Annotated in this window: 52 protein-coding genes (2 of these 52 only partly in view); 34 read left to right on the top strand and 18 right to left on the bottom strand. The window is 70.3% G+C overall.

Translation table 11 applies throughout. The features are described 5' to 3' along the window. The 6 genes from KS03_RS03090 to KS03_RS30885 all read right to left on the bottom strand — a co-directional run. Window positions 1–689, bottom strand: the 5' portion of a protein-coding gene (locus tag KS03_RS03090; RefSeq protein WP_015878231.1) for an ABC transporter substrate-binding protein. The gene continues 193 nt to the left of window position 1, outside the view; only the first 689 of its 882 coding nucleotides appear in the window; the start codon lies at window positions 687–689; its stop codon lies off the left edge, out of view. A 178-nt stretch (window positions 690–867) separates the two neighbouring features. Beyond that, on the bottom strand, window positions 868–1,206 hold the full coding sequence (locus KS03_RS03095) for an STAS domain-containing protein (RefSeq protein WP_015878230.1): 339 nt from the start codon (window positions 1,204–1,206) through the stop codon (window positions 868–870). Between the two features lie 79 nt (window positions 1,207–1,285). After that, complete coding sequence (locus KS03_RS03100) at window positions 1,286–1,666, bottom strand: hypothetical protein (protein WP_015878229.1); 381 nt, start codon at window positions 1,664–1,666, stop codon at window positions 1,286–1,288. Beyond that, window positions 1,638–2,048 (bottom strand): response regulator, encoded by a 411-nt coding sequence (locus tag KS03_RS03105; RefSeq protein ID WP_015878228.1) that lies wholly within the window; start codon window positions 2,046–2,048, stop codon window positions 1,638–1,640. The genes KS03_RS03100 and KS03_RS03105 overlap by 29 nt, the downstream gene beginning before the upstream one ends. Next, complete coding sequence (locus KS03_RS03110) at window positions 2,045–3,874, bottom strand: ATP-binding protein (RefSeq protein WP_015878227.1); 1,830 nt, start codon at window positions 3,872–3,874, stop codon at window positions 2,045–2,047. The genes KS03_RS03105 and KS03_RS03110 overlap by 4 nt, the downstream gene beginning before the upstream one ends. A 232-nt stretch (window positions 3,875–4,106) precedes the next feature. Further along, window positions 4,107–4,517: a hypothetical protein gene (locus KS03_RS30885; protein WP_127913874.1), complete on the bottom strand. Its 411-nt coding sequence runs from the start codon at window positions 4,515–4,517 to the stop codon at window positions 4,107–4,109. Window positions 4,518–4,818: 301 nt separating this feature from the next. On the opposite strand from KS03_RS30885, the gene KS03_RS03115 reads away from it, so the two are divergent. The 18 genes from KS03_RS03115 (at window position 4,819) to KS03_RS31970 (ending at window position 28,391) form a co-directional block, all read left to right on the top strand. Beyond that, entirely contained in the window at window positions 4,819–5,514 is a 696-nt protein-coding gene (locus KS03_RS03115; RefSeq protein WP_015878226.1) for an energy transducer TonB, read from the top strand. A gap of 95 nt (window positions 5,515–5,609) precedes the next feature. Further along, the gene (locus KS03_RS03120) at window positions 5,610–6,521 is read left to right on the top strand and encodes a MotA/TolQ/ExbB proton channel family protein (RefSeq protein WP_015878225.1); all 912 of its coding nucleotides are present in this window, start codon (window positions 5,610–5,612) and stop codon (window positions 6,519–6,521) included. A 13-nt stretch (window positions 6,522–6,534) separates the two neighbouring features. After that, entirely contained in the window at window positions 6,535–6,957 is a 423-nt protein-coding gene (locus KS03_RS03125; protein WP_015878224.1) for an ExbD/TolR family protein, read from the top strand. Between the two features lie 16 nt (window positions 6,958–6,973). Next, the gene (locus tag KS03_RS03130) at window positions 6,974–7,402 is read left to right on the top strand and encodes an ExbD/TolR family protein (RefSeq protein WP_015878223.1); all 429 of its coding nucleotides are present in this window, start codon (window positions 6,974–6,976) and stop codon (window positions 7,400–7,402) included. Window positions 7,403–7,418: 16 nt separating this feature from the next. Next, entirely contained in the window at window positions 7,419–8,612 is a 1,194-nt protein-coding gene (locus KS03_RS03135; protein WP_015878222.1) for a tetratricopeptide repeat protein, read from the top strand. Window positions 8,613–8,637: 25 nt separating this feature from the next. Next, window positions 8,638–9,213, top strand: a complete 576-nt coding sequence (locus KS03_RS03140) for a helix-turn-helix domain-containing protein (RefSeq protein ID WP_015878221.1) — start codon at window positions 8,638–8,640, stop codon at window positions 9,211–9,213. A 300-nt stretch (window positions 9,214–9,513) separates the two neighbouring features. Continuing rightward, entirely contained in the window at window positions 9,514–12,270 is a 2,757-nt protein-coding gene (locus KS03_RS03145) for a TonB-dependent receptor (protein ID WP_015878220.1), read from the top strand. 141 nt (window positions 12,271–12,411) lie between these two features. Further along, window positions 12,412–14,322 carry an extracellular solute-binding protein gene (locus tag KS03_RS03150; protein ID WP_373419925.1) on the top strand — a complete coding sequence of 637 codons (1,911 nt, stop codon included), beginning with the start codon at window positions 12,412–12,414 and terminating at the stop codon, window positions 14,320–14,322. A 4-nt stretch (window positions 14,323–14,326) separates the two neighbouring features. Then, window positions 14,327–15,379, top strand: a complete 1,053-nt coding sequence (locus KS03_RS03155) for a microcin C ABC transporter permease YejB (RefSeq protein ID WP_015878218.1) — start codon at window positions 14,327–14,329, stop codon at window positions 15,377–15,379. Further along, complete coding sequence (locus KS03_RS03160) at window positions 15,333–16,442, top strand: ABC transporter permease (protein ID WP_015878217.1); 1,110 nt, start codon at window positions 15,333–15,335, stop codon at window positions 16,440–16,442. Before KS03_RS03155 ends, KS03_RS03160 begins: the two co-directional genes overlap by 47 nt. After that, a complete protein-coding gene (locus KS03_RS03165; RefSeq protein ID WP_015878216.1) occupies window positions 16,442–18,070 on the top strand; it encodes an ABC transporter ATP-binding protein in 1,629 nt (542 codons plus the stop codon). The genes KS03_RS03160 and KS03_RS03165 overlap by 1 nt, the downstream gene beginning before the upstream one ends. Beyond that, window positions 18,067–19,500 carry a TldD/PmbA family protein gene (locus KS03_RS03170; protein WP_015878215.1) on the top strand — a complete coding sequence of 478 codons (1,434 nt, stop codon included), beginning with the start codon at window positions 18,067–18,069 and terminating at the stop codon, window positions 19,498–19,500. The genes KS03_RS03165 and KS03_RS03170 overlap by 4 nt, the downstream gene beginning before the upstream one ends. After that, window positions 19,500–20,876, top strand: a complete 1,377-nt coding sequence (locus KS03_RS03175; protein ID WP_015878214.1) for a metallopeptidase TldD-related protein — start codon at window positions 19,500–19,502, stop codon at window positions 20,874–20,876. The genes KS03_RS03170 and KS03_RS03175 overlap by 1 nt, the downstream gene beginning before the upstream one ends. Then, window positions 20,873–21,529, top strand: a complete 657-nt coding sequence (locus KS03_RS03180; protein ID WP_015878213.1) for a GNAT family N-acetyltransferase — start codon at window positions 20,873–20,875, stop codon at window positions 21,527–21,529. Before KS03_RS03175 ends, KS03_RS03180 begins: the two co-directional genes overlap by 4 nt. After that, window positions 21,526–22,107 (top strand): GNAT family N-acetyltransferase, encoded by a 582-nt coding sequence (locus tag KS03_RS03185; RefSeq protein WP_015878212.1) that lies wholly within the window; start codon window positions 21,526–21,528, stop codon window positions 22,105–22,107. The genes KS03_RS03180 and KS03_RS03185 overlap by 4 nt, the downstream gene beginning before the upstream one ends. Window positions 22,108–22,116: 9 nt before the next feature. Further along, window positions 22,117–25,233 (top strand): multidrug efflux RND transporter permease subunit, encoded by a 3,117-nt coding sequence (locus KS03_RS03190; protein WP_045678723.1) that lies wholly within the window; start codon window positions 22,117–22,119, stop codon window positions 25,231–25,233. Between the two features lie 114 nt (window positions 25,234–25,347). Then, entirely contained in the window at window positions 25,348–27,990 is a 2,643-nt protein-coding gene (locus KS03_RS03195) for a penicillin-binding protein 1A (RefSeq protein ID WP_015878210.1), read from the top strand. A gap of 251 nt (window positions 27,991–28,241) precedes the next feature. After that, complete coding sequence (locus KS03_RS31970; protein WP_017433441.1) at window positions 28,242–28,391, top strand: hypothetical protein; 150 nt, start codon at window positions 28,242–28,244, stop codon at window positions 28,389–28,391. A 399-nt stretch (window positions 28,392–28,790) separates the two neighbouring features. Here KS03_RS31970 and KS03_RS03200 read toward each other — a convergent pair whose 3' ends face one another. Beyond that, entirely contained in the window at window positions 28,791–29,066 is a 276-nt protein-coding gene (locus KS03_RS03200) for a DUF2164 domain-containing protein (protein ID WP_015878209.1), read from the bottom strand. A gap of 287 nt (window positions 29,067–29,353) precedes the next feature. Here KS03_RS03200 and pqqA point away from each other — a divergent pair, with 287 nt between their 5' ends. The 6 genes from pqqA to KS03_RS03225 all read left to right on the top strand — a co-directional run bounded on the left by pqqA (window position 29,354) and on the right by KS03_RS03225 (window position 34,581). Then, window positions 29,354–29,431 (top strand): pyrroloquinoline quinone precursor peptide PqqA, encoded by a 78-nt coding sequence (gene pqqA / locus KS03_RS29415; protein ID WP_013691668.1) that lies wholly within the window; start codon window positions 29,354–29,356, stop codon window positions 29,429–29,431. Between the two features lie 124 nt (window positions 29,432–29,555). Further along, entirely contained in the window at window positions 29,556–30,467 is a 912-nt protein-coding gene (pqqB, locus tag KS03_RS03205) for a pyrroloquinoline quinone biosynthesis protein PqqB (RefSeq protein ID WP_015878208.1), read from the top strand. 57 nt (window positions 30,468–30,524) lie between these two features. Beyond that, entirely contained in the window at window positions 30,525–31,283 is a 759-nt protein-coding gene (pqqC, locus tag KS03_RS03210; RefSeq protein ID WP_015878207.1) for a pyrroloquinoline-quinone synthase PqqC, read from the top strand. Next, entirely contained in the window at window positions 31,283–31,558 is a 276-nt protein-coding gene (gene pqqD, locus KS03_RS03215) for a pyrroloquinoline quinone biosynthesis peptide chaperone PqqD (RefSeq protein WP_015878206.1), read from the top strand. The genes pqqC and pqqD overlap by 1 nt, the downstream gene beginning before the upstream one ends. A gap of 4 nt (window positions 31,559–31,562) precedes the next feature. Beyond that, window positions 31,563–32,744, top strand: a complete 1,182-nt coding sequence (gene pqqE / locus KS03_RS03220) for a pyrroloquinoline quinone biosynthesis protein PqqE (protein WP_015878205.1) — start codon at window positions 31,563–31,565, stop codon at window positions 32,742–32,744. Continuing rightward, entirely contained in the window at window positions 32,713–34,581 is a 1,869-nt protein-coding gene (locus KS03_RS03225; RefSeq protein ID WP_015878204.1) for an alpha/beta hydrolase family protein, read from the top strand. Before pqqE ends, KS03_RS03225 begins: the two co-directional genes overlap by 32 nt. A gap of 120 nt (window positions 34,582–34,701) precedes the next feature. Here the strand turns inward: KS03_RS03225 and KS03_RS03230 are convergent, their stop codons facing one another. After that, the gene (locus KS03_RS03230) at window positions 34,702–35,871 is read right to left on the bottom strand and encodes a porin (protein WP_015878203.1); all 1,170 of its coding nucleotides are present in this window, start codon (window positions 35,869–35,871) and stop codon (window positions 34,702–34,704) included. 765 nt (window positions 35,872–36,636) lie between these two features. On the opposite strand from KS03_RS03230, the gene KS03_RS03235 reads away from it, so the two are divergent. Then, a complete protein-coding gene (locus tag KS03_RS03235) occupies window positions 36,637–37,275 on the top strand; it encodes a LysE family translocator (RefSeq protein ID WP_015878202.1) in 639 nt (212 codons plus the stop codon). A gap of 76 nt (window positions 37,276–37,351) precedes the next feature. Here KS03_RS03235 and KS03_RS03240 read toward each other — a convergent pair whose 3' ends face one another. Beyond that, window positions 37,352–38,512 (bottom strand): porin, encoded by a 1,161-nt coding sequence (locus KS03_RS03240; protein WP_015878201.1) that lies wholly within the window; start codon window positions 38,510–38,512, stop codon window positions 37,352–37,354. A 742-nt stretch (window positions 38,513–39,254) separates the two neighbouring features. Between KS03_RS03240 and KS03_RS03245 the strand changes: the two genes are divergently transcribed. The 3 genes from KS03_RS03245 to KS03_RS03255 are packed head-to-tail and all read left to right on the top strand — an operon-like array spanning window position 39,255 to window position 41,873. Beyond that, a complete protein-coding gene (locus tag KS03_RS03245; RefSeq protein WP_015878200.1) occupies window positions 39,255–41,333 on the top strand; it encodes a carbon starvation CstA family protein in 2,079 nt (692 codons plus the stop codon). A 14-nt stretch (window positions 41,334–41,347) separates the two neighbouring features. Then, entirely contained in the window at window positions 41,348–41,554 is a 207-nt protein-coding gene (locus KS03_RS03250; protein WP_015878199.1) for a YbdD/YjiX family protein, read from the top strand. Window positions 41,555–41,597: 43 nt separating this feature from the next. Continuing rightward, complete coding sequence (locus tag KS03_RS03255) at window positions 41,598–41,873, top strand: hypothetical protein (RefSeq protein ID WP_127913875.1); 276 nt, start codon at window positions 41,598–41,600, stop codon at window positions 41,871–41,873. 62 nt (window positions 41,874–41,935) lie between these two features. Here KS03_RS03255 and KS03_RS03260 read toward each other — a convergent pair whose 3' ends face one another. From KS03_RS03260 to ispH, 5 genes are all read right to left on the bottom strand, one after another. Next, window positions 41,936–42,217, bottom strand: a complete 282-nt coding sequence (locus KS03_RS03260) for a hypothetical protein (RefSeq protein ID WP_015878198.1) — start codon at window positions 42,215–42,217, stop codon at window positions 41,936–41,938. A gap of 193 nt (window positions 42,218–42,410) precedes the next feature. After that, window positions 42,411–42,947 (bottom strand): chromate transporter, encoded by a 537-nt coding sequence (locus KS03_RS03265; RefSeq protein ID WP_015878197.1) that lies wholly within the window; start codon window positions 42,945–42,947, stop codon window positions 42,411–42,413. A gap of 11 nt (window positions 42,948–42,958) precedes the next feature. Continuing rightward, on the bottom strand, window positions 42,959–43,546 hold the full coding sequence (locus tag KS03_RS03270; RefSeq protein ID WP_015878196.1) for a chromate transporter: 588 nt from the start codon (window positions 43,544–43,546) through the stop codon (window positions 42,959–42,961). Window positions 43,547–43,927: 381 nt separating this feature from the next. Further along, window positions 43,928–45,088: an adenosyl-hopene transferase HpnH gene (hpnH, locus tag KS03_RS03275; protein WP_015878195.1), complete on the bottom strand. Its 1,161-nt coding sequence runs from the start codon at window positions 45,086–45,088 to the stop codon at window positions 43,928–43,930. A 12-nt stretch (window positions 45,089–45,100) separates the two neighbouring features. Continuing rightward, entirely contained in the window at window positions 45,101–46,042 is a 942-nt protein-coding gene (gene ispH, locus KS03_RS03280; RefSeq protein WP_015878194.1) for a 4-hydroxy-3-methylbut-2-enyl diphosphate reductase, read from the bottom strand. Between the two features lie 355 nt (window positions 46,043–46,397). Here ispH and KS03_RS03285 point away from each other — a divergent pair, with 355 nt between their 5' ends. Beyond that, window positions 46,398–47,585, top strand: a complete 1,188-nt coding sequence (locus KS03_RS03285; RefSeq protein WP_015878193.1) for a glycosyltransferase — start codon at window positions 46,398–46,400, stop codon at window positions 47,583–47,585. Between the two features lie 112 nt (window positions 47,586–47,697). On the opposite strand, the gene KS03_RS03290 is transcribed toward KS03_RS03285, so the two are convergent. After that, entirely contained in the window at window positions 47,698–49,041 is a 1,344-nt protein-coding gene (locus tag KS03_RS03290; protein ID WP_015878192.1) for a hypothetical protein, read from the bottom strand. Window positions 49,042–49,323: 282 nt separating this feature from the next. Beyond that, entirely contained in the window at window positions 49,324–50,334 is a 1,011-nt protein-coding gene (gene hpnA, locus KS03_RS03295) for a hopanoid-associated sugar epimerase (protein WP_015878191.1), read from the bottom strand. A 162-nt stretch (window positions 50,335–50,496) separates the two neighbouring features. Here hpnA and KS03_RS03300 point away from each other — a divergent pair, with 162 nt between their 5' ends. The 3 genes from KS03_RS03300 (at window position 50,497) to KS03_RS03310 (ending at window position 53,265) form a co-directional block, all read left to right on the top strand. Beyond that, window positions 50,497–50,793 (top strand): acylphosphatase, encoded by a 297-nt coding sequence (locus KS03_RS03300; protein ID WP_015878190.1) that lies wholly within the window; start codon window positions 50,497–50,499, stop codon window positions 50,791–50,793. 13 nt (window positions 50,794–50,806) lie between these two features. Then, window positions 50,807–51,703 (top strand): EamA family transporter RarD, encoded by an 897-nt coding sequence (gene rarD, locus KS03_RS03305; protein ID WP_015878189.1) that lies wholly within the window; start codon window positions 50,807–50,809, stop codon window positions 51,701–51,703. Between the two features lie 443 nt (window positions 51,704–52,146). Continuing rightward, window positions 52,147–53,265, top strand: coding sequence for an OpgC domain-containing protein (locus KS03_RS03310; RefSeq protein WP_015878188.1), 1,119 nt, complete (start codon window positions 52,147–52,149; stop codon window positions 53,263–53,265). 124 nt (window positions 53,266–53,389) lie between these two features. Here the strand turns inward: KS03_RS03310 and KS03_RS03315 are convergent, their stop codons facing one another. Together KS03_RS03315 and KS03_RS03320 are read right to left on the bottom strand one after the other, a co-directional pair. Then, window positions 53,390–53,596 carry a hypothetical protein gene (locus KS03_RS03315; RefSeq protein WP_015878187.1) on the bottom strand — a complete coding sequence of 69 codons (207 nt, stop codon included), beginning with the start codon at window positions 53,594–53,596 and terminating at the stop codon, window positions 53,390–53,392. Between the two features lie 102 nt (window positions 53,597–53,698). Beyond that, entirely contained in the window at window positions 53,699–55,222 is a 1,524-nt protein-coding gene (locus KS03_RS03320; RefSeq protein ID WP_015878186.1) for a peptide MFS transporter, read from the bottom strand. A gap of 665 nt (window positions 55,223–55,887) precedes the next feature. On the opposite strand from KS03_RS03320, the gene KS03_RS03325 reads away from it, so the two are divergent. Continuing rightward, window positions 55,888–56,469 carry a cupin domain-containing protein gene (locus KS03_RS03325; protein ID WP_015878185.1) on the top strand — a complete coding sequence of 194 codons (582 nt, stop codon included), beginning with the start codon at window positions 55,888–55,890 and terminating at the stop codon, window positions 56,467–56,469. Window positions 56,470–56,753: 284 nt separating this feature from the next. Then, window positions 56,754–56,926, top strand: the 5' end (the start) of a protein-coding gene (locus tag KS03_RS03330) for an OprD family outer membrane porin (protein ID WP_015878184.1). Its footprint extends 1,282 nt past the window's final position; only the first 173 of its 1,455 coding nucleotides appear in the window; it begins with the start codon at window positions 56,754–56,756; its stop codon lies off the right edge, out of view.

Below are 56,926 nucleotides of genomic sequence, written 5' to 3' on the forward strand. Positions count from 1 at the left end.
TCCAGCAGGCGATACGCATACGGAAGGCCCGCGAGCAGCACGTCCAGGCGCCCCGCCAGCAGTTCGTCCTCGCGATTCTGCCGCCCGTCGAGCACCACCACGCTGGCGTGCTTGAGCGTCTGGCGCAGCAGCGGCTCGATCTGCGAGCCGCGCTGCACGCCGACCCGCACGCCGGGCTGGTCGATGTCGTTCCAGTTCGACACCACCTCGCTGCCGCGCGAGGCGATGCCGACGACGCCGCTCGTCAGGTACGGGCGGCTGAAGCGCAGCAACGCGCGCCGCGCCGGGGTGGCGGCCACCGCCAGCATGGCGATGTCGCAGCGGTTGGCGAGCAGGTCGGCGGTGAAGGTGGCGATCGAGGTGTCGATGGTGACGAGCTGCGCGTCGAGATCGGCGGCGAACGCCGCCGACAGGTCCACGTCGATGCCGCGCGCCTCACCCGTGCGCGGGTCGCGATAGGTGATGCCGCCGTCATTGAGGGAAAGGCACACGCGCAGCGTGCGGGTGGCGTGGACGCGCTCCAGCACGCTGCCCGCGCGGGCGGTTGCGCAGACGGCGAGCAGCAGGCAGAGCAGCACGGCCGCGCGCAGCACGGCCAGCGTGCACGGCGCGCCCGGCGGGACGGCGGGCGCCGGGCCCCGGCGGGCCAGCCGGAGCATGATACGGCGCGGATCGGGCCAGCAAACCATCGTGTCGTTCCTTGCGTGATGGGTACGGCGGCGGGCGTCGGTGCGGGCCCGCGAGGGCGCCTGGCGCGGCGCCGCATCGGCTGGATTGCAGCACCGGCCGCGGCGAAAAGTGTGACGCGATCGTGGCGCGCGCCCGCGTCGCGCGGGGCAGCCGGCTGCGCCACGGCTGGCGGCGCGCTCAGGCGAAGGCGGCCAGGGCCTCCTCCTGGCTGCGGTGGACGCTGAACACGCGGTGCATGCGCATCAGCTCGAACAGCGCGTTGACAGGCCGCGTCATCGAGCAGAGCTTGAAGTCGCCGCCGCGCCGGTGCGTCTCGCGCAGGCAGGCGAGCAGCGCGCCGAGCCCCGAGCTGTCGACGAACGTGAGCGACGACATGTCGAACACGATGCGCGCCTGCTGGGCGAGCAGCGGTGCGATCGCGTCCTTGAACGCCTGCACGTTGCCGGCATCGAGATGGGCGTCCGTCGGGCGGACGAGCAGCGGGCCGGCGGGCGCGGGGGTGGTCAGCAGTTCCATGGGGTGTCCTCAAAGGACGCGCGCGGCGAGGGGCGTGCCCCGACGGCCGGCGGCGCGCCCGGTCTGCGGGGCGAGGCGATCACTGGGGCGCGGGCGGCGGCCCGGGCCGGGCGCCCGAGGCCGCGGCGAGCGCCTCGTTGATGCCGCCGACGATCGTGGCGAACGGCACGGCCAGCTCGCCCGGCTGCGCGCCGTTCGCGGTCACGCGGGCCTCGAGCGCGCGCGATTCCTGGCCTAGCGTATCGTAGCCGTAGGACAGCGCGGCGCCCGCCAGCCGGTGCAGCGCGATGGCCAGCATCGCGCGCGGCCGCTCAGCATCGGGCGTGCCCGCCAGCGCGTTCCATTCGGCCCACGCGGCGTCGAGTTCGTCGCGCCGCGCGGCGAGCCCGGCGGTGAAGCGGGCCCGCAGCACCGCGAGCTGGCGTTCGAAATCAGGAAGAGAGTCCGGCGCGTTTATCACGGGCGTAGTCCCAGTAAATCTTCAGATGTTCGGGCAGCGTCATCGGGTCGAACGGCTTGACGATCACGCCGGTGGCGCCGTGCTCGAGCAGCGCCTCGATCTCGTCGGGCAGCGCGCGCGCCGACATCAGCACGATCGGCGTGTCGCGCAGCGCCGGCTTCTCGCGCAGCGCGCGCATCGTGTCGGGCCCGCTCAGCGTCGGCATCATCACGTCGAGCAGGATCAGGTCGGGCGCGAACGCGTCCGCCTCGGCCAGCGCGTCGGTGCCGTCGGGGCAGAGCCGCACGTCGTAGCCGCCGACGACGCCGAGACTGAATTCGAGGATCGCCCGAATGTCCGGGTCGTCCTCGGCGCACAACACCCGGTGCAGCGTGGTGCTCATCGATGGGGTCCTCCGTCGGGATGGGCGATGCGCCGCGCGGCACGCAGCAACGCATCGTCGTCGGTACCGCGCTTGGGCAGCCGGTCGGCCGCGATCGCCGTGGCGGCGGCCGAAACGTCGTCAGTGTAGAGCAGGATCGGCGCGGGGCCGGCGATTTCTCGCAGCCGGCGGGCCACGGCCTCGGGGGCGTCGCGCCCGCGCGACGGATCGGCCACCACCAGCGCCGGCGCGGTGATCGCGGCGGCCTCGAGGGCCTCGGGATCGGCCGCGGTGAGCGGCGTGAATCGGGGCGCGAGCGCGGCGGCGATCCGCGCGCGCGCCGCCGCGTCGGGATCGATCACGAACGCGGTCGGCCGGGTGGGCGGCAGCACCGCCGCGGCGTCGCCGGTCGGCAGGTCGACGTGGAACTCGGCGCCGTGGCCCGGCGTGGATACCACCCCGACCGCGCCGTGCATGCGCTCGACCAGCACCTGCGTGATGTGCAGGCCGAGCCCGGTGCCGGTGCCGACGCGGCGGTCGCGCTCGTCGGCCTGCGAGAACTTTTCGAAGATGCGCGCGCGGAACGCCTCCGGGATGCCGCCGCCGTGGTCGCGCACGGCGATGCGCGCGCGCGCGCCGTCGCGCGTGCCGCGGACCTCCACCGCGCTGCCGGCCGGCGAGTTCTTGATGGCGTTCGACAGCAGGTTCGCCATCACCTGCAGGAAGCGGTCGGGGTCGACCCACACCTCGCAATCGAAGCGCGCGCCGACGCGCGTGAGGTGCACGCCCACCCGCCGCGCATAGTCGAGGTTGGCCGCGAGCGCCTCGTCGACCAGCCCGTCCAGCCCGCAGGCGCGGCGCTGCAGCGTCATGCGGTCGGCCTCGAGCTTGGCGACGTCGAGCACGTCGTCGATCAGCCGGCCGAGCCGCTCGCCGTTGCGCCGCGCGATATCGACCAGCTTCTGCGCCGGCGCGGGCAGCGCGCCGGCCGCGCCGCCCGCGAGCAGGTCCACGGCGCCCTTCACCGAGGTGAGCGGGGTGCGCAGCTCGTGGCTGACGGTGCTGAGGAAATCGTCCTTGAGGCGGTCCAGCCGGCGCTGCTCGGTGAGATCGCGGATCACCAGCGACACGCGCGGCAGTGCGCTGTTGCGCCAGCGGCTGATGCGGATGTCGGCCGGAAAGGTGTCGCCCGACGGGCCGCGCACCAGCGCCTGGCAGGCGGCGGGCGGCGTGTCGGCGCGCAGCCGCTCGGACAGCTCGGCGGGCAGCAGCGCGTCGAGCGGCGCACCGCCGGCGGGCAGCGCGTCGAGGCCGAGCAGCGCATAGCCGGCCGCGTTGGCGTCGCAGATGCGCGTGCCGTCCTCGATCGTCAGCACCGCGTCGCCGACGTGGTCGAACAGTTCGCGATTGTGCGCCGCGAGACTGGCCACGCGCGACTGCAGGTCGAGCACGTGGCCGATGTTGCGGATCTTCGCGGCCAGCAGCGCGCCGTCCACGGGCTTGACGAGATAGTCGTCGGCACCTTCCTCCACGGCGCGCACGAAATGCTCGGCGCCGTGCAGCGAGGACATCACCACGATCGGCAGCCAGGCGCGCTCGTGGCTCGCGCGCAGGCGGCGCGTGGCCTCGAAGCCGTCCATGTCGGGCATCAGCAGGTCGAGCAGCACGAGGTCGACGGCGGTGGTCTCCACCACGGCGAGCGCGGCGCGGCCGCTGTCGGCCTCGATCACGTGGTGGCCGGCCGCGCGGACCTGCGAGGCGGTTTCCGCGCGGCTCGCGCCGATATCGTCGACGACGAGCACATGCAGCGGATTGTCGGGTGCGGTGAGCGTGATCGGATCGGTCATCGTGGCGGCGCATGCCGGCACAGCTGGGTACGCGGCACGCAGCGAGGAGTCATGGCCAGCCGATTATGCCACCGGGCGGCGAGGCGTGGATGACCCGGCACGCGGCAAGATCCGGCCGCCTGCCTGGTGACGAGGCCGGCAATTCCGGATCGGCGATTGTCGATTGGGAGTGCTGCGTATTCGACAAAAGCAGAGGAAAACGAAGCTTCGGAAAATTGATCAGGATGCCAAATCAAAAATGATGAGCGTGGCGCGCCGCGCGAGACGGTGGTCCGCGCATGGCATGGCTTCGTGCCGGGGGGCCGTGTCGAGGCGTCATATCGAATATCCGGCAGCGGGAATAAGCAAATTCCAGTGCGGGTAACAACGGCAGACCAATCGCTTTATTGACCGCAACCTCATGCACTGCTGCAATGCGGTTCAAGTTGGTGCATTGCACGATTATCGTGCATAAGCTTTTCACTAAAAATGATTTGTAATGTACTTTACAAAACTCTCGCCGAACTCCGTAAACCCCTTGTAAATACTGGCGCAGCGGGGAGTTGGGGAGAAATTGGAATAATCCCTCGAAATTTAGTGTGAGCGCATCAAATAAAGTTTGACGGGTGTTTTTTGTCCTTGATATCTTCTGCACCCAAGTCATGCCGCAAACCGGCGGCGAGGTTCCGGCAGGTCGATCACCACCGCAACCCGTGCCGCCACGACACGCCGTTACGACACGCCGTTACGACGTCGAAACCGGTGCGCGGCAGACGACACAACACGGCGGTCTGGCAATTTGGTGATTCGGACGGCGGGCAGCGGCGCCATCGATTCGGAATCCGAAAGGAAGCCGGTTCGAACTCGCGCGGCGCCGGTTCGTTCCGGTTATGAGACGTCGGCCCCCTCCGATCCGGAGGCGGCCGGTTACCGGGCGCATCCCGTCCGGGGGGATGGATTTGACAATGAAAATGGAAGATGGCCTCGCCACTTCGAACAGCGGGCTCGCGCAACTCGGCCGTCCCCGCCAGTACGAGGCAACGCGCAAGCAGTCGGCGCGCCGCTATGTCGGCATCGCCGTCGTGCTGCTGCTGCACGTGGTGCTGATCTACGCACTGCTCAACGGCCTCGCGACCAAGGTCGTGCAGGTGATCCAGCACCCGATCGAAACTCGCATCATCGAGCCGGTCAAGCCGCCGCCGCCGCCGCCGATGCCCACCGTCAAGCTGCCGCCGCCGAAGTTCGCGCCGCCGCCGCCGCCGTTCGTGCCGCCGCCCGAGGTGCCGGTGCAGGCACCGCCGCAGACGCCGATCGTGCATCAGGCCGCTCCGGTGGTGTCCGCGCCCGTCACGGCACCGCCCGTGGCCGCGCCGCCCGCCCCCAAGCCGGTGAGCCATGAGGTCGGCGTGGTGTGCCCGAATTCGGATCAGATCCGCGGTTCGATCCCCTATCCGAAGGAGGCGCAGGAAAACAACATCACGGGCGACGTGCTGATCGAATTCACCGTGGACGCGGACGGCAGGATCACCAACGAGCGCGTCGCGCAGTCGGCCGATTCGGATCTCGATCGCGCTGCGTTCAATGCGGTCAAGCGGTTCAAGTGTGTGGCGCAGGGGCAACCGGTGCGCGTACAGGTTCCGTTCTCCTTCAATCTGAACTGAATTCCCTCAATCTGGATCGGGCGCCGGCAGGGCCGGCGCCAGGCGACGAAGCATCACATGTTTTCGTCAGTATAACGAAAGAATAGGAGTTGGGTATGGCCAAGCGTTCGATCGCCGCGCTCGCGGCAAGCATGATGATTTCCGCCACCGGCCTGGCCGTATCGGTGGCCCCGGCGGTGCTGCTCGCGCCGCAGAGCGCGTTCGCGCAGGCGAGCGACGCGGCCGCCGGCTCGGCGCCCGCGGCCGTGCAGGCCGCGCCCGCCGCGACCGATGCGGTGCCCCCGCCGGCGCCGGCCGCCACCGAGGCGGTGGCCAACCCCTACGGCCTCGGCGCGCTCTGGAAGGGCGGCGACTTCGTCGCGCGCTTCGTGCTGGTGCTGCTGGTGATCATGTCGATGGGCAGCTGGTACATCATGATCACCAAGTTCCTCGAACAGGTGCGCGCCAACCGCCGCGCCAAGCATGCCGACCAGCAGCTCTGGACGGCCCCGTCGCTCAACGAGGGCGTCAAGCTGCTCGACGAGGCCTCGCCGTTCCGCTTCCTGACCGAGACCGCGATCGAGGCGGGCGAGCATCACCAGGAGGCGCTGCTCGAGGCGGTGGACCGCAACACCTGGATCGACGCGTCGGTCGAGCGCGGCATCACCAATGTCTCGAACCGCCTGCAGGACGGCCTGGCGTTCCTCGCCACAGTGGGCTCCACGGCCCCCTTCGTCGGCCTGTTCGGCACCGTCTGGGGTATCTATCACGCGCTGACCGCGATCGGCATCGCGGGCCAGGCCTCGATCGACAAGGTGGCCGGCCCGGTGGGCGAAGCCCTGATCATGACCGCCATCGGCCTGGCCGTGGCGGTGCCGGCAGTGCTCGGCTACAACTTCCTGGTTCGCCGCAACAAGACCGTGATGGAGCGCGTGCGCAACTTCGGCGCGCAGCTGCACACCGTGGTGCTGGCCGGCGGCAAGCGCACCCGCGTGGCCGGCGCGCCGGCCGCCACGCTCGGCCGCTGAGCGGAGGCACGCCATGGCCATGAGTGTCGGGCAGGAAGACGACGACGAGGTGATCGCCGCGATCAACACCACGCCGCTCGTCGACGTGATGCTGGTGCTGCTGATCATCTTCCTGATCACGATCCCGGTCGTCACGCACACGATTCCGCTGCAACTGCCGAAGGAGGCCGTGCAGCCGCTGCAGACCACGCCCAAGAGCATCGAGCTCGCGGTGAACCGCGAGGGCCAGTACTTCTGGGGCGAGCAGCTGGTGGACGGGCCGACGCTGCTCGCCAAGCTGAAGGCGGTCTCGCAGATGGTGCCGCAGCCGGACGTGCACGTGCGCGGCGATCAGGACACGCGCTACGAGTTCATCGGGCGTCTGATCACCGATTGCGAGCGGGCGGGCATCGCCAAGGTGTCCTTCATCACCGAGCCGCCGGCGCGCGGCGGTTAAGGCCAGGGAGCCGACTATGGGTATGAACGTGTCCTCGCGCAGCGGCGGCGAGCCGGAGGTGATGGTCGACATCAACACCACGCCGCTGATCGACGTGATGCTGGTGCTGCTGATCATGCTGATCATCACCATCCCGATCCAGATGCACTCGGTGAAGATGGACCTGCCGGTCGGCAATCCGCCGCCGCCGCCCACGCCGCCGGAGATCGTGCAGATCGACATCGACTTCGACGGCACCACCACCTGGAACGGCGCGCCGGTGCCGAACCGCGCCGCGCTGGAAGCGAAGCTGCAGCAGGCCGCGGCCGAACCGGTGCAGCCCGAGATCCACCTGCGCCCGAACAAGCTGGTGCCGTACCGCGACGTGGCCGGCGTGCTGGCCGCCGCGCAGCGCGTCGGGGCGACCAAGATCGGCCTGATCGGCAACGAACAGTATATGCAGTAACGAACCGGGCACTTCGATGATCGACCAACGGATGACGCGCGCCGCGCTCGCGGCCGCGCTGGGGATGTTTTTTGCCTGCGCCGCGCCGCTCGCGAGCGCGGCCGACACGCTGCGGCCCGAGGTGGCCAAGCCGCTCGCGGCCGCGCAGGAGCTTTATCGCGCGCACAAGTATCGCGATGCGCTCGGCAAGATCGCGCTTGCGCAGGCCGTGCCGAACAAGACCCCCTACGAGGCGGTGACGGTGGACGAAATGCGCGGCGCCGCGGCGATCGCGGCTGGCGATGCGGGCGCCGCCGAACAGGCCTACGAGGCCGTGCTGGCCTCGGGCCACGCGAGCCCCGCCGACGAGCAGCGCACGGCCGCCGCGCTGGCCGGGCTCTATTTCCAGCAGAAGAACTATCCGCTCGCGATCCGCACCGCGCAGCGCTATCAGAAGGCGGGCGGCGGCGATCCCGAGATGCGCACGCTGCTGCTGCAGTCGTACTACCTGTCGAACGACTGCAAGCCGGTGGTGGCCACGCTCAGGCCCGCGCTCGAGGCCGACACGCGCGCGGGCCGCGTGCCCGAGGAGGCGTCGCTGCAGATGCTGGCCACCTGCGCGCAGCGCACCGGCGACGGCGCGACCTATCGCGCCGCGCTCGAATCGCTGGTGGTCCACCATCCGAATCCGGCCTATCAGACCCAGCTGTTCGACGCGATCCGCACGCGGCCCGGCTATCTGTCCTCGCTCGACCTCGACCTGTACCGGCTGCGGCGTGCCAGCGGCGGCCTGACGAGCGCCGCCGACTACATGGAGATGACGCAGCTCGCGATCGTGGCCGGCTCGACGGCCGAAGCCAAGCAGGTGGTGGACCAGGGTTTCGCCTCGGGCGTGCTCGGCCACGATGCCCAGGCCGAGCGCGAGAAGCGCCTGCAGGCGCTGGCCGCCAAGCGCGCGGTGGCGCCGCCCGATCCGGCCAACCCGGTCGATCCGGTAGACGCGGGGCTCAACCAGGTGTTCGCCGGCAAGGCGGCCGAAGGCCTCGCGCAGATCCGGCAGGCGATCGCCAAGGGCGGCCTCGCGCATCCGGATCTGGCGCAGCTGCGCCTCGGCGAGGCGTACTACGTCGCGGGCGACAAGCCCCGCGCGGTGCAGGCCTGGCGCGCCGTCAACGGGAACGACGGGACAGCCGACCTCGCGCGGCTGTGGACCCTCGTCGCGGCGAAATGAATCACGAACGGGACAGCGAGCGACCATGGCCTCGTTCAGCGATGAATCGACGTCGGCCGCGGCCGCGATCGGCGCGCGAATGCGCGCGCTGCGCCAGCGGCTGAAGCTCACGCTCGACGAGGTCGCGGCGGCCGCGGGCATCTCGAAGCCGTTCCTGTCGCAGGTCGAGCGCGGCCGCGCCACGCCGTCGCTGGCCTCGCTGGCCGGCATCGCCCGCGCGCTCGGCGTCACGATGCAGTACTTCGTCGAGGCGCCGAGCGAGGCGAAGGCGGTCAGGCGCGCGGACACGCTGCAGTTCTTCAGCTTCGCGGATTCGGCCAACTCGTTCGCGCGCATGACCAACCCGGGCAGCAGCCGCCAGCTCGACGCGGTACTGGTGAGGCTGCCGGCCCGCGAACCGGGCTCTCCGATGCCGTCGGACGCGGGCGAGCAGTTCCTGTACGTGGTGCGCGGCGAGATCGCGCTGACGCTGAACGGCCGCACGCTGACGCTGAAGCCCGGCGACACCGCGCACTACGAGGCGGCGCTCGCGCAGGCGTGGCGCAACGCGGCCGACGAGGAGGCGTGGGTGGTCTGGGTCGGCACGCCGAGACTGTTTTGACATGGAAGGGAGATGCGGCCGGCAGGGGCGGGTAGCCGGAGCGTAAGACGAAATTCCGGCGCGGCTAGGACGAGCGATCGGAACGACTCGTTTGCATGACTAACAAAACGAAAGGTCGGACGGAAGCCGTGCGGCCGGTGCGAACGAGGTGGTGGCAGGCAGCAAGGGCAGTACGCAATCGGCAAGACAAGGGTTTGACAACGGGTGCCGGGACGCGATGCCGCGCAGGCGGTAAACGGATTTCACGAGATTCCGGGCGCGCGACGGGTGGGGGTCTATTTGTTCAGCGAGAGGGGCAAGATGAAACAGAGAGTGTTGGCGACGGCCGTGAGGCAGATCGTCTGGGCGGAAATCGCATTGGCGGCCACGCTGGCCGCGCCGGCGTTCGCGCAAAGCCAGCCTGCCGCCGGCCCGGCGACGGTGGCCGATGCGGTGGCGAACGGCCCGGCCGTGACGGTGGCGCAGGCGGCCGCGCCGTCGAGCGTGGGCACGGCGAGCACGGCCGAGGCGCCCGCAGCGGCGCCGGGCACGGCGGCCACGGGACCGGACGGCAAGAAGGTGGCGCAGATCAAGCGCTTCGAGGTGACCGGCTCGCTGATTCGCAGCTCGGACAAGGTCGGCTTCAACCAGGTTCAGACGATCACGCAGAAGGACATCACCAGCAGCGGCGCGGTGACCGTGTCCGACTTCCTGCGCAACACCACCGCCAACTCGGCCAACAGCTGGGGCGAAGGCCAGAGCAGCAGCTTCGCGGCCGGCGCGGCCGGCATCGCGCTGCGCGGCCTGCCGGAGAAGTACACGCTGGTGCTGGTGGACGGCCAGCGCGTGGCGCCGTTCGCGTTCTTCTCGAACGCGGACGATTCGTTCTTCGATCTCAACACGATCCCGCTCAACGCGATCGAGCGCATCGAAATCGTCAAGACCGGCGCCGTGTCGCAATACGGCTCGGACGCGATCGGCGGCGTCGTCAACATCATCACCAAGCACGATTTCCGCGGCCTGCAGCTCGACGGCAGCCTCGGCAGCGCGATCAACGCCGGCAACGGCAACGGCACCACCAAGTTCGGCGTGCTCGGCGGCTTCGGCGACCTGAACGCCGACCGCTTCAACATTACCGCTGCGGCCAGCTTCTACAAGTCCAACGGCTTCACGCTGGCCGATCGCGACTCCACGCGCAACATGGACTACACCGGCAAGCCGGGCGGCCTGTCGCTGCTCGGGCCGTCGTACTGGAACTTGCCGGACGGCTCGACTCAGGCGCTGGGCGGCTGCACGCCGCGTCCGGCTGCCACCAATTCGCTCACGCAGGGCCTGCCGGGCACCATCTGCGGCATCAATACCGCGCAGAGCATGTCGGTCCTGCCGATGACGGAGCGCCTGAACGCGAAGCTGCACGGCGACTTCAAGGTGGACGACAAGACCACCGCGTTCGCCGATTTCATGATCAGCAGCATTTCGTCGACCTCGAACCAGGGCACCCACACGGTGGGCAACCCGCAGGGGCCGGCCCTGGTCTGGAACCCGGCCACGCAGCAGCTCACGCCGTTCAACACGGTAGTGCCCACCAGCAACCCGTACAACACCACGGGCGTGCCGTCGGTGCTCACCTACACGTTTCCGGCCACGGTCGCCGAGAAGACCAACTCGACGTTCTGGCGTGCGTCCACCGGCGTCAAGGGTTCGTTTACGCTGCCCTATGGCGACTGGGACTGGTCGACCTCGCTCAGCCACTCGCAGAGCACGGTCAGCAACTCGTTCTCGAACGCGCTCAACGTCAACCAGCTCACCAATATCTACCAGAACGGCGCGCTGAATTTCGCGAACCCGTCGGCCACGCCGGGCGCGTTCAACGGGCTGTATCAGGACGCCAGCACGTTCGGTATCTCGAAGCTCGATACGGTGGACGCGACGCTGTCCACGCCGAACCTGTTCCACCTGCCCACAGGTGACGTCGGCCTTGGCCTGGGCGCGCAGTTCACCCACCAGAGCGAATTCCTCGCGCCGGGCTCGGGCTACGTGGACGGCGCCGTGACCTCGCCGAACCTTCAGTCGGTGAACGGCCAGCGCAACGTCGCGGCGGTCTACTATCAGATCAACGTGCCGATCCTGAAGAACCTGACGTTCAGCCAGTCGGGCCGCTACGACCACTACTCCGACGTCGGCGGCGCGTTCTCGCCGCGCTTCGCGCTGCGCTACCAGCCGGCCCAGCAGCTCACGCTGTACACCTCGTACAGCCGCGGCTTCCGCGCGCCGACCTTCGTCGAGGACAGCGCCTCGCGCACCATCGGCAGCCAGATCGATCCGGCCACCGGCCTGAACTACACGTCGATCACGGTGGGCAACCCGAACATTGCGCCGGAGCACACGCGCAACCTGAACATCGGCTTCCAGCTCTCGCCGAGCCGCTACACCGATTTCAGCCTCGACTGGTACAAGATCCGCGTGGACAACGTGATCGGCCAGGGCAGCCCGTCGAGCGTGGTGAGCGATCCGAACACCGGCGCGCTGCTGTACAAGGTGATCCCGTACCAGAACCTCGGCTACCTCGACACCAACGGCTTCGAGTCGACGTTCCGCCAGGCGGTGCCGCTCAAGGGCCTCGGCACCATCACGCTGTCGGGTGACTGGGCCTACGTGAAGAGCTTCAAGATCGGCACGCCGGGTGCGGCGCCGGTGGACGGCGCGGGCAACAACTACACGCTGACCCAGCCGTTCGGCGGCAGCTTCCCGCGCTGGCGCGGCAACACCACGCTGGACTGGAACTACCACCGCTGGGATGCCGCGCTGACCTGGCAGTTCACCGGCCCGTACGCGCAGAACCTGTCCGCGGCGCCGGCGCCGAGCAAGGTCGGCTCCTACAGCCAGTTCAACCTGATGGTGACCTACACGGGCTTCAAGAACTGGACGATCTACGGCGGCATCGACAACATCTTCAACCGCACGCCGCCGTATGACCCGATCTTCGCGAACGGCACGATTAGCCAGAATGGCTATGACCAGTCGATCTACACCTACATCGGCCGCTTCGCCCAGATCGGCGCGACCTACAAGTTCTGACGGTCCAGCCTGGGCCGCCGCGTTCGCCCCCGCTGCTGCGCGGGCCGGCGCGGCGGCCCGCCTCCCTCAACCCTTGACGACGGCATGCCGGCCGCCCGGCGGCATGCCCTCCACCGCAGGATGACGATGAATTCTGTCTCGATGCGCCGGCCACGGGCCGCGGGTCACGCCCTGGCCGCCCGCCTCGCGCGCGTGGCCGCCTTCGCGTGCGTCGCGGCGGCGGCCTGCTTCATGCAGCCGGGCGCCGCGCTTGCCGTGCCGGCGATCGCGCAGTACGACGCGCCGAAGTACCCGCCGAACTTCACGCATTTCGACTACGCGGACCCGGACGCGCCCGCCGACGGCACGCTCACGTTCAACAACTACAACCAGCTGCAGAGCTACGACTCGCTGAACCCGTTCCTGGTGCGCGGCGCGCCGGCGCCGGACATCCAGAACCTGATGTTCGACACGCTGATGCAGCGCAGCTGGGACGAGCTGGCCTCCGAATATCCGCTGATCGCCGACGACGTCGAGATCGCGCCGGACCGCAGCTCGGCCACCTTCCACATCAATCCGGCCGCGCGTTTCTCGAACGGCGACCCGATCACGGCCGCCGACGTCAAGTATTCGTTCGACACGCTGGCGAGCCCGCAGGCCTCGCCGATCGTCAACGCGCAGTTCGAGGTGATTCGCCGCGCCACGGTGGTGGACCGCCTCACGGTGCGTTTCGATTTCAAGCGGCCCGAGCGCTCGGCGCCGCTGATCGCGGGCGATCTGCCGGTGTTCTCGCCGAAGTGGGGGCAGCGCGCCGACGGCACGCGCCCGCCGTTCGACCAGATCGTGGAGGTGCCGCCGATCGCGAGCGGCGCCTACCTGATCGCCGAGCGCGCCAACGACAAGCAGATCGTCTACGAGCGCAATCCGCAGTACTGGGCCGCCAACCTGCCGACGCGGCGCGGCATGTTCCGCTTCCAGCGCATCACGTTCAAGCTCTATGTCGACCTCTACACCATGCTCGAGGCGTTCAAGGCCGGCGACATCGACATGCGCATGGAATACAGCTCGTCGCAATGGGCGCGCCGCTACGTGGGCAAGAATTTCGACAACGGGCTGCTGAAACAGGGGCTGTTTCCCGACGGCCCGCCGCAGATGCAGGGCTTCCTGATCAACCTGCGCCGGCCGATGTTCCAGGACGTGCGGGTGCGCCACGCGCTGGCGCTGGCGTTCGACTACGACTGGATGAACCGGATGATGTTCTACGGCCAGTACCGGCGGACCAACAGCTTCTGGGAGGCGAGCCCGTTCGGCGCCACCGGCATGCCCAGCGAGAAGGAGCTGGCGCTGCTCGAGCCGTTCCGCAAGTCGCTGCCGCCCGAGGTGTTCGGGCCGATGGTGAAGCAGCCCAGCACGCTGCCGCCGAACTCGCTGCGCGGCAACCTCAAGCAGGCGCGGGCGCTGCTGGAGGCGGCCGGCTGGCACTATCGCGACGGCGCGCTGCGCGACGCCAACGGCACCCCGATGACGATCGAGATCATCGACGACGAGCCCGGCATGGACCGCCTGATCCTGCCGTACACGCAGGCGCTCGCGCTGCTCGGCATCCACGCCTGGCTGCACGAGATCGACAGCGCGCTGTATCAGAAGCGGCTCGACAACTTCCAGTACGACATGACCACCTACATCTACGCGCCGGTCACGATCCCCGGCGCGGAGCTGACGCGCCGCTTCGGCAGCGCGGCCGCCGACGAGCCCGGCTCGGAAAACTATCCGGGCCTGAAGTCGAAGGCGGTGGACGCGTTGATCCGCGACGTGCTCGCGGCCGACACGCTCGACCAGCTGGAGACGGCCACCCGCGCGCTCGACCGCGTGCTGATCAACCTCTACATCCTGGTGCCGCAGTACTACCTGCCCAACGCGCGGATCGCCTACAAGAGCACCTACGGCCATCCGAAGGTGATTCCCGCGTCGTTCAACTACGAGGACTGGATGATCGACTACTGGTACCGCAAGCGCCCCGCCGCGGGCGCCGCGCACGCGGCCGGCGCCTCGGGTGCCGCCGGCAAGGAGTGACACGATGCTCGCCTACATACTCAGACGTCTGCTGCTGATGATCCCGACCATCATCGGCGTGGTGACGATCACCTTCGTGGTCACGCAGTTCGTGCCGGGCGGCCCGGTCGAGCAGGTGCTCACCCAGCTGCGCCACGGCGGCGCGCGCGGCGGCGAGAGCGGCAGTGGCGGCGGCGGCTATCACGGCAGCCAGGGCGTGGACCCGCAGCAGATCGAGCAGATCAAGAAGCAGTTCGGCTTCGACAAGCCGCCGCTCACGCGCTATCTGATGATGCTCGGCAACTACGCGCGCTTCGATCTCGGCCAGTCCTACTTCGCGCACCGCAGCGTGTGGGAGGTGATCCGCTCCAAGCTGCCGGTGTCGATCACGCTGGGGCTCTGGACGGTGCTGCTCACCTACCTGATCGCGGTGCCGCTCGGCATCGCCAAGGCGGTGCGCAACGGCTCGCGCTTCGACACCGTGACGAGCGTGATGGTGCTGACCGGCTACGCGATTCCCGGCTTCGTGCTCGGCGTGCTGCTGCTGATGCTGTTCGGCGGCGGCACGTTCTGGCAGCTGTTCCCGATGCGCGGCATCACCTCCGACAACTTCGCCGAGCTGTCGCTGGTCGGCAAGGTGCTCGACTACCTCTGGCACATCGTGCTGCCGGTCACGGCGGCCGTGGTCGGCAACTTCGCGATCGTCACGATCCTGACCAAGAACACCTTCCTGGAGGAGATCGGCCGGCAATACGTGCTGACCGCGCGCGCCAAGGGCGCGCCGGAGCGCGACGTGCTCTGGAAGCACGTGCTGCGCAACGCGGCGATCCCGCTCGTCACCGGCCTGCCCGCCGCGTTCGTGGGCGCGTTCCTGAACGGCAACCTGCTGATCGAGACGCTGTTCTCGCTCGACGGCATGGGCCAGCTCTCCTACGACTCGGTGATCCGCCGCGATTACCCGGTCGTGCTCGGCTCGCTGTTCCTGTTCACGCTGATCGGCCTCATCACCAAACTCATCGCTGACGTCTGCTATGTCCTCGTCGACCCCCGCATCCAATTCTCCCGCCTGGACCACTGATCCGGTGGCGGGCCTGCAGGCCTCGCCGTCGCCGTGGCGGCGCACCTGGCGGCGGTTTCGCGGCCAGCCGCTCGGCTACTGGAGCTTCGTGATCTTCACCACGCTGTTCGTGGTGAGCCTGTTCGCCGAGGTGCTCTCGAACGACCGGCCGCTGGTGGTGCGCTACGACGGGCATTACTACTTCCCGATCGTGAAGGACTATCCCGAGACGCTGTTCGGCGGCGACTTCCCGGCCAAGACCAACTATCTCGACCCGTACATCCGCAAGCGCCTCGAGAAGCACGGCAACTTCGCGATCTATCCGCCGAGCCACTACCACTACGACACGATCGACTACTTCGCCACCAGCCCGTATCCGGCGCCGCCCTCGGCCAGCAACTGGCTCGGCACCGACCAGTACGGGCGCGACGTGCTCGCGCGGCTGATCTACGGATTCCGGCTGTCGGTGCTGATGGCGTTCGCGCTGACGGTCTCGGGGGTGGTGATCGGGGTCGCCACGGGGGCGCTGCAGGGATTCTACGGCGGGCGCACCGACCTGATCGGCCAGCGCCTGATCGAGATCTGGAGCGCGATGCCCGACCTCTACCTGCTGATCATTTTCGCCTCGATCTTCAACCCCTCGCTGTGGCTGCTGTTCCTGCTGCTGTCGATGTTCGGCTGGCTGGTGCTGTCCGACTACGTGCGCGCCGAATTCCTGCGCAACCGCGCGCTCGATTACGTGAAGGCCGCGCGCACCATGGGCCTGACCAACGGCCAGATCATCTGGCGCCACGTACTGCCCAACAGCCTCACGCCCGTCATCACCTTCCTGCCGTTCCGCATGAGCGCGGCGATCCTGTCGCTGACCAGCCTCGACTTCCTCGGGCTGGGCGTGCCGCCGCCCACGCCGAGCCTGGGCGAACTGCTGCAGGAGGGCAAGAGCAATCTCGACGCCTGGTGGATCTCGATCTCGGCATTCGCCGCGCTGGTGGTCACGCTGCTGCTGCTGACCTTCATGGGCGACGCGCTGCGCAACGCGCTCGACACGCGCACGCGCGGTTCGGCCTTCGGCGGAGGCAAGTGATGGCGGCACCGTTGTTGCAGATCGAGAACTTCTCGGCGAAGTTCGGCGGGCGGGCCGCCGTGCGGGACCTCTCGCTCGCGGTGGCGCGCGGCGAGCGCGTCGCGCTGGTGGGCGAATCGGGCTCGGGCAAGAGCGTCACGGCGCTGTCGATCCTGCGCCTGGTGCGCGAGGCCGAGCTGTCCGGGCGCATCCTGCTGGATGGCGACGACCTGCTCGCCAAGAGCGAGCAGCAGATGCGCGGCATTCGCGGCGCCGACATCGCGATGGTGTTCCAGGAGCCGATGACGGCGCTCAACCCGCTCTACACGGTCGGCAAGCAGATCGCCGAGAGCCTGCGCCTGCACGAAGGGCTGCGGCCCGGCGCGGCGCGCGCGCGCGGCATCGAGCTGCTGCGCCGCACCGGGATTCCCGAGCCGGAGCGGCGCATCGACAGCTTTCCGCACCAGCTCTCGGGCGGCCAGCGCCAGCGCGCGATGATCGCCATGGCGCTGGCCTGCCGGCCGCGCCTGTTGCTCGCCGACGAGCCCACCACCGCGCTCGACGTGACGGTGCGCCAGCAGATCGTCGATCTCCTGATCGAGCTGCAGGAGCAGGAGGCCGCCGCGCGCGGCATGGCGGTGCTGCTGATCACGCACGACCTGAACCTGGTGCGCCGCTTCGCGCAGCGCGTGGCGGTGATGGAGAAGGGCGTGCTGGTGGAGACCAACACCACCGCCGAGCTGTTCGCGCGGCCGCAGCATCCGTACACGCAGCGCCTGCTCGACAGCGAGCCGGTGCGCGTGGTCGAGCCGGTGGCGCCCGACGCGCGGCCGATCCTCGAGGTGCGCGGGGTGGCCGTGGATTACCGCATGGCCGGCAAGGGCCTCGCCTCGCTGTTCGGCAAGACCGCGTTCCGCGCCGTCCACGAGGTGAGCCTCACGCTGCGGCGCGGCGAGACGGTCGGGATCGTCGGCGAATCGGGCTCCGGCAAGTCCACGCTCGCCGCGGCGGTGCTCGGCCTGCAGCGGCCGGCCGCCGGCGCCATCGAGATCGACGGGCTGCCGCTCGCCGGCGTGAGCGGCGCGCGCGGCAAGCGCGAGCTGTACGGGCGCATGCAGGTGGTGTTCCAGGACCCGTTCGGCTCGCTGTCGCCGCGCATGAGCGTCGAGCAGATCGTCGGCGAGGGGCTCGCGCTGCACCGGCCGGGGATGACGGGGCCGGCGCGACGTGCGAGAATCGCCGCGCTGCTCGACGAAGTCGGCCTGCCGCCCGAGGCGATGCTGCGCTATCCGCACGAATTCTCGGGCGGCCAGCGGCAGCGCATCGCGATCGCGCGCGCGCTCGCCGTCGAGCCCGAGCTGCTGGTGCTCGACGAGCCCACCAGCGCGCTCGACGTGTCGATCCAGAAGCAGGTGCTGAACCTGCTCGCCAAGCTGCAGCAGAAATACCGGCTCAGCTATCTGTTCATCACCCACGATCTCGCGGTGATGCGCGCGATGGCTCACCGGGTGATCGTGATGAAGGGCGGCCGGGTAGTGGAGTCGGGCGACGCGCTCGACGTGCTGAACGCGCCGTCGCACGCCTATACGAGGGCGCTGCTCGCGTCGTCGCTGCTCGCGGCGCCGCGCGCGGCCGAGGAGAGCGAGTGAGTGAGCAACGCTGGGCCGAGGCGGCCCGCAGCCTGCGCGGCGAGGCCGATTTCTGGTCGCTGCGCGTCGTCGACGAGCGAACCGACGAGCACGCGGTGCGCAACGACGTGGCCGAGCCGTTCAAGCGCAGCCGCGACCGCGGCGCGATGCTGACCGCCTGGTGCGGCGCGGGCGCCGGCTATGCGGCCACGCCCGACCTGTCGCCGGCCGGCCTGCAGGCCGCGCTCGACGTGGCCATCGCGCGCGCGCGCGCCGGCGCGGCCTGGTCGCTGATCGACCATCGCGGCGCCGCGCGCCCCGCGCAGGACGGCTGCTTCGCCTCGCCCGGCGTCGACGCCGCGCGGCCCACGCGCGCCGAATGGCTCGACCGGCTCGCGCACGAATGCGCCGCCGCCGCGCTCGACGCGCGCATCGTCGAGCGTACCGCCAGCCTGCTGCTGATCGACACCGATCAGTTCTACCTGACGAGCTACGGCGTGCGCATCGTGCAGCGCTTCGCGTTCGCCGCGCCCGAGCTGCAGGTGGTGGCGCACCACGACGGCGACACCGAGATGCGCTCGCTCGGCGGCGGCGGCCTGCTCGCGCAGGGCGGCGCCGAGCTGCTGGCGCGCGCCGGCTTCGACGGCGCCGGCGCGCGCGTGGCGGCCGAGGCGCTGCAGCTGCTGGCCGCGCCGAACTGCCCGCGCGGCCCGCGCGACCTGCTGCTGATGCCCGACCAGATGATGCTGCAGATCCACGAATCGATCGGCCATCCGCTCGAACTCGATCGCATCCTCGGCGACGAGCGCAACTTCGCCGGCTCGAGCTTCGTGAAGCCCGAGATGTTCGGCAGCTACCGCTACGGCTCGCCGCTGCTCAACGTCACGTTCGCGCCCGACGTGGCCGGCGAGGCCGCCTCGTATGCCTACGACGACGACGGCACGCGCGCCGAGCGCGCCTACCTGATCCGTGACGGCATACTCGAGCGGCCGCTCGGCGGGGCGCTGTCGCAGCGGCGCGCCGGCCTGCCCGGCGTGGCCAACACGCGCGCGTCGAGCTGGAACCGCCCGCCGATCGACCGCATGGCGAATCTCAACCTCGAACCCGGCGATGCGTCGCTCGACGCGCTGATCGCCGGCACCGAGCACGGCATCCTGATGCGCACCAACACTTCCTGGTCGATCGACGACCAGCGCAACAAGTTCCAGTTCGGCTGCGAATATGGCCAGCTGATCGAGAACGGCCGGCTCACGCAGGTGGTGCGCAAGCCCAATTATCGCGGCGTCTCGGCCGGCTTCTGGCGCAGCCTGCGCGCGGTGGGCGACGCGAGCACCTTCGGCGTGCACGGCACGCCCTACTGCGGCAAGGGCGAGCCGGCGCAGATCATTCGCGTCGGGCATGCCTCGCCCGCCTGCGTGTTCGCCGACGTCGACGTGTTCGGAGGCGCCTGATGGACGAATCGCTGATGGGCGCGGTGCGCGCCGCCCGGCGTGCCGGCTCGATCGACTGGCACGGCCACTTCATGCGGCTCGCCGACGAGGCCGACGCGCGGCGCCTGGCCGACGAGACGATCCTGCTCTGGTTCGCCGGCGAGCAGTCCGACTTCGTGCGTTTCAACGCGGCGCGCGTGCGGCAGACCGGCCGCGTGGTGCAGGGCCGCCTGACGGTGCGGCTCGCCTCCGGTGCCCGGCAGGCCGTGCAGACGCAGACGCTGAGCGGCGACTGGGCGGCCGACCGAGCCGAGCTGGGCGAGGCGCTGGCCGCGCTGCGCGAGGCCGTGCGCGACGCCGCCGACGATCCGCATCTGTTGTTCGACACCAGCAGCTGGCGCCACACCACCTGCCGCCAGGGGCGCCTGCCCGATGCCGAGGCGCTGGCCGCGCGCGTGGCCGAATGCGCGCGCGGGCTCGACTTCGTCGGCTTCCATGCCGGCGGCACGGTCGCGCGCGGCTTCGCGTCGTCCACCGGCAGCCGCGGCTGGCACGAGGTCGAGAACTTCAACTTCAGCTGGTCGCTGTACGACTCGAGCGGGCGCGCCATCAAGTCCGTCTACGCAGGCGACGACTGGTGCGACGAGACGTTCGCCGCGAAGCTCGAGGAGGCCGCCGCGCGGCTGCCGGTGCTCGGCCGCACGCCGAAGGCGCTCGCGCCGGGCCGCTACCGCACCTGGTTCGAGCCGGCCGCGGTGCGCGAGATGGTGGACCTGGCCGGCTGGTCGGGCTTCTCGGCGCGCGCCCAGCGCAGCGCGCGCGGCGCGCTGCAGCGGCTCTACGACGGCGAGGTGGCGCTCGATCCGCGGGTATCGATCCGCGAGGACCTGTCGCTCGGCGTGGCGCCCGCGTTCAGCGCCGACGGCTACCGGCGCGAGAGCGTGCCGCTCGTGGTCGACGGGCGCGGCGCCGCGCAGCTGGTCAGCGCGCGCACCGCGCGCGAGCACGGCCTCACGCCGAACGGCGCCGCCCCGGGCGAGGTGCCCGATTCGCTCGCGATCGCGGGCGGCGACCTCGCCGATGCCGCGGTGCTCGACGCGCTCGGCACGGGCCTGTATGTCGGCAATCTCTGGTATCTGAACTTCTCCGACCGCGTCCATTGCCGGATGACCGGCATGACGCGCTTCGCGACGTTCTGGGTCGAGGACGGCCGGATCGTGGCGCCCGTCGAGGCGATGCGCTTCGACGACAGCTTCTACGCGCTGTTCGGCAGCGAGCTGGAACGGCTCGGCGCCACTGCGCACCTGCTGCTCGGCGAGGGCACCTATGGCGAGCGCGAGACCGCCGGCGCGAGCGTGCCGGGCCTGCTCGCCCGCCAGTTCGCGCTGACCCTGTGAGCGAGCGCACGGCCGCCCCCGCATCGGCGCCGCGCGCGCCGGTGGCGATCCGCGCGCTGCGCGGCGACGACGCCGAGGCGCTGCATGCGCTGCTGTCGCGGCCGGCCGTGGCCGCGTGGCGCTGCGAGGCGCCGCATCGCTCGCTCGCCTGGCGGCGCGACTGGCTCGACACGCTGCTCGCGCAGCGTCACGGCTTCGGCGCCTGGGTGGACGGCGCGCTGGCCGGCTTCGGCGAACTCGCGCCGCTGCGGCTGCGCCGCCATCATGCGGCGCAGCTCGAGCTGGCCGTCCACGACGGCCAGCGGCGGCGCGGCGTCGGCACCGCGCTGCTGCGCGAAATGCTGCGCTTCGCCGACGGCTGGCTCGGGCTGCGCCGGCTCGAACTCGACCTGCATGCCGACGACGCGGCCGCGCTGGCGCTCTACGCCGGCTTCGGCTTCGAGACCGAGGGGTTCCGGCGCGGCGGCCTGCTGCGCGGCGGCGAGCTGGTCGATCTGCGCATGCTGGCGCGGCTGCGCGAACCGATGCCGGTGGCCGCGCCGGCGGCGGACCCGCCGCCCGTCGCGCCGCTAGCGAACCAGGCGAATGCTTCGCGCGGCGGCGCGGCCGGTTCCGCCGATCCGTCCGATCCGCCGCGGGAGGGCCGCGCATGAGCGAGGCTCCGCTCGCCGCGCCGGCAGGCCCGGGCGGCGGCGCCGGCGCCGCTGCGGCCCTGATCGTGCGCCCCTACGAGAGCGCCGACGCGGCGGCCATTGCGGCGATCCATCAGCAGCCGCAGGCGTTGCGCAACACGCTGGCGATGCCGTTTCGCGCGCCCGAGTCGATCGCCGCCTGGCATGCGCCGCTCGAACGCGGCACCGCCGGCGGCTTCGCGCTCTGCGCGGTGGCGGGCGGCGAGGTGGTGGGCCACCTCGCGCTGTTCGTGCAGCCGGCGCCGCGCGCGCACGCCGCCGGCTTCGGCATCGCCGTCCACGACGCGCACGCCGGGCGCGGGATCGGCGCGCGGCTGATGCGCGAGATGCTGGCGGCCGCCGACGGCGCGCTGGGCCTGCGCCGCATCGAGCTGACCGTATTCGACGACAACCAGCGCGCGATCGCCCTGTATGCGCGCTTCGGCTTCGTGGTCGAGGCGCGCCAGCGCGCGTTCGCGGTTCGCGACGGCGAGCTGGCCGATGCGCTGTCGATGGCGCGGGTGAGCGGCGCGCCGCCGCTGGCACCCGCGTCGCGCTGAGGACGATCGATGCCGTCGTTTTTCATCGATCGCCCGGTGTTCGCCTGGATCGTCGCGCTGGCGATCGTGGTGGCCGGCCTGCTCGCGATCCCTCAGCTGCCGGTCGCGCAGTATCCGCGCCTCGCGCCGCCGCGCGTGGTGGTCTCGGCGATCTACCCCGGCGCCGCGCCCGAGACCGTCGACGAGGACGTGGCCAGCATCATCGAGGAGAGCCTCGACGGCCTCGACCGCCTGCAATACTACGAAACCACCAGCGACAGTCACGGCAACCTCGAGATCGACGTGACGTTCGAGCCCGGCACCGATGCCGACATCGCCGTGGTGGACGTGCAGAACCGCCTCAAGCAGGTGGAGGCGCGCCTGCCGCAGCAGGTGGTGCAGCAGGGCATCGACGTCTACAAGTCGGCCAACACGTTTCTGATGCTCGTCACGCTCGCGTCCACCGAAGGCGGCCAGGACTCCACCACGCTGGGCGATTTCCTGACCCGCAACCTGCTGCGCGAGATCAAGCGCGTGCCGGGGGTGGGCGCCGCCACGCTGTGGGACGCCGACGTCGCGCTGCGGATCTGGCTCGATCCGATGAAGCTGCGCGAATTCGGGCTCGGCGTCGACGACGTGATCGCGGCGGTGGGCGCGCAGAACGCCACCGTCACGGCCGGCGCGATCGGCGACACGCCCTTCGAGCCCGGCCAGCAATTGACCGCCTCGGTGATCGTGAAGGGACAGCTCAGCACGCCGGCCGAGTTCGGCCGGATCGTGCTGAAGGCGCAGCCCGACGGCTCGGCGGTGCGCCTGGCCGACGTCGCGCGCATCGAGATCGGCCGCGACGACTACTCGTACTGGTCGCGCCTGAACGGCAAGCCGGCCGCCGCGATCGGCATCCAGCTCGGCCCGCGCGGCAACGCGCTCGATACCTCGAACGCGATCCGCGCGCGGATCGCCGCCTTGCAGAAGCGCCTGCCGCCCGGCGCGCAGATCCGCGTGCCGTTCGACAGCGCCCATTTCGTCGAACTCGCGATCCACGAGGTGGTGCTGACGCTCGTCGAGGCGGTGGTGCTGGTGTTCCTGGTGATGTGGGTGTTCCTGCGCGGGCTGCGCTATACGCTGGTGCCGGCCGTGGTGATCCCGGTCACGCTGATGGGCGCGTTCGTGGCGATGTGGGCGTTCGGGCTGTCGATCAACGTGTTCACGATGTTCGGGCTGGTGCTCGCGATCGGCATCCTGGTGGACGACGCGATCGTGGTGGTGGAGAGCGTCCACCGCATCATGGAGGACGAGGGGCTGCCGCCGCGCGAGGCCACGCGGCGCGCGATGCGGCGCATCGGCGGCGCGATCGTGGGCGTGACCGCGGTGCTGACCGCCGTGTTCGTGCCGATGGCGTTCTTCCCCGGCGGGGTGGGCGGCATCTACCGGCAGTTCTCGATCGCGATGATCGCGTCGATGGCGGTGTCCTCGTTCGTCGCGCTGTCGCTGACGCCGGCGCTGTGCGCGAGCCTGCTCAAGCCGGCCGCCCCGGCCGCCGCTGCCGCGCGGCGGCGCGTGCCCGCGCTCGCCACGCGCGCGGCCGACGCGTTCTCGCGCGGCTTCGACCGGCTGGGCGCGCGCTACCGGCGGCTGGTCGCGTTCACCCTCGACCGGCCGCGGCCGGTGCTGCTCGTCTACGCGGGGCTGGTGGCGCTCTGCGCGCTGATGGCCTGGGCGATCCCCGGCGGCTTCCTGCCTTCGGAGGACACCGGGCAGCTGCAGGTGATGCTGCAGTTGCCGGCCGGCGCCACCCAGGCGCGCACGCTGGCCGTGGTCGAGCGCGTGGAGTCGGTGCTCGCGCGCGAGCCGGCGGTGGCCAACGTGACGAGCGTGATCGGCTGGAGCTTCGCGAGCAGCGGCCAGAACGTGGCGATGGCGTTCGTCGAGCTGAAGGACTGGGCGCGCCGCGGCACCGGCGCGCTGGCGCTGCGCGACCGGCTCAACGGCGAGTTCGCGAAGATCGCCGATGCCGAGCTGGACGTGTCGCTGCCGCCGCCGGTGCCGGGCCTCGGCCACGGCGACGGCTTCACGCTGCGGCTCGAGGATCGCGGCGGGGTGGGGCTCGCCGCGCTGAAGGCGGCGCGCGCGCAGCTCGTGGCGGCGGCGCAGGCCGACCCGCGGCTCGCGGCGATCCGCACCGAGGACCAGCCCGACGGCCCGCGCGTGGAGCTCGAGATCGACCGCGCCAAGGCCTACGCGCTCGGGGTGCCGTTCGAGCGGCTGGCGAGCCTGCTCGGCGGCACCTTCGGCTCGAACTACGTCAACGATTATCCGGCCAACGGCCGGATGCGGCGCGTGATCGTCGAGGCCGATGCCAGCGCGCGCATGTCCGACGACGCGCTGATGGCGCTGATGGTGCCGAACCGCAGCGGCCAGATGGTGCCGCTCTCGGCGATCGCCGCGCGGCACTGGAGCGTGGGGCCGGTGGCGCTGTCGCGCTTCAACGGTTATCCGTCGCTCGACGTGACCGGCCGCAGCGCGCCGGGCGTCAGTTCGGGCGCGGCGATGGCGCAGATGGAGCGGCTCGCCGCGGCGCTGCCGGCCGGCATCGATTTCGACTGGGTGGACGCGGCGCGCGAGCAGCGCGTGGCCGCGCGCCAGACGCCGCTTTTGATCGGCCTGTCGGTGCTGGCGGTGTTCATGGTGCTGGCCGCGCTCTACGAGAGCTGGATCGTGCCGCTCGCGGTGCTGACGATCCTGCCGCTCGGCGCGGCCGGCGCGCTGGCCGCCGCGCTCGCGCGCGACCTGCCGAACGACGTTTATTTCAAGGTCGGGCTGATCACCGTGATCGGCCTGGCGGCGAAGAACGCGATACTGATCGTGCAGTTCGCGCGCGACGCGCACCGGCGCGGCGCGCCGCTGCGCGAAGCCGTGCTCGACGCGGCCGGGCTGCGGTTCCGGCCGATCGTGATGACCTCGATGGCGTTCCTGCTCGGCGTGGTGCCGCTCGTGCTCGCGACCGGCGCCGGCGCCGAGAGCCGGCGCTCGATCGGCACCGGCGCGTTCGGCGGCGTGCTGGCCGCCACGCTGTTCGGGCTGGTGTTCGCGCCGCTCGCCTACCGGCTGGTGGCCGGGCTGGGCCGCGCGTCGCCGCGGCGCTGACCGGTCGCGCCGGCCGGCCGGCGCCCGGCGGCCGGCACGCGGTGTCGCGTCGCCCGCCGGGCGCCGCCGCCGGCTTTGATACGATGCACGCTTTCGGCTCCTCGAGTGTTTCGCGTGAATCGTCGTTTCGTGTCCCGTCTGCTTGCCCGTGCCGCCGCGTGGCGGGCCGCCGTCCAGCCCGTCGTGGCCGCCGCCGTCGCCCGCGCGCGGCCGCGCGCGGCGCATGTGCTTGCCGCGCTGTGGGCCCGGCTGCGGCACCCGACGCGCCGCGGCGTGCTGATCGCGCTGGCCGTGCCGCCGGCGCTGCTGGTGCTCTACGTGCTGGTGCTGATCCCGTTCACGCCGAGCATCGGCGACATCCGCAAGGCGCGCGTGGACGCGCCGGCCCAGGTGATGTCGGCCGACGGCAGGCTGCTCGCCGAGTTCAAGCCGTCCAACCGCGAATGGGTCGCGCTGGCCGACATCTCGCCGCACATGGTGGACGCGCTGATCGCCACCGAGGACCACCGCTTCTACCAGCACCACGGCCTCGACTGGCGCCGCACCGCCGGCGCCGCGCTGCACACCTTCTCGGGCGACCGGCAGGGCGGCTCCACCATCACCCAGCAGCTCGCTCGCAACCTCTATCCCGACCAGATCGGCCGCGCGCCCACGCTCACGCGCAAGCTCAAGGAAGCGATCACGGCGCTGAAGATCGAGGCCGTCTACAACAAGCAGCAGATCCTCGAGACCTACCTGAACACGGTCCCGTTCCTCTACAACGCCTACGGCGTGGAGATGGCCGCGCGCACCTACTTCGACAAGTCGGCCGACCAGCTCGACGTGCTCGACAGCGCCACGCTGGTGGGCATGCTCAAGGGCAACAGCTACTACAACCCGGTGATCAACCCCGAGCGCGCGCTGCAGCGGCGCAACACCGTGCTCGGGCAGATGGTGAAGTACGGCAAGCTCTCGCCCGCGCAGTTCGCGGTGCTGCAAAGGAAGCCGCTGCGCATCGACTTCGAGCGCCAGAAGGAGCCGCCCGGCCCGGCGCCGCATTTCGCGCAGCAGCTGAAGAAATGGCTGATCGGCTGGGCCGACCGCAACGACTACAACATCTATTCCGACGGCCTCGTCGTGCGCACCACGATCGATTCGCGGCTGCAGGCGATGGCCACCCAGGCGCTCAAGCTGCAGGCCAACCAGCTGCAGGCCATCGCCAACGGCGCCTGGAACGCCGGCAGCGGCTGCGCGCCCGGCAACGCGCTGTTCAAGACCTTCATGCGCGAGTCGCGCGAATACAAGGCCGCGCGCGACGGCGGCGCCGACGACGGCACGGCGCTCAAGACGCTCGGCCGCGATCGCGCCTTCCTGCGCGGGCTCTGCAAGGCCAAGGCGGACCTGCAGGCCGGCTTCGTCGCGATCGACCCGCGCGACGGCGCGATCCGCGCCTGGGTGGGCAGCCGCGACTTCGCCACCGAGCCGTTCGACCACGTGCAGCAGGCGCGCCGCCAGCCGGGCTCGACCTTCAAGCCGTTCGTCTACGGCGCCGCGTTCGCCGACGGCGCGAAGCCCACCGACACCTTCATCGACCAGCCGGTCGAGATTCCGCTCAAGGGCGGCGAGATCTGGCGCCCGGACGACGCCGAGCCGCCCACCGGCAAGCCGATGACGCTGGCCGACGCGCTCGCCTACTCGCGCAACCGCATCACCGCGCAGCTGATGCAGCAGGTCGGGCCGGCCAAGGTCGCGCGACTCGCGCGCGAGATGGGCGTGCGCGACAGCACGCTGGAGGCGGTGCCCTCGCTCGCGCTCGGCACCAGCCCGGTCACGCTCAAGGAGATGGTGTCGGGCTACGCGACCATCGCCAACCTCGGCAGCTACGTCGAACCGCGCATGGTCACGCGCATCGAGGATCGCGCCGGCCGTGTGCTGGCCGAATTCGCGCCGGCGCCGCCCGAGCGCGCGCTCGCGCCCGGCGCGGCGCGCACGCTGGTGGCGACCCTGCGCGGCGTGATCAATCGCGGCACCGGCACGGCGATCCGCTCGCGCTTCGGGATTCGCGCCGACGTGGCCGGCAAGACCGGCACCACGCAGGGCGACACCGACGGCTGGTTCATCCTGATCCAGCCGCAACTGGTGGCGGGCGCCTGGGTGGGCTTCGACGACGGGCGCGTGACGCTCGGCGACACCTGGGGGCAGGGCGCGCGCAGCGCGCTGCCGATGGTCGGTGACTTCTACCAGCGCGCGTTCCGGGCCAGGTTGATCGATGCGCGCGCGAAGTTCGACACCGACACGCCGCCGGGCTTCTTCGACACGCTGCGCGGCAAGCTCGACGACTGGATCGCCTATCTGTTCCCGGCCCGGTCCGCGCCACCGGCCGCGCCGGCCGCGCCGCGCGGACCGGCGCTGGCGCCCGCGCCCGCGCCGGCACCGGACGCGGCGCAGCAGGCGGCCAGCGCCGCGAGCGCGGCCAGTGCGGCGAGCGCGGCGAGCGCGGCGGCGCAGGCCGAGGCGGCGTCCGATCCGCTCGGCGCGTTCCTGAGCGGCGCATCCGGCGCGGCGGGAACGGCCGGCGCGCGGCGGGCGCTCCCGGCATCGGGCGTCGATACCTTCAGCGCGTCGGCACCGCCGCTGCTGCCGACGGCGCCGGTGAACGACGGCCAGGGCGGCAACCAGGGCGGCACGGGCAACGGCCTGCCGGCCGAGGCGCCGGCCGAGTCGCCGACGCCGACGCCCGACTCGCCCTCCGCGGGCGCCGGCGGCACCGTCCAATAGGACCCGCCGGCGCGCGAGCCGGCCTATCAGGGCGCGACGCCGTCGATTGAAAAATATGCCGGGCGGTGGCAAGGCGGCGCGCCGGGCGGGTGACCGGCGCGCGGGCGCGGCTGGGCCGGACGCGCTCGCGCGGCTGCGGGTACGCGCTATGCGGCGCAGCGGGATCGGTCGGCGGTAACGCGCCGATGCGACGGGGCGGTGCGTGCTGTGCGGGCGTGCCGCCGGTCCGAACCCAATCGAGGAGAACGACGATGAACGATGCAGCGAAGCGCTGGCCGGAACCGGACGACCAGGACCCGGCCAAATCGCGCGGCGGCACCATCCCTGCCGAGCCGCGTCCGGTCGACGACCGGCATTTGCCCGACCTGCCCGATCCTTCCGAAGTCGGCGAGGACGGTTAGCGAGCCGCCGCCCGCCGCGCCATGCAGCTGCGCGCGCGTCAGGGCCGCCCCTGTCAAGCCTTCTGCCGCGCGCCATATGCGGCCACCTTCGTGCGGTTGCCGCGGTCGCCACGCTGCACCAGCGCCGCCGATGCGGCTTCGTGCGGTCGTGGAACAGCAGCGTGCAGTCCTCGCATTCGCACTTGCGCACCAGCGTGACATCGACGTCGGCTAGCAGCCGCGCGAGCGACTCGGCCAACGGCAGCAACGCGGCGCCCGGGTGCACGGCGGTCTGCCGCGTCGCTGAACCCCAGCATGCCGGCCGCGTCGCAAGCCGACGTGGCGTGCGTTATGCGCGCGTTCTGCGTGCGTCATGCGCTGCCGAAGAACGGCCGGGGCCGCCGGCCCGCGCGGCCGCGCTTACTTGCGTGTTTTCGGCTTCGGCGCGTGCTTCGGCCAGTACGGGAATTCGTCCTCGTGGACTTCGAAATCGAGTTCCGCCACGCGCCGCTGCAGGTGTTCCTGCGCGTCGGCCACCGCCTGGTTGTAGATCGACGGGCCGATTTCCTCGAGGAAGAACGCGAGCAGCGCGCCGGCCGTGACGTTGCCGATCGGCTCGTCCATGTGCTGTTCGAAGTAGCGCTGCAGCGAGCCGACGGCCTCGTCGCGGGTCGGTTTCGTCAGTTCGATGCTCATGCCGCTTGCCTCGCGCAAAGGGTTGAGCGCGGATCTTAGCGCATCGCACGGCCCGCGAACGCCGCGCCCGGCGGCCGCCGTCCGGCAGGCATGCCCGTGCGGCGTGCCTGCCGGCGCCTCGATTCACCGTTGCGTACAAAGTGGTAGGATTGCCCCCGGACCTGTTCGATAGCGAACGCGATCGCACGGCAGCCGTCGCGGCCGCGTTGTCTGTTTCCGGTTCCGTTCGTGTCCGGCCCGGTGCCGGACGGCCCGCACCCCCCGTATCGCCCCAATGGAGAATCGCCATGTCCAAGTGGATCAAGCCCGCCTATACCGACCTGCGCCTCGGTTTCGAAATCACGATGTACATTTCGAATCGTTGATTCGCGCCTCCAGCAAGGCCGTATGACCAGCCTCGGTTCGCCGGGGCTGTTTTTCTTGTGAGCGGGCCGCGCGGCCTTCGCGGCGCTCGCTCGCGGCCCCCGGCGGCCCTTCACGACCTCAAGCATGCACATCCAGATCCTGGGCTCCGCGGCGGGCGGCGGCTTTCCGCAGTGGAACTGCAACTGCGCGAACTGCGCGGGCTTTCGCGCCGGCGCCATCGAGGCGCGCGCGCGCACCCAGTCGTCGCTGGCGATTTCCGACGACGGCGTCTCGTGGGTGCTCTGCAACGCCTCGCCCGACATCCGCGCGCAGCTCCAGCAGTTCGCGCCGCTGCAGCCGGGCCGCGCGCTGCGCGACACCGGCATCGCCGCGATCGTGCTGATGGACAGCCAGATCGACCACACCACGGGGCTGCTCAGCCTGCGCGAGGGCTGCCCGCTCGACGTCTGGTGTACCGACATGGTCCACGAGGATCTCAGCACCGGCTTCCCGCTCTTCACGATGCTCGGCCACTGGAACGGCGGCCTGCGCTGGAACCCGATCACGCCCGGGCGCGACTTCACGATCGCCGCGTGCCCGGCGCTGCGCTTCACGCCGTTCGTGCTGCAAAGCGCGGCGCCTCCCTACTCGCCGCACCGGCACGATCCGCATCCGGGCGACAACATCGGCCTGGTGGTGGAGGACCGGCGCAGCGGCGGCAAGCTGTTCTACGCGCCGGGGCTCGGCGCCGTGGACGACGCGCTCGCCGCGCGCATGGCGGTGGCCGACTGCCTGCTGGTGGACGGCACCCTCTGGCACGACGACGAGATGCGCCGGCGCGGCGTGGGCACGCGCACCGGCCGCGAGATGGGCCACCTCGCGCAAAGCGGCCCCGGCGGCATGCTGGAGGTGCTCGAACGCTTCCCGGCGCAGCGCAAGATCCTCACCCACATCAACAACACGAACCCGATCCTCGACGAACGCTCGCCGGAACGCGCCGAGCTCGCGCGCCGGCAGGTGGAGGTCGCGTTCGACGGCATGCGGATCGAACTCTGATCCGCGGGCGGCCGCTCCGCGCGCCGCCGCCACCGACTCACTGGAAACCGCACCGACATGAGCCAGACCGCCCAACCCGCCCTCGATGCCGAGCAGTTCGAGCAGGCGCTGCGCGCCAAGGGCGCCTTCTATCACATCCATCATCCGTACCACGTCGCGATGTACGAAGGGCGCGCGACGCGCGAGCAGATCCAGGGCTGGGTCGCGAACCGCTTCTACTATCAGGTCAACATCCCGCTGAAGGACGCGGCGATCCTCGCCAACTGCCCCGATCGCGAGGTGCGCCGCGAATGGATCCAGCGCCTGATCGATCACGACGGCGCACCCGGCCAGGACGGCGGCATCGAGGCCTGGCTGCGGCTCGGCGAGGCCGTGGGGCTCGATCCCGAGCAGCTGCGCTCGCAGGAACTGGTGCTGCCGGGCGTGCGTTTTGCTGTCGACGCCTACGTGAACTTCGCGCGCCGCGCGAGCTGGCAGGAGGCGGCCAGCAGTTCGCTGACCGAGCTGTTCGCGCCGCAGATCCACCAGTCGCGGCTCGACACCTGGCCGCGGCATTACCCGTGGATCGATCCGCGCGGCTACGAGTACTTCCGCTCGCGGCTCGGCCAGGCGCGCCGCGACGTCGAACACGGCCTGCGCATCACGCTCGCGCACTACACCACCTTCGAGGCCCAGCAGCGTATGCTGGAGATCCTGCAGTTCAAGCTCGACATTCTCTGGAGCATGCTCGACGCGATGTCGATGGCCTACGAACTGCATCGTCCTCCGTATCACACCGTGACCACCGGGCGGGTCTGGCACAAGGGAATCGCGTGATGAGCTTCGATCGACAACAGACGCCGAAGTGGCGCCGCGGCTACCGCTTCCAGTTCGAACCGGCGCAGGACGCGCACGTGCTGCTCTATCCCGAGGGCATGATCAAGCTCAACGAGAGCGCCGCGCTGATCGGCGCACTGATCGACGGCGAGCGCAGCGTCGCGGCGATCATCGCCGAACTCGACCTGCAGTTCCCCGGCGTGCCCGAGCTTGGCGACGACGTCGAGCAGTTCATGCTGGTCGCCCGCGGGAAGCACTGGATCGAGCTTGGCTGAGCCGATGGCCGACGTCTCCGCCACCCAGGCCCGCCCCGGCACGAGCGCCGGTGAAGCGCTGGCGCCGGCCGGGCTGCCGCTCTGGCTGCTCGCCGAATTGACCTACCGCTGCCCGCTGCAATGCCCGTACTGCTCGAACCCGCTCGATTTCGCACGCCAGGGCGAGGAACTGAGCACGGCCGACTGGGCGCGCGTGATGGGCGAGGCGCGCGCGCTGGGCGCCGCGCAGATCGGTTTCTCGGGCGGCGAGCCGCTGGTGCGCGAGGACCTGCCCGAGCTCGTGGCCGAGGCGCGCCGGCTCGGTTTCTACACCAACCTGATCACCTCGGGCATCGGGCTTACCGAGGCGAAGCTCGACGCGTTCGAGCGCGCCGGGCTCGACCATATCCAGATCAGCTTCCAGTCGAGCGACGAGCAAGTCAACAACCTGCTGGCGGGCTCCGACAAGGCGTTTGCGCAGAAGCTCGCGATGGCGCGCGCGGTCAAGGCGCGCGGCTATCCGATGGTGCTGAACTTCGTCACGCATCGCCACAACATCGACCACATCGACCGCATCATCGAGCTCTGCATCGCGCTCGAGGCCGATTTCGTCGAGCTGGCCACCTGCCAGTTCTACGGCTGGGCGTTCCTGAACCGCGAGGCGCTGCTGCCCACGCGCGAGCAGCTCGCGCGCGCCGAGCGCATCACCAACGACTACCGCGATCGGCTCGCCGCCGCGAACCATCCGTGCAAGCTGATCTTCGTCACCCCCGACTACTACGAAGAGCGGCCCAAGGCCTGCATGAGCGGCTGGGGCAGCATTTTCCTGACCGTCACGCCGGACGGCACGGCGCTGCCGTGCCATGGCGCGCGCCAGCTGCCGATCGCGTTTCCCAACGTGCGCGAGCACGACCTGCGCCACATCTGGTACGACTCGTTCGGCTTCAACCGCTTTCGCGGCGACGGCTGGATGCCCGAGCCGTGCCGCTCGTGCGACGAGAAGCCGAAGGACTTCGGCGGCTGCCGCTGCCAGGCCTACCTGCTGACCGGCGACGCGGCGAACGCCGACCCGGTGTGCAGCAAGTCGCCCTATCACCCGGTGATCCTGCGCGCGCGCGACGCAGCCGTGCCGGCCCGGCCCACCGTTTCCACCACGCATCCGCTGATCTTCCGCAATGCCAGAGAATCCCGCCGACTCAAGCCTTGAGCCCGTCCGCGACCACGGCGCGCCGCTCACGGCCGCAGCCGCCGTCGCCGCCGGCCGCGACTTCATCGAACTGAGCGCCGGCCCGTCCGGCGTGTTCTGGACCGAATACGACCCCGCCGACGCGATGTGCCGGATCTGGCGTGCGCGCCACGGCTCGATCGAGCGCGTGAGCCCGGACGGCTTCAGCGCGCGCGGGCGCGTCTACGAGTACGGCGGCGGGGCGTTCTGCGTGGCGGGCGACTGGGTGGCGTTCGTCAACGAGCGCGACCAGCGCATCTACCGCTTCTCCCCCGGCAGCGCCGCCGCGCCCGAGCCGCTGAGCGCCGAGGGTTTGCGCTACGGCGACCTGCGCGCCTCGCACGGGCGGATCCTGGCCGTGGAGCAGGACGGCGAGACGCACCGGCTCGTGTCGATCGGCCTGCACGACGGCAGGCGCGAGCTGCTCGCCGAGGGCGCCGATTTCTACGCGTCGCCGGTATCGAGCGCCGACGGTGCGCGGCTCGCCTGGATCGAATGGCAGCATCCGCACCAGCCGTGGACGGCCACCCAGCTCGTGCTGCGCGAGACCGGGCCGGACGGGCGGCCGGCCGCGCCGCGCGTGGTGGCCGGGGCGGCGCACGACGAGGCGCTGCAGCAGCCGGCCTTCGATCGCGACGGCCGGCTGGTCTGCCTGGGCGATCGCGGCAACTTCTGGCAGCCGTGGCGGCTCGAGGGCGAGCGCTTGGTGCCCTTGCCGGCCGCGGCCGGCGACCATGCCGCCGCGCCGTGGCAGCTCGGCGCCCGCAGCTGGCTGCCGCTCGACGACGGCACCGTGTTCGCGAGCTGGTTCGACGAGGGCTGGGGCCGGCTCGGCGTCTACGCGGCCGACGGCACGCTCACGCCGCTCGCGCCCGGCTACACCCTGTTTCACCATCTCGCCGCCGACGCGACGCATCTGTACTGCGTGGCCGCCTCGCCCAACTGCCCGGCCGCGATCCTCGCGATCGACCGGCGCGATCATCGCGTCAGCGTGCTGCGGGAGGTGGCCGCGTCGATTCCGGCCGAGCGCATCACGCAGCCGCGCGCGCTGCGCTTCCCGAGCGGCGACGGCCAGGCCTATGGCTACCTGTACCTGCCCGATGCGGCGACCGAGGCCGGCGCGGGCGAGCCGCCGCCGGTGATCGTGTTCGCGCACGGCGGCCCGACCGCGGCGCTGTATCCGGTGTTCAGCCCGCGCCACGAGTACTGGGTGCAGCGCGGCTTCGCGATCGTGCTGCTCAACTATCGCGGCAGCACCGGCTATGGCCGCGCGTTCCGGCAGGCGCTGCACCTGGCCTGGGGCGTGGCCGACGTCGACGACGCCTGCGCCGTGGTCGCCCACCTGGCCGGGCAGGGCCTCGTCGATGCGCGGCGCGCGTTCATCCGCGGCGGCAGCGCGGGCGGCTTTACCGTGCTCAACGCGCTGGCGTTGCGCGACGTGTTCCGTGGCGGCGCGAGCCTCTACGGCGTCAGCGACCCGTTGCAGCTCGACGCCCATACCCACAAGTTCGAGGCACGCTACCTGCGCTGGCTGATCGGCGATCCGGTGGCCGACCGAGAGCGCTATCTGGCGCGCACGCCGCTCGCGCATGCCGATGCGATCCGCGCGCCGGTGATCTTCTTCCAGGGCGAGCTCGACGTCGTGGTGACGCCGGACCAGACGCGCAGCATGGTCGCCGCGCTCAAGGCCAACGGCGTGCCCAACGAGGTCCATTACTACGCCGACGAGCGGCACGGCTTTCGCCACGCCGCGAACCAGGCCCATGCGCTCGAAGCCGAGTACGCGTTCTACCGGCGCATCCTGGACGGGGAAATCTGACCGGAGCGGAGGCGGCCGCGATCCCGGGCGATCCGGCCTGGGCGCGCGGCGCCGCCGCCATGAAAAAAGGCTGCCCGGGGGCAGCCTTTCGCGTCGGCGCAATTCGGCCGGGCGCGATGCTCAGAAGCGGTGACGCAGGCCCAGGTTGACGATCGTCTGCGAATTCGTGCCGGCGTAGCCATACGAACCGATCGATGCCTGCGCCGCGACCGCGCCGCCGGCGCCGTCGCTCGTCGTGCCGCTGGCGTGCTGGTAAGCCGCCGTCAGGTAGACGTCGGTGCGCTTGGACAGCGTGTAGTCCGCGCCCAGCGAGGCCTGGTGGTAGGTGGCCGAGGTGTCGCCGCCCGACTTCGTGTAGCTGTAGCCCACGCCCACCAGCAGGGCCGGCGTCGCCTGGTAGTTCAGGAAGCCCTGCCCGGTGTTGTAGTGCTCGTTGCGGCCGAACAGCGAGGCGCCGTCGCGGCGGTATTGCGCATTGCTGTAGCCCGCGCCGAGCGTGAACGCGCCGAACGCGTACTGGCCTGCCACGCGAGCGATGCCGAGCGAGTGGGCCGTCTGGTAGCCGAGGTTGATCGGGCCGTCGAACGTGCCGCCCGAGGTGCTGGTCCAGGTCGCGCGGCCTGCCGGGCCGGCTGCGCTGGCGGCCGAGTTGGCCGCGTAGAAGTAGCCGCCGGCCACGCTCAGCGGGCCGCCGTTGTATGCCACTGCCGCCGAGTACGACTGACCCGCGCTGGTCGTGCCTGCCACGCCGCCGAACGAGTACATCGCCTCGAACTGCACGCCGCCGAACACCGGCGAGGTGTACTTGACCGCGTTGTCGACACGGAAGCTGTTGTCGTAGTTGTCGACGTCGCCGGCCGTCGCGAATGTGCTGCCGAAGTAGTTGTCGGCCGTGATCGGCTGGATCAGGTCGATCAGCGGATCGTACTGACGGCCCAGCGTGACGGTGCCGAGGCGGTCGCTGGCCAGACCGACGAAAGCCTGACGGCCGAATTCGCGGTTGCCCTGCCCCAGCTTGCCCGTGCTCGGATCGAAGCCGTTTTCCAATTGGAAGATCGCCTTCAGCCCGCCGCCGAGGTCTTCGCTACCCTTGATGCCCCAGCGCGAACCGGCCAGGTTGCCGGCGCTGCTGTTGCCGAGCAGCCACGAGTTCTTGGCGCCGTCGGCGTGGTTGACGTACGTCAGCGACGTATCGATCACGCCGTACAACGTCACGCTCGATTGCGCGTGTGCGGAACCCATCGCCGCGAGCGTCGCCAGGGAAACGATCGTCAATGCGCTGCGTTTCATGTCTGCCATCTCCTGTTAACAGTGCTGTTGCGTGTGGTGGTTATGGAGCGATACGGAGACTAACCAGGCAGATTGGCTTCGGAAAAGTGAAATTCAGTCTTGTATCTAAAACAATACAAACGGATTACGCCAAATGCCGCGTGGCGAAAGCCGAATTCTTGTTCGATCCGATTGGAATAATCGAAAATCAGGGATGAATCGTCGATTTTTTTCTCGCGTCGGAAACAATGCTGCCCAAAGCTCGAGCGGCAAGCGTGGGTACGGCGATTGCTGAAGATCGTGCAATGATTATTTAACCAAATCGGATGAGTAAAAATACTCGATGAATGCTAGTGTTCCCGCGCTCGTCCTCACACGCTGGTGGGTAGACGGACGAGTTCACGCTTGAGCGGCCTCGGCCGCTCTTTTTTGTCTTTTGTATTTCGATTTACGCAATTCATTGTTTTGAATTTGAATCGATATCCACGCTAACGCCTGTCGGGTCTTGCGCCTCGCCGCCTGTCGGAGGGCCGCGGCGGCGGCCCCCGGACGCGATGTGTCTATCCAGGCGTGTGCGAAAGTGTCAGCCCGAGTGTCAGCCCAAGTGTCAGCCCGAAGCGGCATGACAGTCCGCCGGCGCGCTCACGCAGGCGTGCCTGTCGCGCACCGCGGCGCGCGCGAATAATCATCGCGTTGCCCGGCCGTTCACGGCTGCCGGCAAGCGTAGTCGCCTGCCGCCCGCGCGTTGTCTGCGTGCCGTTTCGCTCCTGATCGAAGATTGCCACGATGTCCGTCACCACGCTGTCGAATCTCGGCGTCGCCTTTGCCGTCTGTCTGGTCGGCACGGCGTCGCCCGGCCCCGCGAACCTGTCGATCGCGAACGCGTCGATGCACTACGGCCGCAAGCCCGGCCTGGCGATGGCGGCCGGCGTGATGAGCGGCTCGCTCTGCTGGGGCGTGACGGCGGCGGCCGGCATGTCGGCGCTGCTGGCCACCTACCGGCAATGGCTGATCGGCCTCAAGGTGCTCGGCGCGCTTTATCTGCTGTGGCTAGCCTTCAAGGCGGTGCGCGGCGCCGGTGCGTCGCGCGAGCCGCTCGCGGCGGCCGCGCCGGCGCGGCGCGAGCGGCTTGGCCGGTTCTACCTGCAGGGGCTCGGCATCCACCTGACCAACCCGAAGGCGATTCTCACCTGGCTGACCGTCACGTCGCTGGGGCTGTCGCCGCATGCGCCGGCCTGGGCGAGCTTCGTGCTGGTGGGCTGCTGCGCGCTGCTCGGCGCCGGCGTGTTCGCCGGCTACGCGCTGGCGTTCTCGGCGCGCGCGGCCGGCCCGTTGTTCGCCCGCACGCGCAAGGCGTTCGGACTGTTCTGCGGCGGTTTCTACTGCCTGATCGCGGCCGGCTTCATCCGCTCGCTGCGCTCCTGAGGCCGCGGCGGCGCGCCCGGCGTCGATGAACGAGGCTGCCCGCGGGCAGCCTTGCCGTCGGGCCGGGACGGCCGGCTCAGAACGTGTGGCGCATGCCGAGGTTCACGATGGTCTGCGAACTCGTGCCGGCATAGCCATACGAACCGATCGAGGCCTGCGCCGCTGCCGTGCCGCCCGCGCCGTCGCTCGTAGTGCCGCTCGCGTGCTGGTACGCGGCGATCACATAGAGCGCGGTGCGCTGGGACAGCGAATAGGTCCCGCCCAGTGACACCTGGTGATAGGTGGCCGAGCTGTCGCCGCCCGACTTCGTGTAGCTGTAGCCCACCCCCATCACGATCGACGGGCTCGCCTGGTAGTTCACGAAGCCCTGCGCGGTATCGTAGTGCTCGTTCTCGCCGAACCGCGAGGCGCCGTCGCGCCGGTATTGCGCGTTGCTGTAGCCGGCGCCCAGCGTGAACCGGCCGAACAGGTAGCGGCCCGCCACGCGCGCGATGCCGAGCGAGTGCGCGCTGCGGTAGCCGAGGTTGATCGGGCCGTCGAAGGTGCCGTCGGAACTGCTCGACCAGCCGTCGCGCGGGCCGAAGTCGCTCGCGGCATTGGTCGCGTGGTAGTAGCCGCCCGCCAGGCTCAGCGGGCCGCCGCTGTAGACCATCGCCGCCGAGTACGATTGCCCCGAGCCCATGGAGCCTGCCACGCCGCCGAACGAATACATGATCGCGAAGCGCACGCCGTCGAGCACGGGCGAGGTGTACTTGACCGAGCGGTCGACATGGAAGCTGTCGTCGTAGTTGTCGACGTCGCCGGCCGTCGCGAACGCGCCGCCGAACACGCTGTCCTCGGTGATCGGCTGGATCAGGTCGGTCAGCGGATCGTACTGGCGGCCCAGCGTGACGCCGCCGAGGCGCTCGTGCGCGAGGCCGACGAAGGCTTGCCGGCCGAATTCCCGGCCGCCCTGGCCGAGCTTGCCGTTGCTCGGATCGAAGCCGCTTTCCAACTGGAAGACCGCCGTCAGGCCGCCGCCGAGCGCCTCGCTGCCCTTGATGCCCCATTGCGAGCCGCCCAGGTTGCCGGTGCTGCTGTTGCCGACCAGCCAGGCATTCTTGTCGCCCGCGCCGTGGCTGAGATAGGTCAGCGAGGTATCGATCAAGCCATAGAGCGTCACGCTCGATTGCGCATGCGCGGACCCCGTGATCGCGAGCGACGCCAGCGAGAGGATCGTCAAGGCACTACGTTTCATGTCATTTTCTCCCTGTTGAGACCTGCTTGAATCGGACCCCGAGCGAAGCGCCGCGCGCCGCCCGGCATGGCGGCGCTGATAAGCATTGCGCGATCCGCTGGTTGGGCACGCCGCGGCGATTGCGATCCGGACATGGCGGCTTGCTCGCCGACCGGGTCGAAGGGCGCGCGCGTGAGCCGGGTACGCGCTTACGGCGGGTACCCGGGCATCGGCATCACCCTCTTGAGCTTGGCTGTCGGCGACCGTCGGGAGCGGCGCCGCCGATCCTGGCGGATTCCGTCCGGATGGCTGGGGCGCGTCGCGAATCAGGGCGCAAGAATGCGGAAGAATCTGGAGGCCGAACGATAGGCGGGCTCCATTGGAACACCAGGCCGCGCGTTGCGACATGACGCATCGCAAGCCCCTGCGGGCGCGGTTCCCATGCCGTGACGCGACAAGGTTGCGCATGCAACCTTGCTTTTGGGGCGGCCGTCGCGCTGCGGCCGCTGCGGGAAATCACGAGCGGGCTCGGCGGCCAGAACGGGCGAGGTCCGGCACGCGCGCGCACGTCGCGCGGCCGCTGCCCTCTCGCTAACCCCTACGCGTTGCTACGTAGCGCGGATACGTAGTTGTCCGCTTGTAAGCTCGATAGCGAAAGCGAACAATATGCGGCAGTGTTGTGCTGTGGTAAACGGCGCACTCACGCCCAGCCTGTTCGCGCGGCCGCCCGCCGCGACGATACCGACAATAGCCAGGAGACACCATGAATCGGGCTTCCGCAACCTTGCTCTGGATCGCGGTCGCGCTGCTCGGCGCGTTCGCGTTCGGCACGATCGCGCTCGCGCACGGCGAGCGCGTCAGCGCGCTGTGGATCGTGATCGCCGCGGTCTGCGTCTATCTGATCGCCTATCGCTTCTACAGCCGCTTCATCGCGAACCATGTGCTGCAGCTCGACGGGCAGCGCATGACGCCCGCGGTCAAGTACAACGACGGTCTCGACTACGTGCCCACCAACCGCTTCGTGCTGTTCGGCCATCACTTCGCCGCGATCGCCGGCGCGGGGCCGCTGGTCGGGCCGGTGCTCGCCGCGCAGATGGGCTTCACGCCCGGCATGCTGTGGATCCTGGCCGGCGTGGTGTTCGCCGGCGCGGTGCAGGACTTCATCGTGCTGTTCGTCTCGACGCGCCGCGACGGCCGCTCGCTCGGCGATCTGGTGAAGATGGAGCTCGGCACGGTGCCGGGCGTGATCGCGCTGTTCGGCGCGTTCCTGATCATGGTGATCATCCTCGCGGTGCTCGCGCTGATCGTCGTGAAGGCGCTGACCAATTCGCCGTGGGGCACCTTCACGGTGGCCGCGACGATCCCGATCGCGATCCTGATGGGCGTCTATACGCGCTACATCCGCCCGGGCCGCATCGGCGAGGTGTCGATCATCGGCTTCGTGCTGCTGATGGCCTCGATCGCCTACGGCCAGCACGTTCACGATTCGCCGGCGCTGGCCGCCTGGTTCACGTTTACCGGCACGCAGCTGACCTGGATCCTGATCGGCTACGGCTTCGTCGCCTCGGTGCTGCCGGTGTGGCTGCTGCTCGCGCCGCGCGATTACCTGTCCACCTTCCTGAAGGTCGGCACCATCGTCGGCCTGGCGATCGGCATCCTGGTGGTGGCGCCGGAGCTGAAGATGCCGTCGCTGACGAAGTTCGTCGACGGCAGCGGCCCGGTATGGGCCGGCAACCTGTTCCCGTTCCTGTTCATCACGATCGCGTGCGGCGCCGTGTCGGGCTTCCATGCGCTGATCTCGTCGGGCACCACGCCCAAGCTGCTCGACAACGAAAGGAACGCGCGCTTCATCGGCTACGGCGCGATGCTGATGGAATCGTTCGTCGCGATCATGGCGCTGGTGGCCGCCTGCGTGATCGAGCCGGGCATCTACTTCGCGATGAACGCGCCGGCGGCCGTGCTCGGCTCGACGCCCGAGGCGGTCGCGCAGACCGTCACGCAATGGGGCTTCATGCTGACGCCCGACATGCTCACGCAGACCGCGCAGGCGGTGGGCGAGACCACCATCATCGCGCGCGCCGGCGGCGCGCCCACGCTGGCGGTGGGCATGGCGCAGATCCTGCACCAGGTGATCGGCGGCCCGGCGATGATGGCGTTCTGGTATCACTTCGCGATCCTGTTCGAGGCGCTGTTCATCCTGACGGCCGTGGACGCCGGCACGCGCGCGGGCCGCTTCATGCTGCAGGACCTGCTCGGCACCTTCCACCCGGCGCTCAAGCGCACCGAGTCGCTGCCGGCCAACCTCGTCGCCACCGCGCTCTGCGTGGCCGCCTGGGGCTACTTCCTCTATCAGGGCGTGGTCGATCCGCTCGGCGGCATCAACACGCTCTGGCCGCTGTTCGGGATTTCTAACCAGATGCTCGCGGCGATCGCGCTGATGCTCGGCACCGTGGTGCTGTTCAAGATGAAGCGCGAGCGCTACGCCTGGGTGACGCTCGTGCCCACCGTCTGGCTGCTGATCTGCACGCTCACGGCCGGCTGGCAGAAGATCTTCGACGCCAACCCGAAGATCGGCTTCCTCTCGCACGCGGCGAAGCTGCAGGCGGCCGTGGACGGCGGCAAGGTGCTCGCGCCGGCCAAGTCGCTCGGGCAGATGCAGCGGATCATCTTCAACGATCATGTCGACGCCGCGCTGGCGGGCCTCTTCATGTTCGTGGTGGCGAGCATTGCCGTGTACGGCGTGCTGGCCGTGCTGCGCGCGCGCCGCACCGCGCAGCCGACCACGCGCGAGACGCCCTATGAGCCGATGCCGGCCGGCCAGGCGCTCGGCAGCGGGCGCTGAGCGGGGCCATGGCGATGTTGACCGATCTCGGCGACGAACTGCGCACGGCGGGCCGCTATCTCGGGCAGGCCTTCCGGCTGATGGTGGGCGTGCCCGATTACGACACCTACGTCGCGCACATGCGGCAGACGCACCCCGAACGCGAGCCGATGAGCTACGAGCAGTTCTTTCGCGAGCGGCAGGCCGCGCGCTACGGCAGCGGCGCGGGGAAATGCTGCTGAGACGAGGCGCGGCGCGCCGCCGCCGCTGATGCCGGCCGGCGCCATGCCGGCGCTCGGGCGCTTGGCGGCCTACTGGCGCGCCGCCGGCGCGCTGGCCGCGCTCGGCGCAACGCTGCACGCCGAATTGCCCTGCCTGCGCGCGCTCGGCACGGGCGAGCTACCCGACGTGCGGCAGCTGAACATGTCGGGCGCCGTGCGCCAGCGGCGCCGGCAGCCCGATGCGGCGGGCCGGCTTCACCCCCTGGCGTTCGCTTCGATCGACCACGACGGCACGGCACGCCTGAAGGCGGCGCGGCTCGGCGGATCGACGCCGGCCTGAACGCGCGGATCGGGCCTGTGGCTCCCGGCACGCGGGCGCGGCCCGGCGGCGGTCAAGCCCGATCAGCGTAGCTTCCAGGCATTGCGCGAGGCGGCTTCGACGTGGCCTTCCTGCCAGATCTGCGCGAGCCGGCTGCCGTTGCGGTACGGGTTCGGACGCCGCGCGAAATAATCGGACACGCCTTGCCGGTAGGCGCCGTACAGCGTCAGCGGCGGTTCGTCGATGCCGATGCCGTAAGCCCGCGCGGGCGCTGCGGCGCGCGATTCGGTGATCAGCATCTCGCCGTCGATTTCGTCGATGGCGGTGAAATGCAGCATGGGATGCGCGACGCCTGCGATGTCCATGTGGAACTCCACGTGCGTGGTATGGCGGGATTGCAGGGGATCAAGCAAGAACGGTGCCAAACAAAATTCCCTTTGAAATCAAAGAGAAGCGTGGGCAGGAAGGCAGGCGCGGCCCGAATGTTACGTAACGTGACGCGGGCTGGCGGTGACACGGGCCCGCGCCGCGCGGGCCGCGGGCCGGGGCGCGTGCCGCTCACAGCACGCCGCAGGCCCGCAGCAGCACGAACCAGGCGGCGCCCGCCGCGATCAGCAGCAGCGCGTTCACGCGCGTCTTCATGACCAGCACCGTCGAGGCCAGCGCGGTCGCGATCGCGATCCAGCCGCCGTCGAGCCCGCGGATCAGCGTATCGACGGCCGCGAGGATCAGCCCGGCCGCCACCGGCCGCAAGCCTGCCTGCAGCGCACGCTGCCACGGCGCGTCGCGGTGCCGCGAGGTCATGTGCGTGATCGCGATCATCAGGAACGCGGTGGGGCCGAACAGCGCGAGCGTGGCTACCAGCGCGCCCGCCACCCCGCCCACCTGGAAGCCCACCAGCGTCGCGAGCAGCGAGCCGGGGCCGGGCGCGAGCCGCGCGATCGCGAAATCGTTGACGAACTGCGTGTGCGTCATCCAGTGGTGGACGTCCACCACCTGCCGCTGCATGTCGGCGATGATGGTCTGGCCGCCGCCGACCGTGGCGACCGACAGCGGCGCGAACAGGGCCGCGAGTGCGGCAAGGGTGCGCGACATGGCGGGCGTGCTCAGTGATCGGCGCCGGCGCGCGCGGGGCGGCGCCCGAGCAGCCAGTATTCGTAGGCGACGTTGAGCACGCCGGCCGTCAGCACGGTCCACAGCACCGGCACCCGGAACACGGCGACGGCCGCGAAGGTGCCCGCGAACACGGCATAGGGCACCACGCGGCGCGGCAGGCGGCGCGCCGCGGTGATCGCCATCGACAGCGACAGCCCGATCGCCGCAGCCGCCGCGCCGGCCAGCGCGAGGTGGGCGAGCGCGAAGCGCGTGATCGACGAGAACAGCACGCCGAGCAGCACGATGGCGACTGCCGGCGGGAAGATGATGCCGCAGAAGCCGGCTGTCGCGCCGCGCCAGCCGAGCAGCCGGTAGCCGATCCAGATCGCGAGGTTCTTCACGTTCACGCCGGGCAGCGCCTGCGACAGCGCGAGGCCGTCGAGGAATTCGGCCTCGGACAGCCAGCGGCGCTGGTGAACGAACTCGCGCAGGAACCAGCCGCTCAGGCCGCCGCCGAAGCTGCTCAGGCCGATGCGGGCGAAGATCAGGAACAGGCCGAGCACGGTCGGCCGCTGCGGGGCGGGGCAGGTCCGGGTCATCGGGGTCCGTGGGTGCGAAGGCGCGCGGGCGCGTCGGCCGACGATAGCACCGTGGCCGGCGCAGCGGCAATCGGCGGCCCGCGGCCGCGCGTCAGCGCGCGTTACGACGCGGCGCCTTGCGCCAGGATGCCATGGCCGTCGCCGGCCCTTTTCACGGCGAGCTTGCCGTTCCCGGCGGTGAGACTGCCGCCGTGCGCACGGTGCGCGCTCGCGCGGCGGCCGGTCGAGGCGTGCGCCGTTCCCCGCAAGCCTCGTTCGCGGCGGGAACCGGGCGGCGGGCGGCGCCGCGCAGAAAGCACGAGGGCGCTGCGGACCGTGGGCCCGGAGCGCCCCTGTCACTTGCCGCGCAGGCGGTGAAGGCGGGCGACGCGCGCCCGCCGGTCAGACCGCGCTGGCGGTCTTCGCCGGCTTCTGCAGCTTGCCCTTGCCGGCCACCTTGATCTCTTCGAGCTTGATCTCGACGTGGCGCGAGAACACGTATTCGGCCGGACGCTGCTTGTCGATCGGGATGTCCGGGGCGAACGCGCCTTCCGTCTTGATGCCCTTGCGGCTCACGCGCAGCGCCTTGAGCGGATGCGAGATGGTGTCCATCACGGCGGTGGCCTCGAAGCCGCAGTGGACCATGCAGTCCGCGCACTTCTCGTAGTTGCCCACGCCGTAGTTGTCCCACTCGGTGGTTTCCATCAGCTCCTTGAAGGTCTTCACGTAACCCTCGCCGACCAGATAGCACGGCTTCTGCCAGCCGAACACGGTGCGTGCCGGGTTGCCCCACGGCGTGCATTTGTAGCTCTGGTTGCCGGCCAGGAAGTCGAGGAACAGCGACGACTGGCTGAACGACCAGCGCTTGCCGCCTTCGCCGCGCTTGAGGATCTCGCGGAACAGGTTCTTGGTCTTGTCGCGGTTCAGGAAGTGCTGCTGGTCCGGCGCGCGCTCGTAGGCATAGCCCGGCGAGACGGTGATGCCGTCCACGCCGATCGGCTTGAGCGTGTCGAAGAACTTCGCCACGCGCTCGGGGATCGCGTCGTTGAACAGCGTGCAGTTGATGTTGACGCGGAAGCCGCGACGCTTCGCTTCCTTGATGGCGGCAACCGCCTTCTCGTAGACGCCTTCCTGCGAGACCGAGTGATCGTGCATCTGCTGGTCGCCGTCGAGGTGCACCGACCAGACGAAGTACGGGCTCGGCTGGTAGTCGTCCATCTTCTTTTCCATCAGCAGCGCGTTCGTGCAGAGATACACGAATTTCTTGCGCTTCATGATGCCCTTGACGATTTCCGGCATGTCACGGTGCAGCAGCGGCTCGCCGCCGGCGATCGACACCACCGGCGCGCCGCACTCGTCGACGGCCTGCAGGCATTCCTCGACCGACAGGCGCTGGTTCAGGATCGGGTCCGGATAATCGATCTTCCCGCAGCCGTTGCAGGCGAGATTGCAACGGAACAGCGGCTCGAGCATCAGCGCGAGCGGGTAGCGTTTATTGCCGGACAGGTGGTTGCGCATGATGTATGCGCCCACACGGACTTGCTGGAGCAGCGGAATAGACAAGAGATGTCCTCCTTAAACTTCGCGGGCGACAGCTTGCATGAGCTTCGCCGGCAACTTGAATTCGACTTTTTCCTCGCGGCCCGCCATCGTGACGACCTCCACGGGGCCCAGGGCGCGCAGCGCGCCGATCACGTCCTCGACCATTTCCTCGGGCGCGGACGCGCCCGCGGTCAGGCCGACCGTGTGCGCGCCGTTGAACCATTCGGCGCGGATCTCGGAGCCGTCGGCGACGAGATAGCTCGGCACGCCGCTTTCGGTGCCGATCTCGCGCAGGCGGTTCGAGTTGGAACTGTTGGTCGCGCCCACCACGACCAGCACGTCCACCTGGCCGCTCAGCTCGCGCACGGCGGCCTGGCGGTTCTGGGTGGCGTAGCAGATATCGCGCGTGTCGGGGCCGACGATGTCGGTGAAGCGGCGCGTCAGCGCCTCGATGATGCCGCGCGTATCGTCCACCGACAACGTGGTTTGCGTGACGTAGGCGATCGGCGTCTGCGCCGGAAGTTCCAGCGTCTCGACCTCGGCCTCGCTCTGCACCAGGATCACTTCGCCGGGAATTTGCCCGATCGTGCCTTCCACCTCCGGATGGCCGGCATGGCCGATCAGGATCAGGCGGCGCCCGGCCGACACGTACTGCCGCCCCTGCACGTGCACCTTCGTGACGAGCGGGCAGGTGGCGTCGAGCACGTCCAGGCCGCGGGCCTGCGCGTCCTGCTCGACGGCCTGGGCCACGCCGTGCGCGCTGAAGATCGCCACGGCGCCGTGCGGCACCTCGTGCAGCTCCTCGACGAATTTCGCTCCCTTGTTCCGCAGATTGTCTACCACGTGGCGATTGTGGACGATTTCGTGCCGGACGTAGACGGGCGCGCCATGCTGCTGCAGCGCCCGATCGACGATCTCGATGGCACGGACCACGCCCGCACAGAAGCCACGGGGTTGGGCAAGAATGACTCGCATACAGGGCGAACTCCGACGACAACGCGGGGTTCGAGAGAGCCGGCCGGCTCGATCGCCCCAACTTGATGTTTATCAATGCCGGATCGGAACTTGCCGGCATCCAAAATTAATCGCGCATTTTAACGCTATCGGCTTGTTCGTGCTTTTCCCACCGCCAATCCGTGGCGGCATCCGCGCTGGCCTGCGCCGCGACTGCTGCCGCGGAACCCGGCTACACTACGCGGTTTTGAACGCGTCCGGCGGCCGATCGGGCTTGCGCCGGCTCACAGGCGGACTGCATGGAAGTCGAATCGATTGGTTTGTCCCCGAATCTCACGGCCGAACAGGCGGCCGGCGTCGTCACGAGGGAGCGCGCATGACGCTTGCAATCGTGTTCGGCCTGTCGTGCCTGTCCCTGATTATCTGGTGCGTGCTGCTGTTCGCGCGCGGCGGCTTCTGGCGCGCGCGCCCGGCCGCCCCGCTGCCGGACGAGGCGCGCGGCGCGGCCGCGGCCGACGGCTGGCCGGCGGTGGTGGTGGTGGTGCCGGCGCGCAACGAGGCGGACGTGATCGGCGCGGCCGTCACGTCGCTGCTGCGGCAGGACTATCGCGGCGCGCTGCACGTGATCGTGGTGGACGATCACAGCACCGACGGCACGGCCGATGCCGCGCGCGCGGCGGCGCTGGCCGCCCGGCATGCCGAACGGCTCACGGTGCTCGCCGCGCAGCCGCTGCCGCCCGGCTGGTCGGGCAAGGTCTGGGCGCAGTCGCAGGGCATCGCCGCGGTACGCACGCGCGCGCTGCCGGCCGACTACCTGCTGCTGACCGACGCCGACATTGGCCATCCGGCCGACGCGGTGACCCAGCTCGTCACGCGCGCCCAGGCCGAAGGCCGCGATCTGGTGTCGCTGATGGTGCGGCTGCGCTGCGATTCGTTCTGGGAGAAGGCGCTGATTCCGGCTTTCGTGTTCTTCTTCGCCAAGCTCTACCCGTTCTCGTGGATCAACGACACGCGCAGCAAGACGGCCGGCGCGGCCGGCGGCTGCATGCTGGTGCGGCGCGCGGCGCTGGAGGAGGCGGGCGGGATCGAGTCGATCCGCGGCGCGCTGATCGACGATTGCAGCCTGGCCGCCAGGATCAAGTTCCGCGGCGGCCGGCATCACCCGATCCGGCTCGATCTCGCCGAGCGCAGCGTGTCGCTGCGCCCGTATGACAGCTGGCGCGACATCTGGAACATGATCGCGCGCACCGCGTTCACGCAGCTGCGCTATTCGCCGCTGCTGCTGGCCGGCACGCTGCTCGGCATGTCGATCGTCTATCTGCTGCCGCCGCTGGCCGCGCTGGCCTATGGCGCGCGCGCGTGGCCGGCCTGGCTCGCGTGGGCGGCGATGAGCGCGTCCTACGCGCCGATGCTGGCCTACTACCGGCGCTCGCTGCTGTGGGCGCCCGCGCTGCCGCTCGTCGCGCTGTTCTACAACGGCGCGACGTTCGCGTCCGCGTGGCGCTACTGGCGCGGCAAGGGCGGACAATGGAAGGCGCGCGTGCAGGCGCCGGTGGAGCGCTGAACGCGGGCGCGCGCCGCTGCGCCTGGCCGAATGAAAAAACGGCACACGGTTGCGCACCGTGTGCCGTTTCTGTTTTGGCGCGCTGCCGCTCGCGCTTGGGCGTTCGCGCAGGCTATTGCGTGAGCAGCATGTACATCTGGATCACGGTGTCGGGCGAGAACGTGAACGGCACCCAGCCGTAACCGGTGTGACGCGCCACCAGCAGGCGGTCGCCGTTCGACTGCTTCTGCACCGCCATCATCGGATTGCGGGTCGAGACGAAGCGCCAGCCGGACGGCAGGCCGTGCGGCTGCTCGAGCGTCATCGAGGCGCGCGCGTGAGCGAGTTCCTCGATCAGCTGGCTCAGCTGCTGCGGCGACAGCGGAATCTCGCGCTCGCCGATCGCCAGCGTCAGCGTATCCTGCGAGGGGCGGGAGACGAGCAGCCGGGGTGCCGCGCCCGTGTCGGACTTCGTGTCGGGCTTCGTTTCGGGCGGCGCCTCGGGCTTCGTTTCGGGCTTCGTCTCGCGCTGCACGCCGGATGCGGCCTCGGCGGCGGACCGTTCGAGCGCGGCTTCCTTCTCGATGGCCTCGCGCAGCGCTTGTTCGGCGGCCGCCTTGTCGGAGGCGGCGCGCTCGGCGAGCAGTTCGGCCGCGGCCTTGTCGTCGGCGGCAAGCGATGCCGCCGTCTGGGCGGCCGAGCGTTCGGCTTCGAGCTGCTCGGCGGCCTCGGCCAGCGCGGCGCGCTCGGCACGGATCTGGGCGGCCAGCGAATCGGCCGCCTCGCGGTCGCGGGCGGCGCGCTCGGCGGCTTCGATGGCGGCCTCGCGCGCGGCGTTCGCCTCGCGGCGCGCGGTGTCGGCCGCCTCGAGATCGGCGGCGGCCTGTCGGGCCGCGGCGTCGGCCGCCGCGCGCTCGGCTGCGGCTTGCTGGGTTGCGGCTTCGGCGGCTTGGCGCTCGGCGGCGGCTTGCTGGGTTGCGGCCTCGGCGGCTTGGCGCTCGGCTGCGGCTTGCTGGGTTGCGGCCTCGGCGGCTTGGCGCTCGGCGGCGGCTTGCTGGATCGCAGCTTCGGCGGCTTCGCGTTCCGCCGCGGCCTGTGCCGCCGCGGCTTGCGCGGCTTGGCGCTCGGCCGTGGTGCCGGCCGCGAGTGCCTCGGCGGCGGTCTTGTCGGTCAGGGCCTGGGCGGCGGCCGATTCGGCCGCGGCCTGCACCGTGCGCATCTGCTCGTGAAGGGTTTCGGTAGCCGCGCGATCGGCGGCGGCCTGGGCAGCGGCCTGTTCTATGGCGGCGCGTTCTGCGGAAATCTGTTCGGCGGCCGCGCGTGCGGCGTTCGCCTCGTCGGTGGCGGCCTGGGCGGCGGCCTGCTCGGCGGCGGCTTTGTCGATCGCGGCCTTCGCGGCTCCCGCTACCGTGCGCGCGGTATGGATGAGCTGATCGATGCCCGTGCCGAGTGCGTCGATCTGATCGTTCAGGTTCATGCGTGCCTTCTCTACGTAAGACCCGCGATTCTACCCGTTGCGCCGTTCGCGGTTCGGGTCCCGCGTGTAACAAAGTGCTGGCCGGGCGCAGGAATCGGCGCCCGCGCGTTACCCGATCGCAGGCGGGCCGCGTGCTGCCTCGGTGCCATGGCGGCAAGCCGGTGCCGGAATTCATGCCCCGCGCAGCGCCGCCGCGCGCGGACCCGGTCGCCCGAAGCGGGCGCTCGCATCCGTGGGCCGTGCAGCGGCTCGGGCGGGGCCGCCCCGCGCCCGCCGCCGCGTTCAGCGCGTCAGATAGCCGGCCTCGCGGAACCAGTCGAGCGCATCGCGCAGGCCGTCGCGGTAGGGCCGCGCGCGGTAGCCGAGCTCGCGCTCGGCCTTCGCCGACGTGAAGTACATCTTGTTCTTCGACATCTTCAGCCCGTCGACGGTCACGAACGGCTCGCGCTTCGTGAACTTCGCCACCGCCTCGGCCGCGACCGCGAGCGGGTAGAGCGGCCAGCGCGGCAGCGCGACGGTGGGCGGTTTGCGGCCGACCATCGCGGCGATGTCGGCCAGCATCTGCTGCAGCGGCAGGTTCTCGCCGCCGAGGATGTAGCGCTCGCCGATGCGGCCTTTCTCGAGCGCGAGGAAATGGCCGTGCGCGACGTCGTCGACGTGGACCAGGTTCAGGCCCGTATCGACGAACGCCGGAATCTTGCCGGTGGCGGCCTCGACGATGATGCGTCCGGTGGGCGTCGGCTTCACGTCGCGCGGGCCGATCGGCGTGGACGGGTTGACGATCACGGCGGGCAGGCCGTCCTCGGCGATCATGCGCTCCACCGCGCGCTCGGCCAGCACCTTGCTGCGCTTGTAGACGCCGATCGCCTGCTCGGCCGCGAGCGGCGAGGTCTCGTCGGTGGAGTTGCCGGAATTCGTCACCTTCAGCGTGGCGACGCTGCTGGTGTAGACGATGCGCTCGACGCCCTCGGCGAGCGCCGCGCGCATCGTGGCCACGGCGCCTTCCAGGTTGGCGCGCTCGATTTCGTGCGGATCGGGTGCCCAGAGCCGGTAGTCGGCGGCCACGTGCAGCAGATGGCGCACCCCGCGCAGTGCCTGGCGCATCGACGCCTCGTCGCGCATGTCGCCCGTGACGACCTCGGCGTCGAGGCCGGCGAGGTTGGTGCGCGGGCTCGTGGCGCGCACCAGCACGCGCAGCGCATAACCGTGCGCCTGCGCGATGCGTGCCACGGCGGAGCCGACGAAGCCGGACGCGCCGGTGACGAGTACGAGATCGCGTTGTGTGTCTGTCATGCCGTTCCTCGGGGCCGCGCGCGGCTCGGGCGCGCGGCGGTTGTGCGTGATGCGCGATTGTACGTGCAGCCGGCCGCGGCCGCGGCGCCCGCGCGCGCTGCGCCGCGCGGCGGGCGGGCCGACTACAATGCGGGGCTCTGAGGCTTCCGGATGGGGACGGACATGGGCGGCAAGGATCTCGACGAACGGATCGAAACGATCTACGTGCGCGTGCGCGGCGTCGTGCAGGGCGTGGGCTTCCGGCACGCGACCGTGCGCGAGGCGCACGCGCTCAGGCTGCGCGGCTGGGTGGCCAATCTCGAGGACGGTTCCGTCGAGGCGATGATCCAGGGCCCGGGGCCGCAGATCGACCGTATGCTGGCGTGGCTGCGGCACGGGCCGCCGGCCGCGCGCGTGAGCGAGGTCGAATTCGAGGAGCGCCAGACCGACAAGCGCTTCGAGCGTTTCCAGCAGCATTGAGGCGGCGCGGCAGATGATTCACGATCATCCGGACGCGCAGCGCGGCGTCACGCTGTCGGTCGCGGCGTCCGCGCTGTTCGCGCTGCTGTCGGTCTACGCGAAGCTGCTCGCGCCGCTCACCGGCCTCGACATCTTCGCCTGGCGCATCGTCTGGACGCTGCCGGGCGCGCTGCTGCTGGTCGCGATGCGCGGCCGCTTCGGCGAGCTGGCCGGCTTCGTGCGGCGCGTGTGCGGCACGCGCCGCCTCGCGCTCGCGGTCGGCGCCGGGGCGGCCATGCTCGGCGTGCAGCTGTGGTTGTTCCTGTGGGCCCCGCTGCACGGGCGCATGCTCGAGGTGTCGCTCGGCTATTTCCTGATGCCGCTCACGATGGTGCTGGTGGGCCGCTTCGTCTATCGCGAGTCGCTGTCGCTGCTGCAGTGGGGCTCGATCGCCTGCGCGGCGGCCGGCGTGGCGCACGAGGTGTGGGTCACGCGTGCGTTCGCGTGGCCGACGCTGGTGGTCGCGCTCGGTTATCCGCCTTACTTCATGCTGCGCCGTCGCATCGAGGTCGAGCCGCTCACGCTGTTCGCGGTCGAGATGATCGCGCTGCTGCCGGTGGCGCTCGTCACGCTCGCGGCGCTCGGCACGCCGGTGGGCGGCCACCCGGTGCTCTGGGCGCTCTGGCTGCCGGGGCTCGGGGTGCTCAGCACGCTCGCGCTCGGCTGCTACCTGAAGGCGAGCCGGATGCTGCCGATGGCGCTGTTCGGCATCCTCGGCTACGTCGAGCCGGTGCTGATCGTGGCGGCCGCCGTGCTGCTGCTCGGCGAATCGCTGAGCATGCAGCAGCTCGGCACCTACGGCCCGATCTGGCTCGCCGTCGCGCTGACGGCATGGCACAGCTATCTGCGGATGCGCCGCGTGCGCGCCTGAGCCTTTGCGCCTGCGCTTTCGCCGGCTGCCGCAGCCGGCGCTCCCGGCAAGTTCCAGGCGCGTGGCGCGAAACATGGCGCGCGCCGGCCGATCCCGCCGGGGCGCGTCGGTTGCGCCGGCCGCGCGCCGACCGTTGCCTGACAAGGCTTTCAGTCATCGGCGGGAAGAATTGGTTGCACTTTGTTACTTAGGGTATGCCCTTAGCGGCGATTAGACTTTCCGGACCGTCGAACTTTCGTATGCGGCTTCCAGATGAACGGTCCAGTTCTCGCTTCAGCGCTGCGGCGCGCGCGATACAGGCATACGTGTATCGCCGCGCGGCCCGCGCTCCCGGCATTGCCCTGCGCCCTTCCCCCCGCCGTCACGCCGCTTGCGCGTGAGGCGCGTCCCCTGCTGCGTCGAGCGCCGCCGCATCGGCCGCAGCGCCGCCCCGGAGCGCCGTCATGGCGGTAACGAGCGCGCGCGCATCGGCGCCGCCGCGTTCGGGCCGTCTGATCGAAATCGACTTCTTCCGCGGGATCGTGCTGCTGATGATCGTCGTCGACCACATCGGCGGCAGCCTCGTCTCCAAGGTCACGCTGCATGCGTTCGCGCTTTGCGACGCAGCCGAGGTGTTCGTGTTCCTCGGCGGCTTCGCGGCCGCGAGCGCGTTCCTCGCGATGTCCGAGCGGCATGGCGCCGATGCCGCGCGGCGCCGCTTCGTGCGCCGCGCAGTGCAGATCTACCGCGCGTTCCTCGCCACCACCACGCTGATGCTGGTGGTCTCGGCCGTGCTCGACCACTACGGCATCGATTCGCCCAACATGGCGCTCGACGACGTCAGCCTGATGCTGGCCGCGCCGCTCACGGGCCTGGTGGAGGTGCTGACGTTCCAGCGCCAGCCCTACCTCGCCTCGGTGCTGCCGATGTACGTGCTGTTCGCGCTCGCGACGCCGGCCATCGTGCCGCTCGCGCGGCGGCATCCCGCTTGGCTGTGCGCGGCGAGCCTCGCGTCGTGGTTCGCCTCGGGCTGGCTCGGCACGCAACTGCTCGACACGCCCTCGTTCAAGTGGAGCTTCAACCCGTTCGCGTGGCAGCTGATGTTCGTGCTCGGCGCGCTGGCACGCTGCCAGCCGATCTATCGTGGCGTGGCGTCGCGCCCGCACGGCGCCGTGCTGACCGGCGTCGCGCTCGGCATCGTGGCGATCTGCGCCTACTACAAGCTGTTCTCGGGGCTGCCGCTGCCCGAGGGCGTGCTCAAGCGCGACCTGGCCTGGCCGCGCATCGTCAGCTTCATCGCGATCGCCTGGCTGATGGCGGATCTGGTGCGCCATGGCTGGGTCGGCCGGATCGCGCGCGCGGTGCGGCCGGTGGTGGCCGTCGGACAGCGCGGGCTGGTCTGCTACGTGGTGGGCACCGCGATTTCGCTGACGCTCGATTCGCTGCTGCATCGCGCCTCGATGAGTCCGCACTTCTCGCCGATCGAGATCGGCTTCGCGGCCGACACGATCGCGCTCGGCGGGCTGCTGATGCTGGCCAGTTCGGGCGGCTGGTGGGCGCGGCTGCGGCGCGCGCCGGCATAGCGGGGGCGGCTGGGCCGCGATGAACGAACGGCGCGTGCGAGGCGCGCCGTTTGCATGGGCGGCAGGCGGCGCCGTGGGCCGATGTCGCGCGACCCTTGCGAAGAGAGAAGACCGCCCGCGCGGGCTAGGAAGGTGAGCGGATACGGGAGCCCGCGGCGGGCGTGTCGTCGGGTTCGTCGCGGCGCTCGCCGGCCGTATCCGGCTCGTCGTCGTCGCGCGCGAGTTCGGCATCCGCCTCGGCGGCCTGGCGTGCCGCGCGCAGCGCCGTGCAATGCTGCGCGCGACGGATGTCGGCCAGCTGGCGCACCAGCCGCATCGTCCTCTTGTTCATCTCGCTCTCCGGCATCACCCGACCTCGGGCTGCCTTCAGTGTAGGACGCGCGTGCGCGCTTCGCCGGCCGAATGTGGCGCGCAAGCCGCGCGCCAAGGGATTTCACTGAGCCGCGGCGCTGGCCTGCAGGCCGTTGGCGTCGCCGCGCGCGGCGTTCACGCTCTCGTGGTGCGCGCGCGAGAGCCGGCTCATCAGCGGCAGCAGCAGGCAGGACACGATCGTGCCGGCCACGGCCACCCAGCCGAGCATCGTGAACAGGTGGACGTAGAGCGGCAGCGAGGCGGTGGCGGGCAGGTCGTGCGAGGGCATCTGCGCGAGGTTTGCGACCACGCTGCCCAGATACTGCGAAATGCCGGTCGCGACGAAGTAGGCGCCCATCATGAAGCCGCTCATGCGCGCCGGCACGTAGCGCGCGATCATCGCGAGGCCGAGGCCGCTCACCAGCAGTTCGCCGAGCGAGTAGAGGCCGTAGCCGCCCACCATGAACCACGACGAGACGCGCCCGTCCACCGCGAAGCGCCCGCTCGCGGCGAACACGAAGAAGCCGGCCGCCACCACGGCGAAGCCGAGCGCGTACTTGACCGCCACCGGCACGTTGATGCCGCGGTTCGCGAGGCCGTTGTAGATCAGCACCAGCAGCGGGCTCAGCAGCATGATCCAGATCGGGTTGAGCGCCTGGAACTGTCCCGCGCTCCAGGTGAACAGCGTGGTGCCGAACAGCGTGAAGTCCGGATCGACGTTGCGGAATGCGAACAGCGTGAGCGAGGTCGACATCTGCTGATAGAAGATGAAGAACAGGATCACCTGGGCGATCAGCACCAGCGCCGCGACCAGCCCGGCGCGCTCGGCGCGCTCCACCTTCGCGATCATGTAGACGAAGATCGCGAGCGCGATCGCGCCGGCCGTCCAGACCGCCGCCACGGCGAGCGCCTTGTGGCCGAGCAGGAACATGGTGGCGACGCCGAGCGCGATGCCGCCCGCCAGCACGCCCGCGGCGCGGCCCCAGCGAACCGGCGCGTCGTCGGGGCGCGAGCCGACATGGGCGAGCGTGCGATGCATCAGCAGGTAGTTGAGAATGCCGAGCACCATGCCCGCGCAGCAGACCGCGAACGCCGGGTGCCAGCCCCAGCGGTCCTTGATCCACGGCGTGACCAGCATCGACACGGTCGAGCCGATGTTGACCGCCATGTAGTAGATCGTGAACGCGCTGTCGAGGCGCGCGTCGTCGCCTTCGTAGATGCGGCGCACGAGGTTCGCGGCGTTGGCCTTGAAGAGGCCGTTGCCCACCACCATCACGCCGAGCGAGGCGTAGAGGAACTGCAGGTTGTCGTTCGGCAGCGCGAGCATCAGGTAGCCCGCGGCCAGCACCACCGCGCCGACGATCATGGTGCGCCGCGTGCCGAGCACGTGGTCGCCGATCCAGCCGCCGATCGCGGGCGACGCGTAGATCAGCGCGACGAACGCGCCCCAGGTCAGGTTCGCGTAGCTGTCGTCGAAGCCGAGCTTCTCGACCATGAACAGCACCATCAGCGCGACCATGCCGTAATAGCCGAAGCGCTCCCACATTTCGATCAGGAAGACCGTCGAGAACGAGCGGGTCTGGGATACCGGAGTTGAGACTGACATTGTTTTCCTCGATTGTTGGGGTGAGGGGCCGCGGCGCGAGGGACGGGGCGGCCGGTCTGGAATCATGCGCCGTCTGGGACCGGGCCTCAGCGTGCGCAAGGGCGGGCGAAGGCGGGCGGGGCGGTGCTTGCGTGGTGGCGGCGGCGCCTGCGCGGCGCGCGCGCGACGCATTCGGCGAAGGCGGCTGCGGCGGCACGATCGCGCGGCGCACGCAGGGGAACGGCAGCTTTCATTTCATACGACCAGCAAGGGCGGCCGGATAGGACCGCGTAAACGAGGAGAGCCGGCAGCAGCCGGTAGGCCGCGCGCCCGGCATGGCGACGGACCCGACCGGGCGCGAGCGCGTCGCGCGCCGGCGGGCGGCCGCGCGAACGGCGGCGCGACGCCGATCCGTCACGTCGGGCGATCCCGCAGCCCGCGGCGCGAGATCCGCCACCGCAGACCGCAATCTGCCGCCGGCGCGGCACGCTGCGACGCGCCGGGGCCCGGGCACGATTTTCCCTGTCGAGTCTGGCAAGATTACGGTTTGCCACGAGCAGTTCGCAGGTGCGCCGGAACCCGGACCATATTGCAGTTACCGGTCACGAAGACGAAGATTACGGCATATTAGTCAAACTTCGTTACTTTCCATCAAACTTTTTTTGACGACAAGATCCCGGCCTGTTATGGTTGCTTCCACTGAAAATACGCAGCCCCGCAACGCGGCGGTCGAGCTGGGCAGCAAGATCCGTGCGCTCAGGCAGCGGCTCAAGCGTACGCTCGACGAAACCGCGAGTGCCGCGGGCATTTCCAAGCCGTTCCTGTCGCAGGTCGAGCGCGGGCTGGCATCGCCGTCGATCACCTCGCTGGCCGGCATCGCGCAGGCGCTCGGCGTGAACGTGCAGTACTTCGTCGAGACGCCGAGCGAGGAGCGCTCGGTGTGCCGGGGCGAGCAGTTGCGTTTCTTCAGTTTTGCCGATTCGGCCAATCTGTTCGCACGGCTGACCAATGTGTCGGCCGGCCGGCAGCTCGAGGCGATCCTCGTGCGCATGCCGCCGGGACAGAAGCGCTCGGAAGTGACCACGCACGCGGGAGAGGAGTTCCTGTACGTGATCGAAGGGGAGGTATCGCTGACGCTGGAAGGCAAGACCTTCGTCGTGCAGGCCGGCGACAGTGCGCATTACTTGTCGACCACGCCGCATAGCTGGGTCAACACCGCCAAGCACGAATCGGTGGTGGTCTGGGTCGGCACGCCGCGCCTGTTCTAGAAAATCGGACCGCCCGCGCTCGCATGCAGCCGGCGGTTCACGCGACAACAATTCAGGATAGCTAACATGAACGGCAGCGCTCACGGACCGCCTCCGATTCACCGTCCATAACGACGATCACGCGACAACAACGCAGCCGTCCCGCGCGCTGCGCCGCGCTTTTCCCATCCATTTCATCCTGCCCTGCGCGTGTGCCGCCAGGCCGCGCGGGATTGCGCGCGCGCGGCCATGTCCGCGTCGCGGCGGTGGGGCGCGCGCCAATCCATCAGAGAGAGAACGTGTAGATGACCCAGATCAGAAACCTGTCGCCCGCATCGCTTGCGGTGCGCCTGGCGTATAGCCTGCCGGTGCTGGCCGGCATGGCGGCCGCGCCGGCCCTTGCCGACGAGCCGCCGGACGCGTCGCGCGCGCCCGCTCCTGCCGTTGCCGCGCAACCGCCCACCATGCCGCCCGCCGT

Origin of the sequence: Burkholderia glumae LMG 2196 = ATCC 33617 (genome assembly GCF_000960995.1) — a bacterium.
Classification (GTDB): Bacteria; Pseudomonadota; Gammaproteobacteria; order Burkholderiales; family Burkholderiaceae; genus Burkholderia; species Burkholderia glumae.

Bases quoted from the DNA above. Each gene is read 5' to 3' on its own strand.
- KS03_RS03095 (WP_015878230.1), bottom strand. From the start codon at position 1,206: ATGGAACTGCTGACCACCCCCGCGCCCGCCGGCCCGCTGCTCGTCCGC.
- KS03_RS03105 (WP_015878228.1), bottom strand. From the start codon at position 2,048: ATGAGCACCACGCTGCACCGGGTGTTGTGCGCCGAGGACGACCCGGAC.
- KS03_RS03110 (WP_015878227.1), bottom strand. From the start codon at position 3,874: ATGACCGATCCGATCACGCTCACCGCACCCGACAATCCGCTGCATGTG.
- KS03_RS30885 (WP_127913874.1), bottom strand. From the start codon at position 4,517: ATGACTTGGGTGCAGAAGATATCAAGGACAAAAAACACCCGTCAAACT.
- KS03_RS03115 (WP_015878226.1), top strand. From the start codon at position 4,819: ATGAAAATGGAAGATGGCCTCGCCACTTCGAACAGCGGGCTCGCGCAA.
- KS03_RS03120 (WP_015878225.1), top strand. From the start codon at position 5,610: ATGGCCAAGCGTTCGATCGCCGCGCTCGCGGCAAGCATGATGATTTCC.
- KS03_RS03125 (WP_015878224.1), top strand. From the start codon at position 6,535: ATGGCCATGAGTGTCGGGCAGGAAGACGACGACGAGGTGATCGCCGCG.
- KS03_RS03130 (WP_015878223.1), top strand. From the start codon at position 6,974: ATGGGTATGAACGTGTCCTCGCGCAGCGGCGGCGAGCCGGAGGTGATG.
- KS03_RS03135 (WP_015878222.1), top strand. From the start codon at position 7,419: ATGATCGACCAACGGATGACGCGCGCCGCGCTCGCGGCCGCGCTGGGG.
- KS03_RS03140 (WP_015878221.1), top strand. From the start codon at position 8,638: ATGGCCTCGTTCAGCGATGAATCGACGTCGGCCGCGGCCGCGATCGGC.
- KS03_RS03145 (WP_015878220.1), top strand. From the start codon at position 9,514: ATGAAACAGAGAGTGTTGGCGACGGCCGTGAGGCAGATCGTCTGGGCG.
- KS03_RS03150 (WP_373419925.1), top strand. From the start codon at position 12,412: ATGCGCCGGCCACGGGCCGCGGGTCACGCCCTGGCCGCCCGCCTCGCG.
- KS03_RS03155 (WP_015878218.1), top strand. From the start codon at position 14,327: ATGCTCGCCTACATACTCAGACGTCTGCTGCTGATGATCCCGACCATC.
- KS03_RS03160 (WP_015878217.1), top strand. From the start codon at position 15,333: ATGTCCTCGTCGACCCCCGCATCCAATTCTCCCGCCTGGACCACTGAT.
- KS03_RS03165 (WP_015878216.1), top strand. From the start codon at position 16,442: ATGGCGGCACCGTTGTTGCAGATCGAGAACTTCTCGGCGAAGTTCGGC.
- KS03_RS03175 (WP_015878214.1), top strand. From the start codon at position 19,500: ATGGACGAATCGCTGATGGGCGCGGTGCGCGCCGCCCGGCGTGCCGGC.
- KS03_RS03185 (WP_015878212.1), top strand. From the start codon at position 21,526: ATGAGCGAGGCTCCGCTCGCCGCGCCGGCAGGCCCGGGCGGCGGCGCC.
- KS03_RS03190 (WP_045678723.1), top strand. From the start codon at position 22,117: ATGCCGTCGTTTTTCATCGATCGCCCGGTGTTCGCCTGGATCGTCGCG.
- KS03_RS31970 (WP_017433441.1), top strand. From the start codon at position 28,242: ATGAACGATGCAGCGAAGCGCTGGCCGGAACCGGACGACCAGGACCCG.
- KS03_RS03200 (WP_015878209.1), bottom strand. From the start codon at position 29,066: ATGAGCATCGAACTGACGAAACCGACCCGCGACGAGGCCGTCGGCTCG.
- pqqA (WP_013691668.1), top strand. From the start codon at position 29,354: ATGTCCAAGTGGATCAAGCCCGCCTATACCGACCTGCGCCTCGGTTTC.
- pqqB (WP_015878208.1), top strand. From the start codon at position 29,556: ATGCACATCCAGATCCTGGGCTCCGCGGCGGGCGGCGGCTTTCCGCAG.
- pqqC (WP_015878207.1), top strand. From the start codon at position 30,525: ATGAGCCAGACCGCCCAACCCGCCCTCGATGCCGAGCAGTTCGAGCAG.
- pqqD (WP_015878206.1), top strand. From the start codon at position 31,283: ATGAGCTTCGATCGACAACAGACGCCGAAGTGGCGCCGCGGCTACCGC.
- pqqE (WP_015878205.1), top strand. From the start codon at position 31,563: ATGGCCGACGTCTCCGCCACCCAGGCCCGCCCCGGCACGAGCGCCGGT.
- KS03_RS03225 (WP_015878204.1), top strand. From the start codon at position 32,713: ATGCCAGAGAATCCCGCCGACTCAAGCCTTGAGCCCGTCCGCGACCAC.
- KS03_RS03230 (WP_015878203.1), bottom strand. From the start codon at position 35,871: ATGAAACGCAGCGCATTGACGATCGTTTCCCTGGCGACGCTCGCGGCG.
- KS03_RS03235 (WP_015878202.1), top strand. From the start codon at position 36,637: ATGTCCGTCACCACGCTGTCGAATCTCGGCGTCGCCTTTGCCGTCTGT.
- KS03_RS03240 (WP_015878201.1), bottom strand. From the start codon at position 38,512: ATGAAACGTAGTGCCTTGACGATCCTCTCGCTGGCGTCGCTCGCGATC.
- KS03_RS03245 (WP_015878200.1), top strand. From the start codon at position 39,255: ATGAATCGGGCTTCCGCAACCTTGCTCTGGATCGCGGTCGCGCTGCTC.
- KS03_RS03250 (WP_015878199.1), top strand. From the start codon at position 41,348: ATGTTGACCGATCTCGGCGACGAACTGCGCACGGCGGGCCGCTATCTC.
- KS03_RS03255 (WP_127913875.1), top strand. From the start codon at position 41,598: ATGCCGGCGCTCGGGCGCTTGGCGGCCTACTGGCGCGCCGCCGGCGCG.
- KS03_RS03260 (WP_015878198.1), bottom strand. From the start codon at position 42,217: ATGGACATCGCAGGCGTCGCGCATCCCATGCTGCATTTCACCGCCATC.
- KS03_RS03265 (WP_015878197.1), bottom strand. From the start codon at position 42,947: ATGTCGCGCACCCTTGCCGCACTCGCGGCCCTGTTCGCGCCGCTGTCG.
- KS03_RS03270 (WP_015878196.1), bottom strand. From the start codon at position 43,546: ATGACCCGGACCTGCCCCGCCCCGCAGCGGCCGACCGTGCTCGGCCTG.
- ispH (WP_015878194.1), bottom strand. From the start codon at position 46,042: ATGCGAGTCATTCTTGCCCAACCCCGTGGCTTCTGTGCGGGCGTGGTC.
- KS03_RS03285 (WP_015878193.1), top strand. From the start codon at position 46,398: ATGACGCTTGCAATCGTGTTCGGCCTGTCGTGCCTGTCCCTGATTATC.
- KS03_RS03290 (WP_015878192.1), bottom strand. From the start codon at position 49,041: ATGAACCTGAACGATCAGATCGACGCACTCGGCACGGGCATCGATCAG.
- hpnA (WP_015878191.1), bottom strand. From the start codon at position 50,334: ATGACAGACACACAACGCGATCTCGTACTCGTCACCGGCGCGTCCGGC.
- KS03_RS03300 (WP_015878190.1), top strand. From the start codon at position 50,497: ATGGGCGGCAAGGATCTCGACGAACGGATCGAAACGATCTACGTGCGC.
- rarD (WP_015878189.1), top strand. From the start codon at position 50,807: ATGATTCACGATCATCCGGACGCGCAGCGCGGCGTCACGCTGTCGGTC.
- KS03_RS03310 (WP_015878188.1), top strand. From the start codon at position 52,147: ATGGCGGTAACGAGCGCGCGCGCATCGGCGCCGCCGCGTTCGGGCCGT.
- KS03_RS03315 (WP_015878187.1), bottom strand. From the start codon at position 53,596: ATGAACAAGAGGACGATGCGGCTGGTGCGCCAGCTGGCCGACATCCGT.
- KS03_RS03320 (WP_015878186.1), bottom strand. From the start codon at position 55,222: ATGTCAGTCTCAACTCCGGTATCCCAGACCCGCTCGTTCTCGACGGTC.
- KS03_RS03325 (WP_015878185.1), top strand. From the start codon at position 55,888: ATGGTTGCTTCCACTGAAAATACGCAGCCCCGCAACGCGGCGGTCGAG.